The organism is Streptomyces shenzhenensis (genome assembly GCF_021462265.1).
Taxonomy (GTDB): domain Bacteria; phylum Actinomycetota; class Actinomycetes; order Streptomycetales; family Streptomycetaceae; genus Streptomyces; species Streptomyces shenzhenensis.
The window spans coordinates 1-57,671 of sequence record NZ_JAJONF010000027.1; the positions used below are offsets into that span (position 1 = coordinate 1).

The window sequence follows — 57,671 nt, forward strand, 5'->3', positions numbered from 1 at the left end:
ACTGGAGCTGCAGGTGAAGGCGGCGCTCGCGAGCGACCTGCGCGTCGAGCAGGACCTCAGCCGCTGGTTCCCGGTCTGGGGTGCCCCCGGCCTCTGACCGGCCGGCTACTTCCCCTTCTCGTTCTGCTGGCGACGGAACTCCAGGGGGCGCTCGCGGCGGTAGCGGCGCTCCCACTTGGCCTGCTGGTCACGGCGGTCGCGGTACGTCTTGTAGTCGCCCGCCGTGCCCCCTCCCCCGCCGGACGGACCGCCCGACGAGGAGGCCGACGACGAGCCCCGCCCGTACTGCACGTACAGGAAGAGCAGGACGACGGCGGCGAGCCACCAGGTGTGGTTGCCGAATCCGAGGATGACCAGGACGACGGTTCCGGACAGGACGATGGTGCCCATGACGGGCCTCCGTGGCGTGGGTGTGTGAGCGGTCGACGGATCCGACGGCACACGACGCTGGGGACGGGCGGCCGTCCGTCGGTGCGCGGCAGTGTAGTCCCGGCTTCCGGGGGCGCGGCCCGCCCTTCGGAAAGCGGTGGTGGACCCCTCCGCAACGCGTCTCCAGCGTAGGGAGCCGGTCACGCGCCGTGCATCCCGTTTTCGTGCGGGCACACCCGCCGGTACGCCTGGCGCGCCGCACCCGCCCCGGAGGCGCTGCGCCGCCGCGCGGGCCGGGCGGTGCTCGCGGTGCCGGGACGGACGCGGTGACCCCGCCGCAAGTCACGACGGCCGTCCAGGACGCCCCGCGCACCCGGTCCCGGTACACCCGCCTGGAACTCCCGGACGCCCAGCACCGTCTGGGCCTCTGGTTCCGCGATCACCCGGACGACCGGCGGGAGTTCGTCACGACGCTGCTGGACCACCACGGCCGGCCCGGAGCGGACGGCTCGGACCCCCGCCCCGGCTCCCGGCCTGCCGCGGACGGCGAGCAGGTGATTGTCAGTGGCGTCGGGCAGGATGCGGTCAGGAATCCACGGGGAGGTCGGCATGAGCGGCGGGCAACGGCACATCGGGGTGGCGGAGCGGCGGGCCCGGCTGGCGGAGCGCCACCTGTTGGCGGACACCGCGCGGGCGACGGCGCCGGAGGAGGTCGCCGAGGCGCTGGTGGCGCTGCACGGCTCGGATCCGGCGACGGTGTACCTGGCGGTGGGGGCGCGGCTGGCCGAGGCGGCGAAGACCGTGCCGGAGACGGAGCGGGCCCTGTACGAGGACCGCACCCTGGTGCGGATGCACGGCATGCGGCACACGGTGTTCGTCTTCCCCGCGGAGCTCACGGCGGTCGTGCACGCCTCGACGGGCCTGACGGTGGCCGCCCGCGAGCGCGCCGCGCTGCTGAAGGACATGGCGCGGGCCGGTGCCCCGGACGCGGCCTGGCTCGCGGAGGTCGAGTCCTCGGCGCTGGCCGCGCTGGCCCGGCTCGGCCAGGCGACGGCGACGGAACTGGCGGCCGCCGAACCACGCCTGCGCGAGCGGTTCGCGTACGCCGAGGGCAAGAGCTACGAGGGCGTACACACCGTCTCCACGCGCCTGTTGCGGGTCCTGGGCGTGGAGGGCAAGGTGGTGCGGGGCCGTCCGCTGGGCTCCTGGACGTCGAGCCAGTTCCGCTGGGCACCGGCGCCCGACCATCCGGAGCTGGCGGACGCGCAGGCCCAGGCGGCCCTGCTGAACCGCTGGCTGTACGCCTGCGGGCCGGCCACCGAGGCGGACCTCAAGTGGTGGACGGGGTGGCGGGTGACGGAGGTCCGCCGGGCGCTGACCGCGATCGGAGCGCGGCCGGTGACGCTGGACGAGGGCGGCACGGGGTACGTGACGGCCGAGGACCTGCCGGCGGTCGCCGAGCCGTCCCGCCCCTGGGCGGCCCTCCTCCCCGCCCTCGACCCGACGGCCATGGCGTGGCAGCAGCGGGACTGGTACCTGCCGCCGGAGCTCCGGCCGCTTCTCTTCGACCGAAGCGGCAACGTGGGGCCGACGGTGTGGTGGAACGGGCTGGTGGTGGGTGGCTGGGCGCAGCGCCGGGACGGCGAGATCGTCTGGCGGATCCTCGATCCCGGCATCCGAAGAGAGGCCGAGCAGGCGGTCGCGGCGGAGGCGGAGCGGCTGCGCGGATGGGTGGGCGCCGCGAAGGTCACACCACGCTTCCGGACACCGGTGGAACGGGAGTTGACCGGGTGAGCGGCCCCCCAGGCTGAAAGGACGCGGCTGGGCAGCGCCCCGCCCAGGGGCGCGAGGAGCTGCGCGAACAACCCACACCGACCCACAGCCGGACCACGAGAGGCACCACCCCGCCCAGGGGCGCGAGGAACTGCGCGAGCAACCCACACCGACCCACAGCCGCACCGCGAGAGGCACCACCCCGCCCAGGGGCGCGAGGAACTGCGCGAGCAACCCACACCGACCCACAGCCGCACCGCGAGAGGCACCACCCCGCCCAGGGGCGCGAGGAACTGCGCGAGCAACCCACACCGACCCACAGCCGGACCACGAGGGGCCGCCCACCCGGTGCGGGGGCCTGGGGGCGGCAGCCCCCGGCCGGGAAAGCGCCGGGCGCCGCCGCAGGTACACGGCGCCCGGCACCACCGGCTCAACGCGAATAGCGCATCAGGGCCCGCACCATGTGGCACGTCGTGTCCGACGGCGGGTGGACGCCGATGCTCTCCGCCGTGCTCCGTATCGTCTCGTTCCGGGCCTGCCGCGGCAGATGGACACCGGAGTCGAGCAGGGCGATGGCGAGGCGCATGGCCTTCAGACGGCGGTTGTGTGTGACATACCACTCGCGTGGCCGCCCGGCCGGCAACGGGCGCTTCTCCACGGGCGCGTACGGCGAGTCGAACAGGACCGCACGCTTCGCGGTGGACTGGGTCGGCAGGGGCTTCGGCTTCGGCTTCAGTGCGGCAGCGGGCACAGGCATCCTCCTGTCGCGGTCAGAGGGCCACCGGACGCCCCGGCGACTCTCTCGAACACTGCCTCCAGTGTACCGGCCGGCACTGACAACGAGACAGCCCGCGACTTGGCCGAACGGCCAGGTGGAGATGGGTTTTTCAGGTGGGTCGCGAGGTACGCGAGGGGTTCTCACGGCACCCCCGAAATTCGAACAGAGCACCCCTGGCCGGCGGCTCGCGTACCGTCTTCCGCATGGAGATCTGGATCAACCCGGCCTGCTCGAAGTGCCGCAGCGCGATCAGCCTGCTCGACGCCGAGGGGGCCGACTACACCGTCCGCCGCTACCTGGAGGACGTACCGACCGAGGACGAGATCAGGGCCGTACTCGAACGGCTCGGGCTCGAACCGTGGGACATCACCCGCACCCAGGAGGCGGTCGCCAGGGAACTGGGGATGAAGGAGTGGGCGCGGGACGCGAGCGCGCGCGACCGGTGGATCACGGCCCTCACCGAGCACCCCAGGCTCATCCAGCGACCGATCATCACCGCCGACGACGGCACGGCGGTCGTCGGCCGTACCGACGAGGCGGTACAGGACGCACTGACCAGACGCAAGAGCTGAGCAGCGCTCAACTCCTTTGTGACGCAGGTTACTTCAGCGACTCCTGTAACCGCTGAGTAACGACGTTCGGCATCTCGTACATAGCGGCGTACGCTCCCTCACCCCTTTCAGGAGGCGCGCATGTCGCGCAGGAGAACTCTCGGCGCCAGGAAGACCATCGCACTGCTGGTCGGCGCCGCGGCCGTCGCCGGTGGCGGGGCCTTCGCCCTGGCGTCCACCTCGAACGCCGCGCAGACCCCGCAGAACGCGAAGACGCTGTCGTCGGCCGCGGACTCGACCGTCTGCTCGGGGCTGGCGACGGCCCTCGGCAACAACCAGAAGTTCATCGCCGGACAGCGGGCCGCCCCGGACGCCCAGTCGGCGGCCCGGATCGCCAACCGCGAGGCGGTCATCGAGCAGATCAAGGTCCAGCAGAAGGCGTCCGGTTGCGTCGTTGGGGAGTCGGCTCAGGGCTCCCAGGCGGCGAGCGGTACGCAGACGGGCCAGACCGGGCAGACCGCGACGGCGTCGCCGTCGCGGAGCGCGGCCGCCGGAAGCACCGGGGGCACCGCCGCCTTGGGGCAGCAGGTCTGCAAGGGCTCGACCGTCACGCTCTCCGGTGAGGCCGGCGCACCGGCCGCCTCCAGCAACCAGTTCCCGGCGGGAACCACGCTGAAGGTCACCAACCTGGACAACAACAAGTCCACGACGGTGAAGGTCACGTCGGTCTCCGGCAGCTGCGTGCTGCTCAACAACGCGGCGTTCGAACAGGTCCGGGAGCCCGGCAAGTTCCTGATCCGCCGGGCACTGATCGAGAAGGTCGGCTGACCGGACCACAGGTCCGGGCACGGTCGCCGGCTTTCACGGAGGGAAAGCCGGCGACCGCCATGCCGGGGGCCCGGCACGGCGCCCGAAATAGGCCGGGTACCCAGGCCGCCCGCCCCTCACAACGTGAGTCGCACCACAGAACCACCAGGTAACACCGGGTTCACATCCGAGCAATGATCGGGAAATCGCCTGTTGACAGGCTGCCGGGCAACACCGAGGCGCCCCAGTGCCGTAGCGCCACTGCACCCGCAAGTGCGCCCGACCCACCCCGAAGGATGTGGCCCGTGACCTTCAAGGCTGAGTACATCTGGATCGACGGCACCCAGCCGACGGCCAAGCTGCGTTCGAAGACGAAGATCATAGCGGGCGCCCCCGCCGGTCTGGACGCGCTGCCGATCTGGGGCTTCGACGGGTCGTCCACGAACCAGGCCGAGGGGCACTCCTCGGACCGTGTGCTGAAGCCGGTCTTCACCTGCCCCGACCCGATCCGCGGCGGCGACGACATCCTCGTGCTGTGCGAGGTCCTGGACATCGACTTCACCCCGCACTCCTCCAACACGCGTGCCGCGCTGGTCGAGGTCGCCGAGAAGTTCGCCGCCCAGGAGCCGATCTTCGGGATCGAGCAGGAGTACACCTTCTTCGACGGGTCCCGCCCGCTGGGCTTCCCCGAGGGCGGCTTCCCGGCTCCCCAGGGCGGCTACTACTGCGGCGTCGGCGCCGACGAGATCTTCGGCCGCGAGATCGTCGAGGCGCACCTGGACAACTGCCTGAAGGCGGGGCTCGCGATCTCCGGCATCAACGCCGAGGTCATGCCCGGCCAGTGGGAGTTCCAGGTCGGCCCGGTCTCGCCGCTGGAGGTCTCCGACCACCTGTGGGTGGCCCGCTGGCTGCTCTACCGCACCGCCGAGGACTTCGGCGTCTCCGCCACCCTCGACCCGAAGCCGGTCAAGGGCGACTGGAACGGCGCCGGCGCGCACACCAACTTCTCCACCAAGGCGATGCGCGAGGGCTACGACGCGATCATCACCGCGTGCGAGTCGCTCGGTGAGGGCTCCAAGCCGCTCGACCACGTCAAGAACTACGGCGCGGGCATCGACGACCGTCTGACCGGTCTGCACGAGACCGCCCCGTGGGACAAGTACTCCTACGGCGTCTCCAACCGCGGTGCCTCGGTCCGTATCCCGTGGCAGGTCGAGAAGGACGGCAAGGGCTACATCGAGGACCGCCGCCCGAACGCCAACGTCGACCCGTACGTCGTGACCCGGCTGATCGTCGACACCTGCTGCTCCGCCCTGGACAAGGCCGGCCAGGTCTGATCCGCGGACGACTGTCCCGAAGGGGCGCCCACCGTGCGGTGGGCGCCCCTTCGGCATGCGGCGGGCGACGCCGGTGGCACGCCGAGGAGCGTCCCAAGCAGTGAGAGGAGAGTCCTGTTTCCCGGCTGTGTCTGCTTCAATGGGCGCATGGTCGGCATCCAGAAGTGCAGCGCGACAGGTCGCCAGGACCTCGAGCCGTTCTGGCCTTCCCGTCAGCACCACGACTTCGACCGGGTGTGTTGCCGCGCGACGAACGCGCAGGCCCTCTAAAGCCGTACACCCCGGCCTTCGGCCAGCGCGGAAAGCAGTACGTCCCCGGCGCGCCCGACCACGAGTCGCGGCCGTCGTCCCGACCGACTGACTCCTCGCGCGAAAGAGCTGACGTCTCATGACGACCACTCGTTCTGTCTCCCCCGCCTCCGCCCTGCCCGCTTCCTCGCCCGCCCGGCACCGGCTGCGCGCCGTCGACCGGGACGAGGTCGTGGACATGGCCGGCCTGCTGCCGCCGGGCGCCACCTGGCTGCCCGCCCCGCAGCACGCCCTGCCCGCGCTGCCCGGCCGGCCGCCGATGATCGGCTACCTGGTGCTGGTCCCGGCGGACCAGCGGCCGCCCTTCCTGCCGGTCGCGGTGCCGGACCCGCAGGAGCCGGCCGCGGCACCTCCCGCGACCGGCGCCCGGCCGCTCGTCGCCGTGGACACCGTGGAGCGCACCGCCCAGGTCGACGGGCGCGAACTCGACCTCACCTACCTGGAGTTCGAGCTTCTCGCGCACCTGGTCGCGCATCCGGGCCGGGTGCACACCCGCGACCAGCTGGTCACCACGGTCTGGGGCTACGGCCATGTCGGCGACGGCCGCACGGTCGACGTCCATGTCGCCCGGCTGCGCCGCAAGCTCGGCGCGGAGCACCGCCGGGCGATCCAGACGGTCCGCCGCGTGGGATACAAGTACACCCCGCCGACGGGCCGCTGAGGCCGTCCAGCGGCCGCCGACGGGCCGGTCCGCCCTCGGCTGAACCCGGTGACGCACGCCGCACCCGACGGGCACGATCAGCGGCATGAGGCTTCTGGTGCTGGGCGGTACGGAGTTCGTGGGGCGGGCGGTCGTCGAGGCGGCGCTCGGGCGCGGCTGGGAGGTGACCGTCTTCAACCGGGGCCGCCACCGGCCCCCGGCCGGGGTGCGGTCGCTGCACGGCGACCGCACCGCGCCCGCCGGCCTCACCGCGCTGGCCGACGGCACCGCCTGGGACGCGGTCGTCGACACCTGGTCGGCCGCGCCCCGGGCGGTGCGGGAGACGGCACGGCTGCTGCGGGGCCGTGCCGGACGGTATACGTACGTGTCGAGCTGCTCGGTGTACGACTGGCCGCGTCCGGCCGGATACGCCGAGGACGCGCGGCTGGTGGCGGGGGCGGCGGCCGACGCGGAGGCGACCGAGTACCCGCAGGACAAACTGGGCGGTGAGCTGGCCGCCGTCGAGTCCTTCGGCGCGGACGCCTCCGTGCTCGTGCGGGCCGGGCTGATCCTCGGGCCGTACGAGAACGTCGGCCGGCTGCCGTGGTGGCTGAACCGGATCGCGCGGGGCGGCCCGGTGCTGGCGCCGGGCCCGCACGAGCTGCCCGTGCAGTTCGTGGACGCCCGGGATCTCGCCGAGTGGACCCTCGGGGCGGTCGAACAGAAGCTGTCCGGACCGTACAACCTGGTGAGTCCGCCGGGGCACACCACGATGGGCCGGCTGCTCGAAGCGTGCCGCCGCAGCACCGGCTCGGACGCGGAGCTCCGGTGGACCGGCGCGGAGGTGGTCCTCGGCGCCGGGATCGAGCCGTGGACGCAGTTGCCGGTGTGGGTGCCGGCGGACAGCGAGTTGCACGACGGTGTGCACGGGCTGGACGTGTCGCGGGCGGTGGCGACGGGGCTGCGGTGCCGGCCGGTGGAGGAGACGGTGGCCGACACGTGGGAGTGGCTGCGGGGCCTTGGCGGTGCGGCACCGGTACGGCCGGGGATCGGGCTCGACCCCGATGTCGAAGCGGGGGTGCTTGGGGTTCCGTTGGGAGGGGTCTGATCTTGGCTGCGGACCGGTGGGGGCCGGTCGCGCCCACGCGGCGGAGCCGCCTGTCGACAACAGCCCCGCGCCCCTTCAGGGCGCTGCCTGAAGCCCCGTAAGGGGCGCGGGGCTGTGTCAATATGCGGCTCCGCCGCGTGGGCGCGACCAGCCACGACGGCGCCGCAGACGGCAGACGGCAGACGGCAGACGGCAGACGGCAGACGGCATGGCGCAGCACTTCCAGCCGAGCGCTCAAAGCTCCCGTGGTGTATCCAGCACCACCCCCTGACATGGGGCTTCGGGCCAGTGACCCCCGCTCGGCCGGCCGGACAGACTGACGGCATGACGACGAACACGAACAGCGGGAGCTTCCGGACCAGGGCACGGGAGGTGCTGCTCGCCGCAGTGCGGGGGCTGGTGCTGGCGTTGGTGATTCTGCCGCTGTCGGTGCTCTGCATCACGTTGACCGCGGTCTCGGTCTCGCTGATCCCGATCGGGGTGGGGATCGTCACCACGCCCTGGGTCCTGGACGGGGTCCGGGAGGTGGCGGACGTGCGGCGGCGGCTGGCGTACGAGTGGTGCGGGGTGCGGATCCGGTCGGCGTACCGGGCGCTCCCGGCGGACGCCAACCCGTGGGCCAGGACCTTCGGGATGCTGCGCGACCCGCAGGTCGGCAGGGACGTGCTGTGGCTGTTCACGGACATGACGGCCGGGTTCGTGACCGCGCTGCTGCCGGCGGTGCTGCTGTTCTATCCGTTCGAGGGGTTCGCGGTGGCCGCCGGGCTGTGGCGGGTGCTCACCCTCGGCGGCACCTACTGGTACGGCTTCGTGCCGGTCACCGGCCAGGCCACCGCGTTCGGCGCCGCGGCCACCGCCGCCGTCCTGCTGGTCGGCGCCTGGCACCTGTGCCCGCGGCTGCTGACCGCCCACTTCCGGCTGACCCGCGCGGTCCTCGACCCCGGGAAGGGCGAACTCGCCGAGCGGGTAAAGGTGCTGACGGAGACCCGGAAGGACGCGGTGGACACGTCGGCGGCCGAGCTGCGCCGGATCGAGCGGGATCTGCACGACGGGGCGCAGGCCCGGCTGGTCGCCATGGGGATGGACCTCGGGACGATCGAGATGCTTCTGGACAAGGATCCTGAGAAAGCCAGGCAGTTGCTCGCGCAGACCCGGCGGGCCTCCGTGGAGGCGCTGGGCGAGCTGCGGGACCTGGTGCGGGGCATCCATCCGCCGGTGCTGGCCGAGCGCGGGCTCGGGGACGCCGTACGGGCGCTGGCGCTGCGGCTGCCGGTGCCGGCCGAGGTGACGGTGGAGCTGCCGGGGCGGGCGGACGCGCCGGTGGAGTCGGCCGCGTACTTCGCGGTGAGCGAGGTGCTGACCAACGCGGTCAAGCACTCCGGTGCCGACCGGATCTGGGTGGATCTGCACCACGTGCCGGACGGCGGCGGCATGCTGCGGATCTCGGTCACCGACCACGGCAGGGGCGGCGCGGTGATCGGTGCCGGGTCGGGGCTCGCCGGGGTGGAGCGGCGGCTGGGTACATTCGACGGCGTCCTGGCCGTCAGCAGCCCCGCGGGCGGCCCCACCATGGTCACGATGGAGATTCCGTGCGCGTTGTCCTAGCCGAGGACCTGTTCCTGCTCCGCGACGGGCTGGTCCGGCTGCTGGAGGCCTACGGCTTCGAGATCGCGGCGGCCGTCGAGTCCGGCCCCGAACTCACGCGGGCACTGGCCGATCTGGAGCCGGACGTGGCCGTGGTGGACGTACGGCTGCCGCCCACGCACACCGACGAGGGGCTGCAGTGCGCGCTCCGGGCGCGGCGGGCGAGACCGGGGCTGCCGGTGCTGGTGCTCTCCCAGCACGTGGAGCAGCTGTACGCGCGCGAGCTGCTGGCGGACGGCACCGGCGGGGTGGGGTACCTGCTGAAGGACCGGGTGTTCGACGCGGAGCAGTTCGTGGACGCCGTACGGCGGGTCGCGGCGGGCGGTACGGCCATGGACCCGCAGGTGATCCAGCAGTTGCTGTCCCGGCGGGCCGACGACCGGCCGCTGGGGAGGCTGACGCCGCGGGAGGCGGAGGTCCTGGAGCTGATGGCGCAGGGCCGGTCCAACGCGGCGATCGCCGCACAGCTCGTCGTCACGGAACGGGCCATCGCGAAGCACACCTCCAACATCTTCGCCAAACTGGGACTTGAGGTGTCGGACGATGACAATCGGCGCGTCCTGGCGGTGCTCGCGTACCTTGACCGCGACCGCTGATTTTCCAGAAATCGCCCTGCTCAAACGGCGGTTGCGCCCCAAGCGCGTAACAAATCTCTGAGCAATCCATGAGGCGGCTGAACACATCTGAGGCGCAGCGCGTATGAATGGACGCCGCTTCACTCCTGTCGGGCGCCTCGATGCTGCCCCGCCAAGGAAGTCAGAGGAGTTCCATGGGACGCAACATACGCAAACGCCGTTCGCCGCTGGCCGTCAAGGCCATAGCCGCATCGGCAGCCATAGCGCTCGGCGGGGGCGGGCTGCTCTGGGCACAGATGAACGCTTCGGCGCACGAGTCGAACAACTCGGCCCAGAACTACACGAAGGCCGCCGCCGCGACGGTGGCGACCATCTCCTGCCCCGACGTCGGCCAGAAGCTGACGAGCGTGCCGGACAAGGCCAAGCAGGGGGTGGCGGCGGAACTGGCGAACCTCGACAAGCAGATCACCGAGGCCTACTCCAGGCTCGCCTCCACCCGCCAGGCGCAGGCGAACGACGCCAACTTCGTGCAGAACGCGATCGTCGGCCCCCTGAAGGAGAAGCGGGCCGCCACGATCGACCGGATCAGGATCGACATCACGCGGGTCGGCGGCACCTTCGACGGCTCGCTCGCGCAGCTGGCCGCCTGCACCACGCAGACCACCAACCAGACCACCGCCGGCCAGGGCAACAACAACGGCGGGCAGAACAACAACGGGAACAACGGCCAGGCCAGTGCCGCCCCGAGCGCCGGCGCCAGCGCGCCGGCGAACATCGGCGGGCAGGCCGGCAACGGTCCGGTCGCGGCCGACTTCGTGGACATCACGAAGGTCGCGCCGAACGTCCAGGCCAAACCGCAGAAGAGCGGCCAGGCCTCGACCGGTTCCTTCACCACCCGCTGCGGTGTGAACGCGAACAAGAACCACAACACCGACAACGTCATCGTGGCGCCCGGCGTGACCAACGGCGCGCACCACGAGCACGACTACGTAGGCAACCAGAAGGTCAACGCGTTCTCGACGAACAACTCGCTGCTGGCCGCCCCCTCCAGCTGCCAGAACCAGAGTGACCTCTCGGCGTACTACTGGCCGGTCGTGCGTGAGCAGGACGGCTCGCAGGAGTTCGACGCCAACGCGCTCGGCGGTGGCAAGGAGGGCAACGTCGGCAAGATCCTGACGCCGGTCCAGGCGCAGATCAAGTACGTCGGCAGCCCGGCCAGCAAGGTCACGGCGATGCCCCAGTTCCTGCGCATCATCACCGGTGACGCCAAGACCACCACCAACGGTCTGGCCAACGCCAACGCGCACTGGAGCTGCACCGGCTTCGAGAACAAGGTCCAGCTGACGACGCAGTACCCGATCTGCCCGCAGGGCAGCAACGTGGTCCGCACCTTCGCCTTCCAGAGCTGCTGGGACGGCGTGAACGTCGACAGCGCCAACCACCGTACGCACGTGGCCTTCGCGGACCCCGCGAGCGGTGTCTGCCCGAACGGGTTCAAGGCGATCCCGCAGCTGACGATGCGTCTGGTCTACAAGGTGGCCCAGCCGTCCATCGTCAACGGCCAGGTGAAGAACGCCTACGCCGTGGACGGTTTCCCCGAGCAGCTGCACAAGGCGGCCACCGACCACGACGACTTCATCAGCGTCACCAAGAACAACCTGGCTGCCACGATCGCCAACTGCATCAACTCCGGCAAGAGGTGCTAGTGAGGAGCAGCTAGCCGGCAGCGCGAAGGTCGGCGGCACGAAGCGGGCGGTGGGAATCTCCCACCGCCCGCTTCCGTATGTGCCCTGGACTCCGGCGGAGCGGACCTCAGCTGGTGTGCTTGCTGTGGTCGACCCCGATCTCCTCCTCGCCGCCCAGCGTGGTCTGCAGCGCCTTGACGACCTTGTCGGTGCCGACGGCGACCCACTTGCGGCCGACGAGGTAGAAACCGCCGTAGTCCTTCGCGTCGTTGATCCACTCGCGCTGGCCGCGGTCGGTGGCGAAGGTGGCGAAGACGAACTTGCCGGCGGAGACCTTGCAGATGGCCTGGCGGACTTCGTCGGAGTCGATCTGCATGTCCGGGGTGCACTTCACCTTGGCGGCCAGACTCTCCAGGCTGCCGGTCGCGGTGACCGGGATCGCGGCCTCCGCCTTGCCGTCTCCGGATCCGCAGCCCGCCAGCGCCAGTACGGCCACGGCGCCGGCCACGGCGAGCATCGGTCGGGTCAACCTCATCTGTTCCTCCGGTCGCATTGCCGGCCCCGGGTGCCTTCAGGGGGCCCGTCCCCTTCGATACGGCTGCGGGCCGCGAAGCACTCACCTCATGCGGGCACCGCGGTGTCACCTGTGCGGCGGTGACCAACCAACGGGCCGCTCGTTCTTCAGGACGTGCAGTCACAGGATGTAGCCCAGCCTCACGCAGCCGCCTCCACCGGAGCCCCGCATCCGGCCGTCGACGTCGAGCAGGCCGAGGCCGCGCTCGTCGAGCACTATCCACGGCTGGTCCGGCTCGCCTACCTGGTACTGCCACCGGGCCTCGCGCGCGGCCGCCGCGTCCTGACCGCGCACTCCCTGGTCCAGCGGACCCTGCCCCGGGGCCGCCGGCAGGTCCCGGTGATCCCGGCCCAGCCGGACGGACGGAAGGCCGACCCCGGGTACTCCCTCGTCCGCCTCGAAGTGGTGCGTACGGCACTGGAGGCGGGCCGGCCGCTGCGGCTCACCGCGTGGCCCACGCGCGCCCAGCTGCCGCCGCTGCTCCCCCTGGTGTGGGGCCTCAGGCTCTTCCCGCGCTCCGGCGGCGCCGACGAACTCGCCCTGGACCAGCGGCTCGCCGCCCTCTCCGGTGCGGCCCGCGCCGCCTACGCGCTGCGCGGCCTCGAACAGCTTCCCGACGGCGACGTCCGCGAGATCCTCCGGGCGGTCGGCGTCGAGCACCCCGAGGGCGCGCTCGCCGAGGCCAACGGTGTCCCGGCGGAGTACCCGCTGCTCGACTCCCCCGAGTTCGACCCCTGTTCCCTGCAGGCCCGGCCCACCGATCTGATGCGCCGCCGCCGGCACACCAAGGCCACGCTCGCCGCCGCTGCCGCGCTCGCGGTGTGCGGGGCGCTGGTCGCGCTGCCGGGCGGCGGCTGGGGCGCCGACGGCGCGGCCGCCCCGGTGTACGCGCAGAACCCGGCCGCCCGGGCCGCCCTGGACCCGGCCCAGCTGACGAAGGTCCCGGCGACCGTCTGGAAGACCGCCGCACGCACCGACTTCTCGGTCTGGCCGGCCCGCGGCGCCCTCACCGGCGACACCGCGCTGCTGCGCCGCGCCCTCGCCGTCTGGGCCCGGCCCGGCGACAGCGTCCGCGTCTCGGCGACCCCCGGTACCCAGACCGGCGGCCCGGCGGGACCGCCCCAGCTGCTCTACGCGGGTGTGGTCGACGGTGCCCGGGTGGTGATCCTCTACGACGGCCTGCGCATCGCCCGTTACGCCGAACCGGAGGACGGCACCCGGGGCGCGGCCCTGGACCTGGCCCGTGCCGACGGCGCGACCGGCGCGGCGGCGAGCGCCCTGGTGCTCGGCCGCGCCGACGACAACGTCCGTTATCTGACGGCCCCCTGGGTGACCGGGGCGGCCGAGCGGGACCTGATGAAGCCGACCGCGGGGGCGATGGACCTCGGGCTGACCGACGGGGTGACCGGGCCGCTGGCCAGTTCCGCGCTGCGACCGGGGGCGTGCACGTCCTGGAACGTGCTCCAGCTGACCGACGCGGGGGGTGTGCGTCTCTCGACCGACCTGGGCGAACTGGTGCCGGCCCGGCTCACCGCGGGGCGGCCCGGCGGGAGCGGCGAGGCCTCCGGCGCGCAGGGGCTGCGCGACTGGGCGCCGTTCGCCTGCTCGCTGGCCGCGGAGCGGTCGGCCGGGGTGCGCAGTGTCAACGCGTGGGCGTTCGCCGAGCAGCGGCTGCCGGACGCCGGCGGTACCGGGTCGTGGGTGTGCACGCGCGCCGAGACCTGGCGGGGTGACGGGACCATGTCGCTGGCCCAGTTCCGGACGCCGGGCAGCCGGTACGGGGCGGTCGCGGCGAAGGGGGCCGATGTGACCGCCTGCGGTCCGCGTGATCCGCACGTGCTGGCCGGGGTGCTGTGGAAGTCCGGGGGCGGCCGCTGGTACCTGCTGGCCGCGGGCAGCCGCGACACCGCGTCGGTCCGGGCGACCGGCGGGGTCACGGCGTCGGCACAGGGGACGCAGTTGGTGGCGGCGGCGAAGCAGGGGGCGCAGGCCGAGTTGACGGCCACCCTGGAGGACGGGCGGGAGATCAGCGGGTTGCGGTGAGCCCGGCGCCGGGGCCGATCAGCGTGGCGCGCCCCCGAGGGCGCGCTGGTGTGCCGCTGCGGTCCGAGCCACCGATGGCGGCGCCGAAGGAGCGATTTCCGGCCGCTCGCGACGAACCTTCGGCGCCGCCCGCACAGAGCGGCGGAACCCGCGTATTCGAGCGGGAACTCCGGTGCGGCGGGGTGGCCTTGGCGGTTCGGGCACGGAGCGGGCCGACTCGATACTGGTCTGTGCGTCCCGGGCGTGAAATGGGAGACTTGTGCTGGATCTGTGAACGCTCGTGAAGGGTCAGGTCCGTGGGAGGCCGGATCCGATCGGTAAGGTGTCCACATGACAACCGGGGTACGCCGCAGAATGGGAGTCGAGGAGCGTCGGCAGCAGCTGATCGGCGTCGCCCTCGAACTGTTCAGCCGTCGCTCGCCCGACGAGGTCTCCATCGACGAGATAGCCTCGGCCGCCGGCATCTCGCGGCCGCTCGTCTACCACTACTTCCCCGGCAAACTCAGCCTGTACGAGGCCGCGTTGAAGCGTGCCTCGGAGGATCTCGCGGGCCGTTTCGACGAACCCCACGAGGGCCCGCTCGGGGCCAGGCTGCTGCGCGTGATGCGCCGTTTCTTCGACTTCGTCGACGAACACGGACCCGGTTTCGCCGCGTTGATGCGCGGCGGCCCGGCGGTCGGCTCCTCGGCGACCAACGCGCTCATCGACTCCGTACGGCAGGCCGCCTACGAGCAGATCCTCTCCCACCTCGGCATCACCGAGGCCCCGGCCCGTCTCGAACTGGTCGTCCGCTCCTGGATCTCGCTCGCCGAGTCGACGGCACTGATCTGGCTGGACGGGCGGCGGATTCCCCGCGGGGAACTGGAGATCCAGCTCGTCCACGACTTCGCCGCGCTGACGGCGGTCAGCGCGGCGTACGACGGGGAGATGACGGCGCTGGTCAAGCGGATGGTCCGGGACGAACCGGCCGACGGCCCGTTCGCCGACCTGGCCGCGCGGCTGATCGCCCTGGCGGGATAGCCCGGCAGGCCGTAGGCCTACCCCTCGTACTTCCGGTACGAAGGGTCCAGGTCCCGTACCTCGGCAGAGGCGTGCAGGGAGATCCCGTCCGCCGGCGTCACATGGCCGCGGACCAGTTCCAGCACGGTCTCCGTGAGCTTCGCCTTCGTCTCCTCGGTGCGTCCGGCGAGCAGCCCGATGGTCACATGCACCAGGGCGTCGCTCTGGTCCATGGCGTTGTACCCGTAGGCGGAGTACCCGTCCCGGAACATGGTCTTGCAGGCCTTGGGCTCGGCGGCGGCGATCTCGACGACGGCCTCGTGCAGCGCCCGTGCGAAACCGTCCGTGTCGAAGGCGCCCTCGTCGGTCAGCACAGCGGTGTAGTCGACGGTGATCTGCGGCATCAGTACTCCTGTTCTACGGCTACGGGGGCTCAGCCTAGTTCGCAAGGCTCAGCGCCAGCAGGGCGACGTCGTCCTCGCGGTGGCGGCCGAAGGAGGCGAGGAGGGTGTCGCAGAGGGCCTCCAGGCCGGGCAGGGCGCCGCCGGCCGCGGCCCGGAGCTGTTCCATCGAGACCGCGAGGTCGGTGCCGCGGGTCTCGATCAGGCCGTCGGTGACCATGAGGAGCCGGTCGGTGGGTGCGAGGACCAGCTCGGTGGGCGGCGGATGGGGCAGGCCCACCCCGAGCAGCGGACCGGACGCCTTGACGTACTCGGCGCTGCCGTCGTCGCCCAGTATCAGCGGCGGGATGTGGCCGGCGTTGGCGATGCGGGTGCGCCCGGTCGCCGGGTCGATCAGGGCCAGGCACACAGTGGCCGTGACATCGGCGTGGTAGTGCTGGAGCACCTGGTCGAGCCGTTCGGCGAGGGCGGCCGGGTCGCTCTCGGTGAGGCAGTAGGCGCGCAGCGCGTGCCGCAGTTCGACCATGACGGTGGCCGCGTCCAGCGAGTGCCCCACGACGTCCCCGACCGCGGTGAGCACCTCGTCGCCGGCCCGCAGCGCGGCGTAGAAGTCGCCGCCGATCTCCGTCTCCTGGGAGGCCGGCTCGTAGCGCACCGCTATGTCGACGCCCGGCAGTTCGGGCAGTTGGTGCGGGCGGGGCAGGAAACTGTGCTGGAGGGTGAGCGCGACATGCCGCTCCACCTGGTACATGAGCAGGGGCTCGGCGGCGAGCGCGGTGGCCTGGGCGAGCTGGGCCAGCAGTGCCTCGCCCTCGGGGCGGACCCGGCGCAGCCCGCGGGTGGGTGTGGCCAGGCAGACCGGCGCCCTGCCGTCCTGGGTGAGGACCAGCGCCAGCCGGGCGTCGTGCTGCACTCCGGGCCGGAAGAACCCGGCGGGCCACTGCGGCGACGGCACGGTGGTGATCTGCACGTCGGACTGCCCTCGGGTGAGCCGCCGCAGCAGGTCGCGCACGGTCCGGTGGGCGTCCTCGCCGGGCAGCGCGAGGGAGGTGCGCTCCCGGTACAGGCCCTGGTACAGCTCGTCGTCCTGGTCGAGGACGAAGACGGCGGCGGGGCAGCCGAGGAGCCGGGCCGCGCCGTCCGCCGCGGCGTCGGCGAGTTCGGGCAGCGAGCGGGCCGCCTGGATGGTGACGATGGTCTCCGACAGCAGCCGCAGCCGCCGTACCAGCGCCTGGTCGTCGGCGCGCAGCCGGGCGGCACGCACCGCGGCCCGGACCGCGGCCTCGATGTCCTCCGGCTCGGCGGGCACCGTCAGATACGCCTCGGCTCCCGAGTCCAGCCCCGGGCAGCGGTCCGCGGGTACGACGGAGAGCGCGGAGAAGTGCACGACGGGCAGACCGGCCATGTGCGGCCGCTCCTTGAGCCGGCGGCACAGCTCGAAGCCGCTCATGTCCGGCAGGTGCACGTCGATGAGGGCCACATCGGGCAGGTTGCCCTTGCGCCGCCGTACGTCGAGTTCGCCGAGCGCCTCGCGGCCGCCGGTCACCGCGACGACCTCGTGACCGGCCCGGCGCAGCACGGTGCCGATCGCGTAGCGGCTCGCGGCAGTGGCGTCCACGACCAGCACGGTCGTGTCGGTCAGCTTGCCGTTGACGTCCATTCTCCCAGCCCCTGGCCGACAGTGGTGGGGCAGAGCCCGGTGCCGGGCCTGCCCCACCACAGTAAGGCCGCGGTCACATGGTCCGGGAGAACACCGCCACCGTGCGCCCCGGAACCACGAACGTACCCGTTTCCCGCTCGAACGATGCGGACTTGACGACCGAGTCCGCGCCCGACGCCTGCACCGGGTGCAGCCGGTAGCCGGTTCCGGCCAGGGAGCTCACCCGCTGTTCCTGCCGCTCGGGGCTCGCGTTGAACACGACGACGAGGTCACCGAGTTCCATGGTGATCACGCCGGGTGTCTCGTCCTTGCCGGACAGCGGGAAGGACAGCCCCGACTGCACCTGCGCGGCCGTGCCGAGCGAGAACGCCTTGTCGGTCGTCCTGATCCGCAGCAGGTCCCGGTAGGCGGCCGAGGCCCCGTCGATCTGCGCGCACCCGACCCGCACCGAGGTCAGCAGCGGCTTGGCGTAGGACCACTTGGACCGGTTGTCGGCGGCCATGGGCAGCCCGCGCCCGAAGCCGTTGCCGTCGGCGCAGTTCCAGTGGACGGCGTTGAACCAGTCGCCGCTGTCGAAGGAGTTGCGGTCCAGGGACTTGGAGCGCAGCAGGTCGGTGCCGGCCTGGGAGAGCGACGGTCCCTGCGAGAGGGCGGCCGTGGCCATCGCCAGGACCTGCATGCGGGCCCGGCCGGAGGCGGAGGTGCCGGCCGGCAGCTTGTACGTCAGCGCGTCGAACAGCGACTCGTTGTCGTGCGCGTCGACATAGGCGAGGGCGTCGCCGGGCGCGTCCGCGTATCCGGCGGGCGAGCCGTTGTAGTCGACCTCGGCGCCGGTGACCTGCTTGCCGTCGGTGTCGGTGAACCGGTACCCGGCGAGGTTGCCGGTCAGGCCGATCTTGATCAGGTCCTGGTAGTGCAGCAGCCGGGCCTTCTGCTCGGCCGGGGTGCCGTTGGCCGTCGAGGTGTTGGGGTCGGTGTACAGCCCGGACGCGAAGCCCTGGATGCCGGGGTCGTCGTCGAAGGGACTGCCGCCGCGTACGGCGTCCCGGGCACGGTCGGAGAAGGTGGCGATGCCGGTGCCGGCCATGTTCCGCTGCGTGGCCTGTACGAACCGGGCGTCGTTGGCGACCTCCCCGAAGTTCCAGCCCTCCCCGTACAGGATGATCTTCTTGCCGTCGACGCCGTCCTTCTTCGGGGTCAGCGCGTCCAGCGCCTTGCGGACCGCGAGGATGTTGGCCTTCGGGTGGTGGCCCATCAGGTCGAAACGGAAGCCGTCGACCTTGTACTCCTTCGCCCAGGTGACGATCGAGTCGACCACCAGCCTGCCCATCATGGCGTTCTCGGGCGCGGTGTTGGCGCAGCAGGTGCTGTTGGCGACACTGCCGTCGGCGAGCAGCCGCTGGTAGTAGCCGGGCACGATCCGGTCGAGGACGGACGTGTCCGCCTGGCCGGCGGCCGCCGTGTGGTTGTAGACGACGTCCATGACGACCCTGAGTCCGTCCTGGTTGAGCGACTGCACCATCTTCCGGAACTGGACGGTACGCGCGGTACCGTCCGGGTCGGTGGCGTACGACCCCTCGGGGACCGCGAAGTGGTACGGGTCGTAGCCCCAGTTGTAGGCGTCGGTGGCGGCGGTCTTCGCGACGCACGCCTGCTGCTGGTCGGAGTCGGCCGGGTAGGAGGCGAGGTCGCAGCCGGGGCTCTTCTGGTCGGACCGTTTCTCGGGCACGGTGGCGAAGTCGAAGGCCGGGAGCAGGTGGACGTACGAGGTCCCGGCCCTGGCGAGCGCCCTGAGGTGCTTGGAGCCGTCGCTGTTCTTGTCGGTGAAGGCGAGGTACGTGCCCCGCTGCGCGGCCGGGACCGTGGCGTCGGCCACCGAGAAGTCCCGGACGTGCAGCTCCTGGATCTGGGCGTCCTTCATCGGTACGGCCTTGGGCTTGGTGTACGTCGACCAGCCCTTCGGGGCGAGGGACCTGTCGTCGAGGTCGACGACGAGGCTGCGCTCGGAGTCGGCGGTGAGGGCGACCGAGTAGGGGTCGGTGACCTTGTTGGTGACGATCTTCTGGACGCTGGGCGCCCACACCTTCACGACGTAGCGGTAGGGCTTGTTCCGCCAGGACGCGGGGCCGGTGACGGACCAGACGCCGGTGGCGGCGTCGCGGCGCATCGTCTTCGGCGAGCCGTCGAGTTCGAGGGCGACGCTCTGCGCGGTCGGCGCCCACACCGAGAGGGTGGGCTTTCCGTGGTGGAAGACCGGGCCGAGGTCCGCCGTCGTGGCCTTGGCGTACACGTCGTCGAGCACCCCGGCGAGCTGCACGCCGGTCGCCGCCAGCACGGCGCCGTTCGCGGCCCGCTGGGAGGCGACGAGCTGTCCGCCGAGCGCCTCGCGCACCCGGTCCCGGTCGCGCGGGTCGACCGACCAGGCCGTGTAGTCCTTCAGGTACGGGAACTTCGCCTTCTGGGCGTCGGTGAGGGCGGTCTTCGTCAGCCGCAGCCACCGCTCGTCGTCGCTGGTCAGCGTTCCGTCCTTGACGGCGATCGAGCCGTCGTGGGAGTAGACCAGCTGGGTGGAGGCCGCGCCGTCGGCGCCGTCCCAGGCGACCGTGTCCCGGTCGATCCAGACCGCCTTGGAGGTGGACAGGTCGAGGGCCGCCGCGCTGCCGGCGGGCTGCGGGAGCAGGTGCTTGTCCTGGCCGTTCAACAGCCACACCTCGTAGCCGTCGGACGTGAGGCCGAGGGACTGGTCGGCGGCGAGGTCCTTCTCGTCGCCCTTGTGGATGATGTAGCTGAGGCTGGTGGCACCCGCGGTGAGCGGCACCTCGAAGACCGCGCCATAGGAGTCAGTCTTCACCGGCTTCAGCGGGTTCGACCAGTCGGTGGGGTTCGCGGCGCCCGTCCAGACGTGCAGGCCCCAGCCGTCGTAGTCGCCGTCGGCGCGGTGGTAGTGGATGACCGCCTTGGTGGTGTCCTGGGCCGGATAGTCGGGCCTGGTCGTGAGGACGTCCGTCTTTCCCTGCTCGATCCAGACCTCACCCGTCTTGGTGACGTCGATGGAGCGGTCGGCGGAGACGTCCTTGTCGCCGTTCTTGTCGACGACGAGGAAGCCGACGTTCGTGGCCCCCGGCTTCAGCTTGACGTAGGCGAAGGCGCCGAAAGCGTCCCGGCCGGTGAAGGGGTGGCCGGCGGGCCAGGTGGTCGCCTCGCCGTCGGCGAGGTCGCCCCAGGCGTACAGGCCCCAGTTGTCGTAGTCGCCGTCGGGGCGCTTGTAGTGGACGACCGCGTAGTCACGGGAGGAGGCGACGGGGGGCGCGGCGACGGGCGGGGTGCCGCTGGTGCTCTCGGCGAGCGCGCTGCTCGTGTGCCCGGCGGAGTCGATCACGACCGCCTTGTAGCGCAGGGCGGTGCCGGCCGGGACGTCCTCGGCGATGGTCTGGGTGACCTTGTAGGGGGCGTGGTCGGCGGAGCCGAGGATGGTCCACCTGCCGTTGCCGGTCTGGGCCGCGAAGACGACGCGGTCGAGCCCGCCGCCGGTGACGTCGGCGGTGAGGCCGACGGTGCCGGTGGCGCCGGCGGCCGGGGCCTGGAGGGTGATCGTGGGTGTGGTGGCGGGCTCGGCGAGGGGGCCGGCCGCCTTGTAGACGACGGCGGACTCGGCGGGGACGGTGACGGTCAGCCTGGCCGAGCCGTCGGAGGTGAGGATGCCGTCCGTGCCGTGGATCGCCCGGTAGCGCATGCCGGCGGACCCGGTGGCGAAGGTCGCCGTCCGCGCCGTGTCGGCGTTGTTGAAGGCGACGACGTACTCCTGGCCGGTCCTGGCGTCCGTCCGGGTGAACGCGTAGACACCGGCGCCGTCGGCCGCGTAGCGCTCGGTCTGGACGCCGTCGGCCAGGGCCGGGTTGTCCTTGCGGAGCTTGCCGAGAGCACTGATCTGCTTGTAGAGCGGCGCACTCGTGTCGTAGGAGTCGCTGGCGGCGGTGCGGTCGGTGCCGATCTCGTCGTCGTCCAGGTAGTCGGCGACCTTGGACGCGAACATCGTCTGCCGGGCGTCCTTGTCCCCGCCGGAGCCGGTGAAGCCCTGCTCGTCGCCGTAGTAGACGACCGGGTTGCCCCGGCTGAGGAACATCACCTCGTTGGCGAGCCTGTCCTTGGCGAGCAGTTCGGCGTCCGTGGCCTTCGGGTTGTCCTGCTTGAGGAAGTACCCGATCCGGCCCATGTCGTGGTTGCCGAGGAAGGTGACCTGCTCATAGGCGTTCGCCTTGTCGGTCGTGTACTTGTAGTCGTCGGCGAAGACACTCGACAGCTTCTGTGCGCTGCCGCCCTGGGAGGCGTAGGAGCGGGCCGCGTCCTGGAAGGGGAAGTCGAGGGTCGCGTCCAGCCGCCCCTGGGTGACGTACGGGGAGGTGACGGAGGTGTCCGCGGAGTACGTCTCGCCGAACATGAAGAAGTTCCTGCGGCCGTGCCGCGCCGCGTACCTGTCCAGCGCGGTCGCCCACTGGGTCCAGAACTCCATGCCGACGTTCTTGACGGTGTCGATCCGGAAGCCGTCGATGGCGAAGTCCTTCACCCACCGCTCGTAGATCTTCTCCATGCCGTGCACGACCTCGGGCCGCTCGGTCCACAGGTCGTCCAGGCCGGAGAAGTCGCCGTAGGTCGCGGACTCGCCGGCGAACGTGGAGTCCCCCCGGTTGTGGTACATCGTCGGGTCGTTGAGCCACGACGGCACCTTGCCGGCGCTCGTCACGGTCGGCGTCCGCGGGAAGGAGGCGCTGGTGACGGCCGGGAACTTGGTCTTCCCGTCCGCGTAGTCGGCGTCGTCGAAGGGCTGCCCGTCCTTGGTCAGGTAGGGGAAGGCGCCCTTGGAGAGGTAGTCGTAGGACTTCTCCGCGTAGTCGACGACGTCGGCGGTGTGATTGGTGATGACGTCGAAGAAGACCTTCATCCCCTTGGCGTGCGCCTTCGAGATGAGGGTCTGAAGGTCCTTGTTGGTCCCGAAGTGCGGGTCGACCTGGGTGAAGTCGGTGATCCAGTACCCGTGGTAGCCGGCCGAGGCGTTGCTTCCGGTCCCCTGCACGGGCTTGTTCTTGAAGATCGGCGCCATCCAGATGGCGGTGGTGCCGAGCCCCTTGATGTAGTCGAGCCGCTTGGTCAGGCCCTTGAGGTCGCCGCCCTGGTAGAAGCCCTTGTCGGTGGGGTCGTAGCCGGTGGAGAGGCGGGAGCCGGTGAGGCCGCCCTCGTCGTTGCCGGTGTCGCCGTTGGCGAAACGGTCCGGCATGACGAAGTAGAACTGCTCGCGGGTGTCGTCGTGGCGGGCGGGCACGGCGGCGAGCTTCGCGTCGGAGGGTGGTGCGGGCGGGGCGGCGGCGTGTGCGGCGAGGGGCTGCACCAGCGCGGCGGCGAGGGCGGCGACGGCGACCGCCGCGACCCGTCTGACATGTATCACCGGCATGAACTCCTAGCGATAGCTGCTCTCTTGGGTCCGACCCCGCGCGACCGTATCGCTAACGAAAGGTTTACAGCAAGAGGCTTGAAACTCACAGCAAGAACTTTCACGAAGCGTATTGACGCGGTGTTTCAACTGGCCCACGCTCCAGGGTTGTTGAAGCCTGTCCCTCTCGTTTCGGAGCCGCACATGACCGGACACCGACCCCCGGGTGTCTTCAGACGCACGGCCGTCGCGATCGCCGCGGGCGCCCTGGCGCTCGCGGGCGTGATCGCCCTGCCGGCCACCGCCGCGCAGGCGGACACCACCGCCAAGGGCGATGTGATCGCCAACCTCTGGGAGTGGAACTGGAACTCGATCGCCTCCGAGTGCACCAACGTGCTCGGCCCGGCCGGGTACGGCGCGGTGCAGGTCGCCCCGCCCTCCGAGTCCCTCAAGCAGTCCAACTACTACTGGTGGGACGTCTACCAGCCCTACTCGTACAACCTGAACAGCCGCTTCGGGACGGCCACGCAGTTCGCCGCGATGGTCACCGCCTGCCACGCCGCGGGCATGAAGGTCTACACCGACGCGGTGATCAACCACACGGCCGCCCAGACCGGCACCGGCTACGCCGGCACCACCCTCACCAACAAGTACGACACACCGGACTGGAACCCGGGCGACTACCACACCTCGGCCGACTGCCCCACCTCCGACCTGACCATCCAGGACTACTCGAACCTCACCCAGGTCCAGAACTGCGAACTGCTGGGCCTGCCCGACCTCAAGACCAGCGCCGACAACGTCCGTTCGGGCCTCGCGGCGTTCCTCAACAAGCAGATCGCGCTGGGCGTCGACGGCTTCCGCGTCGACTCGGCCAAGCACATCCCCGCCACCGACATGGCGGCCATCGTCGCCAAGCTGAACACCACGACGTCCGGTGCGGCGCCGTACGTCTTCGACGAGGTGTACCCGGGCTCGACCCCGCAGCCGAGCGACTACTACGGCTCCGGTGACGTCCTGGACTTCACCTACGCGAGCAAGATGAAGTCGGCCTTCCAGGGCAACGTCTCGGACCTGGAGTCGCTGTCCTCGTCCGGCATCCTGCCCGCCGCCAACTCGGTCTCCTTCGTGACCAACCACGACACCGAGCGCAACGGCCTGCACATGAGCTACAAGGACGGCGACAGCTACAAGCTCGCCAACCTCTTCGAACTCGCCTACAAGTGGTCGACACCGACCATCTACTCCAGCTGGCAGTGGACCCAGAGCGACCAGGCGCCGCCGAACTCCGCGGGCTTCGTCACCGACACCGACTGCTCCAACGGCTGGAACTGCCTCGACCGTGACACCGCCGTCGTCGGCATGGTCGCCTGGCACAACGCGGCCGGCAGCGCCGCCGTCTCCAACTGGTCGACCAAGTCGTCCTCCGTGATCGGCTTCGGCCGCAGCGGCGCCGGATTCTTCGCCCTGAACAACGGCTCGTCGTCGGCCACCTACACCTTCGCGACGGGCATGGCCGACGGCACGTACTCCGACGTCGTCGACGGCGGCGCCACCACGGTCACCGTCTCCGGCGGCAGCGCGAGCATCACGATCCCCGCGAAGGGCGCCGTCGCCTTCTACAACTCCTCCTACACCTGCACGGTCGGCTGCGACGGCGGCGGCAGCGGTGGCGGTGGCTCCACGGTGACCGCGACCTTCGACGAGTACGCGTCCACCACGAGCGGCACCAACGTCTACGTCGTCGGCTCCCTCGACGCCCTGGGCGCCTGGGACACCTCGAAGGCGGTCCAGCTCTCGTCCACCGGATACCCGGTCTGGTCGGGCGCGGTGAACGTGCCGATCAACACGTCCTTCACCTACAAGTACATAAAGAAGGACAGCTCAGGCAACGTGACCTGGGAGTCCAACGCCAACAGATCGGCGGCCAGCACCACTTCGGCGCTCTCCCTCGACAACTCCTGGAACGTGGCGAACGCCGACGCCACCGACGTGACGTTCAACGAGTACGCCACGACCGACTGGGGCACCAACGTCTACGTCGTGGGCTCCATCGCCTCCCTCGGCTCCTGGAACACCAGCGACGCGATCCCGCTGTCGTCGGAGTCGTACCCGACGTGGCGCAAGCTCGTGATCGTCCCGAAGAGCACCGCCTTCACGTACAAGTACATCAAGAAGGACAGCTCCGGGAACGTGACGTGGGAGTCGGGCACGAACCGGTCGTACACGACCGGCACCTCGTCCGGCTACACGACGAGCGACACCTGGAAGTAAGAGCCTGGGAAGAGCGCCGCGACCCCGGCGAACAAATCCGCAGCGCCGTGCATCCCACCTCGTGTACAGCACCAGAGGACGGCACGGGGCGCCCACCGCGCCCCGTGCCGCAGGACACGAAGGGAGCGCCGTCGCCGTGAACGAAGAGCTGAACACCGGCGTCACCGAGACCACCGGCCTTTCCGCCGCCCGGCCCGCGACCGGGCACCGCACCAGGCGCGGGTACCTGCGCACCGCGCTCGCCGCGGCCGCCGTCGCAGGCCTCGGCCTCGTCTGGGCGGGCACCGCACAGGCCGCCACCCCGAGCACCGCCAAGGCCACGCCGACCTGCTCCGCCGCCGCGCTCAAGGCCACCTTCGGCCAGCAGCTCGCCGGCGGCATGAACCACCAGGGTGTCGTCATCAGGCTGCGCAACCTCAGCGGCAGGACGTGCGCGCTGCGCGGCTACCCGGGCCTGGGCCTGGAGAACTCCGCGCACAAGGCGCTCAAGACCCACACCCACTGGGGCGACACCTGGTACGCCAAGGACCCCGGCAAGAAGACCCTGGTCCTCAAGGACGGCCAGAGCGCCGAGGCCGTCGTCGCCTGGACCCACGCCAACACCGGCACCTCCGGCGCGGTGCACGCCTCCTACCTGGAGATCACCCCGCCCGCCTCGACCAAGCACAAGACGCTGGCGTTCCACCAGTGGGTCGACCACGGTGACCTCTCGGTCACCGCGCTGGCCAGGCACATCGACGTCACACCCTGACCGCACGGCCGGGCGGGCCGCCACCGGGAGCTTCTCCCCGGTGGCGGCCTCTCACGCGCCCGCTCCCCCGTCCACCTGGAGGATCGCGCCCGACACGAACGACGCCCGGTCGCTCAGGAGCCAGGCGGCGGCCTCGGCGATCTCCTCGGGGGCGGCCATGCGGCGCAGGGGCGACACGGACCTTATGTGGTCGATGACGCCGGGGGTGGCCGCCTCCCAGTCGCGGATCATCTCGGTGAGCGTGCCGCCGGGGGCGACGGCGTTGACGCGGATGCCCTCGGGGCCGTACGTGGCGGCGGCGGACTCGGTGAGGCTGTTGACGGCGCGCTTCAGGGCGCCGTAGACCGGCAGCACGGGGTTGGCGCGCAGGCTGCCGACGGACGAGTTGTTGACGATGGCGCCGGTGCCGGCGGTCGCGCGGATGGCGTGGATCTCGGCGGTCATGGCCAGCCAGACGCCCTTGAGGTTGACGGCGGTGAGCTGGTCGAACTCGGCCTCGGGGAGTCCGTCCAGGGGGCCGGGGCGGTGCTGGCCGATCGCGCCGTTGTTGAAGGCGACGTCGAGGCGGCCGTACACCTCCACCGTGCGGTCCACGGCGGCGCGGACGCTCGCCGCGTCGGCCAGGTCGCAGACCACGTGATCCGCGGTGCCGCCCGCCGCGCGGATCTCCTCGGTGACCGTCTTGAGCTGGGCCTCCGTGCGGGCCGCCAGCATGACCCGGGCGCCCTCGCGGGCGAAGAGCCGGGCGGCGGCCGCGCCGATGCCCCGTCCGGCGCCGCTGATGAAGGCGACCTTGCCGGTCAGCAGGCCCTGGTAGGTGATCGCAGTGTTTTCCATGGCTTCGAGCCTGGACCCGGACCCGCGGCTCATCCAGGCACCGGCGGTACCTGGATGGGGCCGGGCGCCGGGCGCACACTGGAGGCGTGGACAGGCAAGAACTCGCGGCGTTCCTGCGCAGCCGGCGTGAACGGATCTCCCCCGCCGAGGTGGGGCTGGAGCGCGGCCCGCGGCGGCGTACCCCCGGACTGCGGCGCGAAGAGGTGGCGCAACTGGCGTACATCTCCGCCGAGTACTACACCCGGCTCGAACAGGCCCGGGGGCCGCGTCCGTCACGGGAGGTGCTGAGCGGTCTGGCACGGGCGCTGCGGCTCTCGGACGCCGAGCGCGGGCATCTCCATCACCTCGCCGGGGCTCCGCCGGGGCCGCCGCCCGGACCCTCGCGCGAGGTGCGGCAGAGCCTCCTGGACCTGCTGCGCCGGCTGCCGCAGGCCGCGGCCTTCGTGACGTCCGCGACCTTCGAGGTACTGGCCTGGAACGATCTCGCCGCCGCCCTCATGGAGGACTTCTCCGCCCTGCCGCCCCGCGACCGCAACCTGGTGCGCCGCGCCTTCCTCACCCCTCGCTCGCAGGGCGGCAGGCTGTACGGAGTGTCGGACGTGGACGCCTTCGCCCGGCTCTCGGCGCAGCGGCTGCGGGCCGCCGCCGGCCGCTATCCCGACTCACCGGAGGTGACCGGGCTGGTGGCCGAACTCCTAGCCGGAAGCGAGGAGTTCCGTCGGCTGTGGGAGTCGCACGACGTGTCCGCCGAGCCCACCCTGTGCAAGACCTTCCTGCACCCGGTGGTGGGCCCGGTCACCGTCAACTGCGACGCCCTCGACATCACCGACCGGGACCAGCAGGTCGTGATCTACACCGCCACCCCGGGCTCACGGTCCGAGGAGGCGCTGCGGCTGCTGTCGGTGATCGGGACGCAGCGGATGGATCAGCAGGTCGACTTCCCGGCGTAGATCGCGAGGGCCGTGTTGCCGCCGAGGGTGGCGGTGAACTGCCCGGAGCCGTTCACGGTCACGCCGGTGTTGTTCTGCACGTCGCAGTACGTCCCGGCCGGCAGCGACGTCTGGTACGTCCGGGTCAGGGAGCCCGGCTCGTGGTTGATGGCGACGTAGCCCTTCGCGCCCCGGCCGAAGGCGATGGCGTCGGCGCCGTCGTCCCACCAGTTCGTCATGGGCTCGCCGCGCACCGCGTTGCGGAAGGCGACCATGCGGATGATCTCCGGCCAGGCGTGCTGGCATTTCCAGCCGTCCTGCCAGCAGGCGTTCACGACACCGTTGTTGGGCGGCCCGGCGTCGGCGTCCGTCCACTCGTAGCCGGAGTTGATGTCCGGGGCGCCGTACGGGTAGGCGAGCATGAAGACGTTGGCCAGGGTGTAGTTGGCGCCGTCCTTGTAGTTGAGCGTCGAGCCGTTGCGCTCGGTGTCGTGGTTGTCGACGAAGACGCCTGCGACCGAACTGCTCAGGTAGCCCCAGCCCTCGCCGTAGTTCTTCAGATACGCGAGGTTCTCGTTGTTGAAGACCCGCTTGAGGTCGTAGGCGTAGCGGAACTCCTGCACGTCCCCGTTGCCGGTGTACTCGGTCGGCTGGACGGCCTCGCCGGCGCCGTAGATGACCTCCTGCTTCCAGTACACGGACGGGTTGGCCAGCCGGGACTTGATGTTGGCGAGGTCCTCGGCCGGGATGTGCTTGGCCGCGTCGATCCGGAAGCCGTCGACGCCGAGCGAGAGCAGGTCGTTCATGTAGCCCGCGATGGTCTTGCGGACGTACTCCTCGCCCGTGTCCAGGTCGGCGAGGCCCACGAGTTCGCAGTGCTGGACGTTCCAGCGGTCCTGGTAGTTGGTGACCTGCGAGGTGCAGTCGTCGAAGTCGTACGAGGAGTACAGGCCGGGGTAGTCGTACTTCGTGTACGACGAGCCGCCGGTGCCGGTTCCGCTGCCCGCGGACATGTGGTTGATGACGGTGTCGACGACCACCTTCACACCCGCCGCGTGGCAGGTGTTCACCATGTTCTGGAAGGAGGCCCGGTCGCCGAGTCTGCCCGCGATCTTGTACGACACCGGCTGGTACGACGTCCACCACTGCGAGCCCTGTATGTGCTCGGCGGGCGGCGAGACCTGGACGTATCCGTAGCCCGCGGGGCCCAGGGTGCTGGTGCACTCCTTGGCGACCGAGCCGTAGTTCCACTCGAAGAGGACGGCGGTGACGTCCTTCGTGCCGGGCGGGGAGGCCGACGCGACGGACGGGGTCATGACAACGCTACAGGCGGCCAGCGCCAGTGCGGCGGAGAGGGTCTTACGTGCCATGTGGGGTTCCTTCGTCGTTGAAGGCTCTTGCTGAAAGGTTGCTGAAACCTTGCGTTGCGCAGATGTTAAAGGCCCGCCACCCAGTTGGACAGCGGGCCTTGTGAAGTTGCTGCAAGAAGTTACCGGGTGACGGGCCGTCGGGTGTGCGTCAGGCGGTCGTCCACCACACCGTGGTGTCGGCCGGCACCTTCGCCCCGCCGTCGGCCTGCGTCAGCTCACCGCTGGCGAGCAGCACCCTGCCGTACACCGGAGTGGTGACGGACTCGCCGCTGGTGTTCGCGACGCAGACGAACTGCCCGCGCCGGAAGGCGAGGACGCCCTCCGGGGCGCGCAGCCACTCCACCGCGTCGCCCGCGCCGAGGTCGGCCTGCTCACGGCGGACGCGCAGCGCGCCGCGGTACAGCTCCAGGGTGGAACCGGCCACCCCGGTCTGCGCCGCCACACTCAGCCCGCCCCAGCTCGCGGGCTGCGGCAGCCAGCTGCCCCCGGCCCCGAAGCCGTACGACGAGCCCTCCCGCTCCCACGGGATCGGCACCCGGCACCCGTCACGGAAGCCGTCCTGGCCCGCGCCCCGGAAGTACGCGGGGTCCTGACGGACCTCGTCGGGCAGGTCGACGACGTCCGGGAGGCCGAGCTCCTCGCCCTGGTAGACGTACGCCGAGCCGGGCAGCGCGAGCATGAGGAGGGTGGCCGCCCGCGCCCTGCGCAGCCCCAGCTCCCGGTCGCCGGCCGAGCGGATCTGGGTGCCGAGACCGGGCGGGTTGGCGAAGCGGGTGGCGTGCCGGGTGACGTCGTGGTTGGAGAGGACCCAGGTGGCCGGGGCGCCGACCGGGCGCATCGCCTCCAGGGTGCGGTCGATGACGGCCCGCAGTTCCTTCGCGTCCCACGCCGTGCTCAGGTACTGGAAGTTGAAGGCCTGGTGGAGTTCGTCCGGGCGGACGTAGTTCGCGGTGCGCTCGACGGTAGGCGTCCAGGCCTCGGCGACGAAGATCCGCTCGCCGGCGTACTCGTCGAGGACGTGCCGCCACTGGCGGTAGATCTCGTGGACACCGTCCTGGTCGAAGAACGGCATGACATCGTTGCCCAGCAGCTTCAGCTGGTCGCCGCCGCCGATGTCCGGCAGCCCCGCCGCCTTCACCAGCCCGTGGGCGACGTCGATACGGAAGCCGTCCACGCCCATGTCCAGCCAGAACCGCAGGATGGAGCGGAACTCGTCGCCGACCGCGGGGTGTTCCCAGTTGAAGTCGGGCTGCTCCGGGGCGAAGAGGTGGAGGTACCACTCCCCGTCGGCCACCCGCGTCCACGCCGGCCCGCCGAAGATGGACTCCCAGTCGTTGGGCGGGAGTTCGCCGTTCTCGCCCTTGCCCGGACGGAAGTGGTAGCGGTCCCGCAGCGGCGAGCCGGGCCCCTCGGCCAGCGCCCGCTTGAACCACTCGTACTGGTCCGAGGAATGGTTCGGCACGAGGTCGACGATGATCCTGAGGCCCAGCGCATGGGCGTCCCGGATCAGCGCGTCCGCGTCGAGGAGGTTGCCGAACATGGGGTCCACGGCCCGGTAGTCGGCGACGTCGTAGCCCGCGTCGGCCTGCGGGGAGGCGTAGAACGGGCTGAGCCACACGGCATCGACACCGAGGTCGCGCAGGTACGGAAGTCTGGAACGCACACCCTCCAGGTCACCCATCCCGTCGCCGTTGCTGTCGGCGAAGCTGCGCGGATAGACCTGGTAGATCACCGCGTCCCGCCACCAGTCGCGGCGACGGGCGACGGTGGCGATGGCGGGGGCCGGTGCGGCGGATTGCTGCTGGCTCATGGCGTCCTTGATGCGTCGTGACTGGGTCATCGGGTCAGAGGATGGATGGAGAGGCGGCCGCGGTCACAGCGGGGTCGGATGGAGACCGCGGCCGCCGCCCCCGCGCCCCGAAGGACAGCGCCCCGAAGGGGCGCGGGGCTCTATTGATGTGCGGCTTCCGCCGCGTGGGCGCGACCGGCCACGACGGCGCCGCAGACGAACGACGGCCGCGTGGCTCGGCCAACGGTCAGCCCTTGGTTCCGCCGGCGGTGAGGCCGGTCACCAGGTTCTTCTGCACGAGGTAGAAGAACACGGCCACCGGTATCGCGATCAGCACCGCCGTCGCGGTCATCAGGTTCCGCTGCGCGTCATGCTCACTGATGAAGCTCTGCAGGCCGACCGCGAACGTGTACTTGTCGTCGCTGAGCATGAACGTGGAGGCGAACGCGACCTCACCGAAGGCGGTGAGGAAGTTGTAGAACGCCGCGACCGCGAGGCCGGGCTTCGCCAGGGGCAGGATCAGCCGGCCGAACGTGCCGAACGGCGAGAGCCCGTCGACGCGGCCGGCCTCGTCGATCTCGAAGGGGATCGTGTCGAAGTAGCCCTTGAGCAGCCAGGCCGTGTACGGCACGACGGTGGTGCAGTAGACGAGGATCAGGCCGAGGTAGCTGTCGATGAGGCCGAGCCGGGACATGATCTGGTACATCGGCACGATCAGCACGGCGATCGGGAACATCTGGGTCACCAGCAGCAGCCACATGAACTTCCGGTAGCCCGGGAAGCGCATGCGGGAGACCGCGTAGCCGGTGGTGGAGGCGAGGATCAGGCCGATGACCGTGGTACCGCCGACGACGATCATCGTCGTCCTGAACCAGTCCCAGAACCCGGTGTGCTGGAGGACGAAGGAGTAGTTGTCCAGCGTCATCTTGTGCCAGATGCCGCCCGGGTGCAGGTAGTCGTCCTTGTCCGGGCCGAGGGAGAGGAAGATCAGCCAGCCGACCGGGAAGAACGCGACCAGGCTGGCGACACCCAGGAGGCCGTGGGTGAGGGTGGTGGCGAGCGGGCCGCGCTCGTCGCGGCCGCGGACGCGGCGCGGGCTGCTGGTCACGGGGGTCTCCTCGGCGACCTGGGCGGAGGTCTGGACCGTGGTCGTACTCATGGGAACTCCTGCCTCAGATCGCGAGCTGCTGGTCGTTGCGGTTGAGCCAGCGGCGGTAGAAGGAGGTGAAGACGATCAGGATGGCCAGCAGCAGCATGCCGTAGGCGGCGGACTGGGCGAAGTCCCGCGGCTGCTGTCCGAAGCCGAGGTAGTACGCCCAGGTGACCAGGATCTGCGCGTCGGGGGCGGTGTCACCGAAGAGCAGGAAGATCACGGCGAACTGGTTGAACGTCCAGATGATGCCGAGGAGTACGACGGTGGAGCTGACGGACCTCAGGCCCGGCAGGGTGACGTACCGGAAGCGCTGCCAGGCGCCGGCGCCGTCCATCTCGGCGGCCTCGTACAGCGTGCCGTCGATGGCCTGGAGGCCGCCGAGCAGCGACAGCATCATGAACGGCACACCGCACCAGGTGTTGACGAGGATCGCCGCGGCCCGCTGCCAGAAGGTGTCCTCCAGCCAGCCGGGTTGCGGCAGATGGAGGAAGTGCAGGGCGCTGTTGATGATGCCGCCGTCGGCGAGCATGAACCGCCAGCCGAAGACGGTGACGAAGGTCGGGACCGCCCAGGGCAGGACCAGGACCATGCGGTAGAAGGTCCGGCCGCGGAACCTCTCGTTGAGCAGCAGGGCGAGGCCGAGACCGATGGTGTAGTGCAGGGTGACGCAGAGCGCGGTCCAGACGATCGTCCAGAGGAAGTGGGACCAGAAACGGTCGTAGGACGTCGGTCCGAACAGGATGTCCTTGTAGTTGTCCAGACCGATGAACTTGTACGTGGCGTCGATGTGGTTGACGCCGATGGTGCGGGCGGTGTTGAGGCTGTTGGCGTCCGTCAGCGTCAGGTAGAACCCGTACACCAACGGATAGAGGACGAGCGCCCCGAGGACGACGGCCACCGGGGCGATCATCGCGTAGGCGTACCAGTACTTCTGGTAGTTGTTCTTCAGCCGCTGGCCCAGCCCGGGGCGGGGCGCGCGGTCACCGCGGCGCTGGCCGGTCGCGCGGTCGATGGCGACTGTCATGGGTTCGACACCTTCTGGTTCTCCCGGCTGGTTCTTCCGGCTGCTTCTTCCGGCTGGTTCGCGCCGGTGCCGGCTCTCCGGGGTGGGCTGGGCGGCTGGCACAGGCCGGTGGCCGCCGGAGCGCTCCCCCTGAACAGGGCGCTCCGGCGGCCACTCGGCGCTTACTTGCTGAAGTCGGGGACGAGCTTCTCGATCCCGAGTTCGGCGTTGCTCAGGCCCTTGTCCAGGGACTCCTTGCCACCGGCGATCTTGGTCAGCTCGGTGCCGACCGGCCCCCACAGGGAGGAGTACTCGGCGAGCGCGGGGCGCGGCTGGGCGGAGGAGAGGACGGCCTGGTAGCCGGCGATGCCCGGGTCGGCCTTGACCGCGGCGGTGTAGGCGTCGGAGCGGGTCGGCAGGGTCGAGTTCTTCAGGGCGATCTGCGTCTGCGTCTGCGCGGAGGTCATGAAGGCGACGAACTTCTCGGCCGCGGCCTGGTGGGCCTTGTCCGAGCCCGCGTAGACCGACAGGTTGTGGCCGCCGGTCGGGGCGCCCGCCTTGCCGGTGGAGCCGGCCGGGACGGTGGCGATGCCGAGGTTGGACTTGTCGCTGAACGCGGAGCCCTTGTAGAAGTTGGTGATCTCCCAGGGGCCCTCGATGGTCATGGCGACCTTGCCGTTGACGAAGGCGTCCTGGCGGTGGGCGTAGGCGTCGGCGGTGACGTCCGCCTTGTGCAGGCCCTTCCCGGAGTACAGGTCGAGCCAGGTCTGGTAGCCCTTCTTGGCCGCCGCCGAGGTGATGGTGATCTTCTTGGCGGAGGCGTCGACCATGTCGGTGCCCTCGCCGTAGAGGAAGGGCTGCGTGTAGTACGCGGCCTCGGGGCCCCAGTAACCGGTGGTCCTGGCCTTGTCCTGGATCTTGGCGGCGTCGGCCCTGACCTCGTCCCAGCTGGTCGGGGCCGCGGTGATGCCGGCCTTCTTGAACAGCGCCTTGTTGTATACGAGGGCGAGGGTGTCGGTGACCAGCGGGACACCGTAGGTCTTGCCCTCGTACTGGGCCTGGGTCATCAGGCTGGGCTGGAACTTGTCCTTGTCGGCGAGGGCGGCGGTGCCGTCCAGCGGCACGAAGTAGCCGGCCTTGGCGAAGGCGGGGGTCCAGCCGACCTCGGAGCGCAGCACGTCGGGGGCGCCCTTGCCGGACTGGGCGGCCGTGTCGAACTTGTTCTGCGCCTGGTCGAACTGGACGTCGACGTAGTTGACCTTGATGTTCTTGTTCGCGGCTTCGAACTGCTTGACCAAGGCCTTGTACGTGGGTGCCTCATTGGTGGCGTTGGAGGTGTCCCACCAGGTGATGGTGACCGGCCCGTCCGACTTGCTGTCGCTGTCGCTCCCGCCGCACGCCGTCGCCGTGAGGGCGAGGGACGCCACCAGCGCGGAGGCCGCTATGCCACGCCGCATGAGTTCTCCTTGAGGGTTAAAGCCCGAGTGATGCGGGGGCGGTCCCGTCCACCGTCCCGCTGTCGTGCCGACTGCGCCGTTGCTGCGGCGGCCGGGCGTCAGGGAACGTAACAGCGATGTAAGCGCCGCGAAAGACCTTGCAGCAAAAAAGTGCAAGAGATCTCCGAAGTTATCCGGGCGTGACCTGTCGGCGACCGCCATGAGACGCTTGTTTACGGCGGTAGAGCGCTACGACGTCCCTTTGTGCAAGACTCTGCAAGCTCTTGCCGTCAAGTTTCAGTAGGGAGTGCGATGACGCAGCAGCCCAGGACGGGCCGCCCCCCAGGCCGCATCAGGCGCCCGATCGGTGTGCAAGGGGACATACGGCCGGTACAGTCCAGTGCCGTGACCACACGGCTTGCCGACATCGCAGCGCAGGCGGGGGTGAGCGAGGCGACGGTGAGCCGGGTCCTGAACGGGAAGCCGGGCGTCGCGGCCACCACCCGCCAGTCCGTGCTCGCCGCCCTGGACGTCCTCGGCTACGAGCGTCCGGTACGGCTGCGGCAGCGCAGCGAGGGCCTGGTGGGGCTGATCACCCCCGAGCTGGAGAACCCGATATTCCCGGCCCTGGCGCAGGTCATCGGGCAGGCGCTGACCCGGCAGGGCTACACCCCCGTGCTCGCCACCCAGACCCCGGGCGGGTCCACGGAGGACGAGCTGACCGAGATGCTGGTGGACCGCGGGGTCGCGGGCATCATCTACGTCTCCGGCCTGCACGCGGACACCACCGCCGACATGCAGCGCTACGAGCGGCTGCGGGCGCAGGGCGTGCCGTACGTGCTGGTGGACGGGTTCTCGCCGAAGGTGCAGGCGCCGTTCATCTCCCCCGACGACCGGGCCGCGATGACGCTGGCCGTCACCCACCTCGCCTCCCTGGGCCACACCCGGATCGGGCTCGCCCTCGGCCCGAAGCGGTTCGTCCCCGTGCAGCGCAAGATCGAGGGGTTCGTGCGGGCGATGCAGGACCAGTTGGGCCTGTCGGCGGACACCATCGAGTCCGAGCTGGTCCAGCACTCCCTCTACACCCTGGAGGGCGGCCAGGCCGCCACCACGGCGCTCATCGACCGGGGCTGCACGGCGATCGTCTGCGCCAGCGACATGATGGCGCTCGGCGCGATACGGGCGGCACGCCAGCGCGGCCTCGACGTCCCCCGGGACGTCTCGGTGGTCGGCTTCGACGACTCCCCGCTGATCGCGTTCACCGATCCCCCTCTCACCACCATCCGCAAGCCGGTCCCGGCGATGGGCCAGGCAGCGGTGCGCACCCTTCTGGAGGAGATCGGCGGCACTCCCGCTCCGCACAGCGAGTTCGTTTTCATGCCGGAATTGGTGGTACGCGGTTCTACGGCGTCGGCGCCGGGCGACCGCGCCAACCGCCCCTGACCGCGCCCGATTACCTCGCTGTGGATCGTGCGGTACCTGAGCAGTAGTCGCCGCGCGGTAGGACATGCGTGGTGAACCCGACCTTGGGATGATCTGCCGGAGACGTCTTTTCTGGCAGACTCTGTGCCTATGAGTGACTCGACCGTGACAGAGCCGGAAGGTCGCGCACAGCAGACCCTTCCGCGGTCCGTCACGGGCGAAGGGGAGCAGCGGTTCCTGCGGCGGCTGCGGACGCCGCGCCGGCCCCGGCTCTGGTTCGAGATCCTGCTGATCGCGGTGAGTTACTGGACCTACTCGCTGATCCGCAACGCGGTCCCGGAGCAGCGGGCGCAGGCGCTGCGCAACGCCGCCTGGCTCTGGAAGGCCGAGCACTACCAGGGGATCGCCGTCGAGGAGTCGGTCAACCACGCCGTGAACTCGGTGACTTGGCTGATCATCGGCATGAACTACTACTACGCCACGCTGCATTTCGTGGTGACGCTGGGCGTGCTGGTCTGGCTCTACCGCAGTCACCCCGGCCGTTACGCGGCGGCCCGCCTGGCCCTCTTCGCGGCCACCGGGGTGGCCCTCCTCGGCTACTACGTGTTCCCGCTCGCCCCGCCCCGCCTGATGAACGGCGGCGGCTTCGTCGACACGGTGACGGTCCACCACACCTGGGGCTCGATGGCCTCCGGTGACCTCAAGCACATGTCCAACCAGTACGCCGCGATGCCGTCCATGCACATCGGCTGGTCCCTGTGGTGCGGCCTGACGATCTTCGCCCTGGCCTCGGTCCCCTGGGTCCGGCTCCTGGGCCTCCTCTACCCGACGGCCACCCTCCTCGTCATCGTCGCCACCGCCAACCACTTCTGGCTCGACGCGGTGGGCGGCGCCCTCTGCCTCGCCTTCGGCTTCACCGTGGCCCGCCTGTGGTACGGCGCCCTGCCGTACGCCCTGCCGCAGAGCCCCGCGGACGGCTTCGTCCGCCATCGGTGACGTCCGCTGTCGCGGGAGCGGTACCGGTCCAGAACCGGCTTGCCCCGTCAAGTCCGGTTGCCGCGTCGCTGCTTCTCGAGGCGCCGCCGCCTCGGCCCTGAACGCCTCGTACTCCTCGGCCGGGCACGAGCAGAACGAGGGCGCGCCCCGGACGCGGGACCGCCGGGGTACGGCGGAGCGCCGCGCGACACGCCCCGGCGGGCCGCGGACCGCTTCCCGACCATGGTGCCGGACGGGCAGGACGTACGCACCTGGCTCCGGGAACCAGGGAGCACCGGCCTCATCAGGCCCCGTAGAAGAGCGTCTCCACGACGGACCGGGCCCTGCGCATGGTGCGCCGGTACGCGTCGAGCATGTCCCCGGCGTGCCCGTGCCCGTATCCCAGGTATCGGCCCACGGCGGCCAGCTCCCGGCTCTCGGTGGGGAACGTGTCGCCGGCCCGCCCCCGCACCAGCATCACGGCGTTGCGCACGCGCGTCGCCAGCACCCAGGCCTCGTCGAGCACCGCGGCCTCCTCCGTCTCCAGCAGCCCCGCCGCCTGCGCCGCGGCCAGCGCCTCACGGGTGCGGGTGGTGCGCAGCCCGGGCTCGGCCCAGCCGTGCCGCAGCTGCAGCAGCTGCACGGTCCACTCCACGTCGGACAGCCCGCCCGGCCCGAGCTTGGTGTGCAGCTTGGGGTCGGCGCCGCGCGGCAGCCGCTCGGACTCCATCCGGGCCTTCAGCCGCCGGATCTCGCGCACCGCGTCCTCGCCGAGCCCCTGCGCCGGGTACCGCAGCGGGTCGACCAGCTCGATGAACCGGCGCCCCAGCTCCTCGTCCCCGGCGACCGGTTCGGCCCGCAGCAGCGCCTGCGACTCCCACACCAGGGACCAGCGGCGGTAGTACGCCTCGTAGGAGTTCAGCGTGCGCACCAGCGGCCCGGACTTGCCCTCGGGGCGCAGGTCCGCGTCGATCAGCAACGGCGGGTCGGCGCTGGGGATCTGCAGCAGCCGGCGCATCTCGGCGACGACCTTGTTGGCCGCGTCGGTGGCCTCCCGCTCGGCGACGCCGTCCCGCGGCTCGTGCACGAACACGACGTCGGCGTCGGAGCCGTAGCCGAGTTCGTGGCCGCCGAAGCGGCCCATGCCGATGACGGCGAAGCGGGTGGGCAGGGTGTCCCTCCAGCCGTCCCGGACCACCGCCCGCAGGGTTCCCGCCAGGGTCGCGGCCGTCAGGTCGGAGACGGCGGCGCCGACCCGGTCGACCAGGGCGCCCTGGTCGGGCTCGGCGGGCTTGGTCTCGGTGCCGTAGGAGTCGACGATGTCGGCGGCGGCCGTACGGAACAGCTCGCGGCGGCGCACGCCGCGGGCCGCCCGCACGCCGTCCTCGGCGTTGTCGGCGCGGCCGGCGGCGGCGAGGATCTCCTGCTCCAGCTGGGCGCGGCCGCGCGGCTCCAGGCCGCCCCCGTCGCCGTCGCCCAGCAGGGCCACCGCCTCCGGGGCGCGCATCAGCAGGTCGGGGGCGAGGCGCCCGGCGGACAGCACGCGCGCGAGGTTCTCGGCGGCGGCGCCCTCGTCCCTGAGCAGCCGCAGGTACCAGGGGGTCTTGCCGAGGGCGTCGGAGACCTTGCGGAAGTTCAGCAGGCCCGCGTCCGGGTCGGCGGAATCGGCGAACCAGCCCAGCAGGACGGGCAGCAGGGTGCGCTGGATGGCGGCCTTGCGGGTGACGCCGGAGGCGAGGGCCTCCAGGTGGCGCAGGGCGGCGGCGGGGTCGGCGTAGCCGAGGGCCACCATGCGCTCCCGGGCCGCCTCGGCGCTCAGCCGGGCCTCGCCGGGGGCGAGCTGGGCGACGGCGTCGAGCAGCGGGCGGTAGAAGAGCTTCTCGTGCAGGCGTCGTACGACACCGGTGTGCCGCTTCCACTCGCGGGTCAGCTCGGTCACCGGGTCGGTGCGCAGGCCCAGCGAGCGGCCGAGGCGGCGCAGGTCGGCCTCGCCCTCGGGGACCAGGTGGGTGCGGCGCAGCCGGTGGAGCTGGATGCGGTGCTCCAGGGAGCGCAGGAAGCGGTAGGCGTCGTCGAGCTGGACGGCGTCGGCGCGGCCCACGTAGCCGCCGGCGGCGAGCGCCTGGAGGGCGTCCAGGGTGGTACCGCTGCGCAGTGCGGCGTCGGCCCGGCCGTGCACCAACTGCAGCAGCTGGACGGCGAACTCGACGTCGCGCAGGCCGCCGGGGCCGAGCTTCAGCTCGCGGTCGATCTCGGCGGCGGGGATGTTCTCCACCACGCGCCGGCGCATCTTCTGCACGTCGGCGACGAAGTTCTCGCGCTCGGCGGCCTTCCAGACCAGGGGGTCGAGGGCGGCGACGTACTCCTGGCCCAGGTCGAGGTCGCCAGCGACCGGGCGCGCCTTGAGCAGGGCCTGGAACTCCCAGGTCTTGGCCCACCGCTGGTAGTAGGCGAGGTGGCTGCTGAGCGTGCGCACGAGGGGGCCGTTGCGGCCCTCGGGGCGGAGGTTGGCGTCGACGGGCCAGATCGACCCCTCCACCGTGGTCTCGGAGCAGATCCGCATCATGTGCGAGGCGAGCTTGGTGGCGGCGCGCAGGGCCTTGCTCTCGTCGGCGCCGTCGGCGGCCTCGCCGACGAAGATGACGTCGACGTCGGAGACGTAGTTCAGCTCGTGGCCGCCGCACTTGCCCATGGCGATCACCGCGAGCCGGCAGGCGGCGGCGTCCCCGGGCGCGGCGGCCTCGGCGAGGGCGAGGGCGGCGCGCAGGGTGGCGGTGGCCAGGTCGGCGAGTTCGGCGGCGGTCTGGGTGAGGTCCGTCGTCCCGCACACGTCCCGGGCGGCGATGGACAGCAGGCAGCGCCGGTAGGCGACGCGCAGGGAGACCGGGTCGGCGGCCTCGGCGAGCCCGCGTTCGAACTCGGCGACGCCGGGGTGCAGGTCGCGGGGCTCGTAGGTGACCAGGGTCTCCCAGTCGCGCGGGTGCCGGGCGAGGTGGTCGGCGAGGGCGGCGGAGGCGCCGAGGACACCCAGCAGGCGGTCCCGCAGCGGCTTGGCCGCTATCAGGGTGTCGAGCAGTTCCCGGCGGGCGGTGGGGCCGGGCTGGGCCTCCAGGAGCCGCACCAGGCCGTGCAGGGCGAGGTCGGGGTCGGCGGTGGCGCCCAGGGCTTCGAGGAGCACGGGGTCGTCGCGCACGGCGGCCAGTTCGGCGCTGTCCAGCAGCCGCTCGGCGGCCGAGGCATCGGTGAAGCCGTGCCGCAGCAGTCGCGTGAAGGTACTGCTCCTGCGCCCCGGCGTCATCCGCGGCTCCCTCCGGATCAAGGTCGTCCCCGCCCGAGCCTAACCGCAGACCCCGTCACGAGCGCCGACGAGTCAAGGGCGGGATGGTGGTCGTACCGGCAGGCGCCCCCGGGAGGCGTCGCGCGCGAGCCCGAGGCGGAAGTAGTTCATCCGGTCTTCACCTGTCTGGCCGAGCGCGGCGACACGGAGGATTATTGGCGTGTGCATGCTCAGTCCCCGCACCGCCACCAGGCTTTCCCTTCCCCCAGCACCGGAGGTTGATGTGTCCGGCAGTTCCGCACGTCCGGCGATGATCCGCCGCGCCCGTACGGCGATGGCCTCGGCCACCGCCCTCACCGCGGCCGCGATCGGCCTGTGGACCGGGCTCGGCGGCACGTCCGCGCAGGCCGCGAGCGCCGTACCCTCCCCGGACCACGTGATCGTCGTGGTCCTAGAGAACCACGCCTACAGCCAGGTCATCGGCTCCTCCAGCGCGCCGTACATCAACTCGCTGGCAACCGGCGGCGCCAACCTGACCCAGATGTACGCCGAGACCCACCCGAGCCAGCCCAACTACTACGCGATGTTCTCGGGCTCCACCCAGGGCATCACGGACGACAGCTGCATCACGCCCGGCTTCTCCTCGGCGGCGAACCTGGCCTCCGAGCAGCTCGCGGCCGGCCGCACCTGGGCCAGCTACAACGAGACCCTGCCCAGCCAGGGCTCCACCACGTGCAGCAGCGGCAAGTACGCGCAGAAGCACAACCCGTGGTTCGGCTTCAGCAACGTACCGACGTCGACCGCGAAGACGTTCGCCCAGTTCCCGACGGACTACACCACCCTCCCCCAGCTGTCCTACGTGATCCCCAACCTGTGCAACGACATGCACGACTGCTCGGTGTCCACGGGTGACACCTGGCTGAAGAACAACCTGGGCGCGTACGCCACCTGGGCCAAGACCCACAACAGCCTCCTCGTCGTCACCACGGACGAGGACAACCGCCTGGCCGGCAACCGCATCCCGACGGTGCTCTACGGCCAGCCGGTCGCGGCGGGCTCGACCTCGTCCACCACGTACGACCACTACGACCTGCTGCGCACCCTGGAGGACAGCCAGGGCCTGAGCGCGCACGCGGGCAACGCGGCGTCCGCGTCCGACATCACCGGGATCTGGGCGTCCTGACGTGTACGTAGCGGACAGCCGCGCGAGCACCCCGGCGCCGGCGTCCGTGGAAGGTACCGCCCGGCCGGCCACGGCCGGGCGGTACCGCTCCACGATCGCGCCCACGGTCCTCGCCCTCGGCACGGTCAGCCTGGTCACGGACGTGTCCTCCGAGATGGTCACGGCGGTCCTCCCGCTGTACCTGGTGGCGGGCCTGGGCCTGTCCCCGCTGGGTTTCGGCCTCCTCGACGGCGTCTACAACGGCTTCTCGGCGGTCGTACGCCTCGTCGGCGGCCACCTCGCCGACCGCGGCGGCGGCCGCCACAAGTGGGTGGCGGGCGCGGGCTACGCCCTCTCCGCCCTGTGCAAACCCCTCCTGCTGATCGCCCACAGCCTCACCCCCATCGGCCTGATCCTGGCGGCGGACCGCACCGGCAAGGGCCTGCGCACCGCCCCCCGGGACGCCCTGATCTCCCTCTCCAGCACCCCGGAGACCCGGGGCCGCGCCTTCGGCGTGCACCGCGCGATGGACACGGCGGGCGCCCTGCTCGGCCCCCTGGCCGCGTTCCTCATCCTCCGGGCGACGGTGGACGGCTACGACGCGGTGTTCACGGTGAGCTTCTGCGTGGCGGTGCTGGGCGTGCTGATCCTGGTCCTGTTCGTTCCGTCCGGCGGCCGTACGGAACCGGCCGCCCCCGGCGCGCGCCCCACCCTGCGCGCGGCACTCGGCCTGCTGGCCGACCGCGACCTGCGCCGCATCACCCTCTGCGCCCTTCTGCTGGGCCTCGCGACGGTGAGCGACTCCTTCGTCTACCTGCTGCTGCAACGCCGGCTCGGCGTCCCGGACCGCTGGTTCGCCCTGCTCCCCCTCGGCACAGCGGCCGCGTTCCTCCTCCTGGCCGTCCCGCTGGGCCGCCTGGCGGACCGCTGGGGCCGCTGGCGGGTCTTCCTGGCCGGCCACGCGGCTCTGCTGCTCGCCTACGCGCTCCTGCTGGCGTCCTGGCACGGCACCGCCCTGCCGTACGCGGTGCTCGCGCTGCACGGCACGTTCTACGCGGCGACCGACGGTGTGCTGATGGCGGCCGCGTCGGACAGCGTGCCCGAGGCGCTGCGCTCGTCGGGTCTGGCGCTGGTCCAGACGGGTCAGGCGGCGACTCGTTTCGCCTGCTCACTGGGGTTCGGGGCGGCCTGGACGCTGTGGGGCGACCGTACCGCCCTGAGCGTGTCGGCGGTGGCCCTGGCGGGGTGCGCGGCGTACGCCCTCACCCTTAGGCCCTTCCGGGAGGCCGCCGTATGACCGTCCGCTCCCGCCTCCTGATCCTCCTCTCGGCGCTGGCGGTCCTGGGGGCCGTCGCCCTGGCCTCCGTCCTGCACGCCTCCGCCCGGGCGGAGCGCCGCGACCACACGCAGGCGGGCGGCCCGAAGGTCACTGCGGGGACGGTGACGCTGACGGCCCCCGGCCGCATGGTCTTCCGCAACATGGCCTGGGGACCGCACCGGGACGAACTCTCCACGGTCCCCGCCGCCTCCCCCTCCGGCCCCCGTACCGCCTCCGGCGTGAAATGCCTGCGTTTCTACGCCGCCGCGGGCACCGGCGTCTGCCTCCAGGCCGTCCACGGCCCGGTCTCGGACACCTACCGCGCCCTGATCCTGGACGCGAACCTGCACGCGACCGCCCACTACGACGTCCCGGGCATCCCGTCCCGCGCCCGGGTCTCGCCCACCGGCCACTACGCGGCCTGGACGGCGTTCGTGGGCGGCGACTCGTACGCGGGCACGAACTTCTCGACCCGCACGGCGATCGCCGACACGCGCACGGGCGAGCTGATCCCGACCCTGGAGTCCTTCCGCGTCCTCAAGGACGGCCGCTCCTACCACTCCGCGGACGCCAACTTCTGGGGCGTGACGTTCGCGTCGGACGACACCACCTTCTACGCGACGCTCGCCACGAAGGGCTCGACCTACCTGGTCCGCGGCAACCTGCGCACCCGCACGCTCACCACCCTCCACGCGAACGTCGAATGCCCGTCCCTCTCCCCCGACGGCACCCGCATCGCGTACAAGAAACGCGTGCGGGGCCTGCCGAAGGACGCCCCCTGGCGCCTGTACGTCCTGAACCTGAGCACGATGCGCGAGACGCCGCTGGCCGAGCCCCGCAGCGTGGACGACCAGGCGGTGTGGAAGGACGCGCACACGATCGTCTACGCCCTGCCGGGCGACTACGGCGCGGACCTGTACGAAGTCCCGGCCGACGGCACGGGGAAGCCGCGGCGGATCAGCGTCTCGGCGGTGTCGCCGGCGTATGTCGGCTGACCCCGGGAATGGGAAGCACGTCGCGCTGCGTTTCCGGAGGCAGTACGACGAGCCCAGAGCAGACCTGTACCGGAGCACGACGTGAGCACTGCCACCATCGCGAGTTCAGTGGTAGAGAGCGTGCGGGCGTGGCACCGTTCCACACTGCGGCTCCTGTGGGTGGCCGGTCCCCTGCTGCTGATCATCGCGATCCCGGTGGCCGACGGGTTCCTGCCGCCGGACGTGCATCTCGCTCACCTGCTCGTGGTCGCGGTGGCGATCACCGCGGTCGGCAGCGGGCCGCGCGCCACCGCCCTGACCGGGGCGCTGGCCGTCCTCGCACTGGTCTGCGCCGGCCTGGAGCGACGCACCCTGGCCACCGAGAGTGTCCTCGTCGAACTCTCCGCCCTCCTGGTCGTCTGCGTCTTCCTCGTCCTCTTCACCCGACTGCGAGACCGTCGGGAGCGCGAACTGGTCTGGGTGCGTTCGGTGTCCGACGCGACACAGCGTGTCGTACTGCGGCCGTTGCCGAAGCGGGCCGGGCCGGTCGCTCTTGCCTCGCACTACCGCAGCGCCGAATCGGACCCGACCATCGGCGGCGACCTGTACGCCGCCGCCCGGATCGCCGGCTCCACGCGGCTGCTCATCGGGGACGTCCGGGGCAAGGGACTCCCCTCGATCAGCGACACGGCGATCGTGCTGGGCGCCTTCCGCGCCGCCGCGCACCGCCGAGTCCCGCTGCCCGAGCTGGTCGGCTACATCGAGGACGCCGTCCGGTGGGGACTCGCGGAGTTCTCGGAGCCGGACGAGGATGCCGCCGAGCGCTTCGTGACCGCCGCCGTCCTGGACATCCCGGACGACGAGCCGGTGGTGCATCTGATCAGCTGCGGGCACCCGCCACCCCTCCTGTTGCGTGGCTCCACCGGGACGGCGCTGGCGCTGACGGTCCCCGAACCGTCGCCTCCGCTCGGCCTCGCGGTACGGCCCGCCGACACGCGCAGCACGGACAGCGTCGACGGCCGCTACGCACCGGCGACCTTCCCCTTCGAGCACGGCGACAGGCTGGTCCTGTACACGGACGGCGTCAGCGAGGCCCGGAACACGGAAGGCGAGTTCTATCCGCTCGCGGAGCGCGCCGCGGCCTGGGCGGACAAGGCACCAGACCTGCTCGTCGAGCAGCTCGCCGCAGACGTCCGGGCGTACACGGGCGGCCGGCTGAACGACGACCTGGCCATGGTCGTCCTCCAGCGCGACCGGACGGTGTCACAGGCCGCCTGAACCCCGCAAACGGGGAGCTGCGGCCGTCGGCTGCAGCTCCTGCAGCATCCTCAGAGCGGGAAAAGCCGGGCCCTGACCTGCCCCTAAAGCACCGGCAGGTTCTTCCGCAGCTCGAACGCGGTCACCTCGGAGCGGTACTCCTCCCACTCCTGCCGCTTGTTGCGCAGGAAGAAGTCGAAGACGTGTTCGCCGAGGGTCTCGGCGACCAGGTCGCTGTTCTCCATGAGGGTGAGGGCCTCGCCGAGGTTCTGGGGGAGCGGTTCGATGCCCATGGCGCGGCGCTCGGCGTTGGAGAGGGCCCAGACGTCGTCCTCGGCGCCCGGCGGGAGCTCGTAGCCCTCCTCGATGCCCTTGAGGCCGGCGGCGAGAAGGACCGCGTAGGCCAGGTACGGGTTGGCGCCGGAGTCGATGGAGCGGACCTCGACGCGCGCGGAGCCGGTCTTGCCGGGCTTGTACATCGGGACGCGGACCAGAGCGCTGCGGTTGTTGTGGCCCCAGCAGATGTAGGAGGGGGCCTCGCCGCCGGCGCCGGCGGTGCGCTCGGAGCCGCCCCAGATGCGCTTGTAGGAGTTCACCCACTGGTTGGTGACCGCGGAGATCTCGGCGGCGTGCTGCAGCAGGCCCGCGATGAAGGAGCGGCCGACCTTGGAGAGCTGGAACTCCGCGCCCGACTCGTAGAACGCGTTGCGGTCGCCCTCGAAGAGGGAGAGGTGGGTGTGCATGCCGGAGCCGGGGTGCTCGGAGAACGGCTTCGGCATGAACGTCGCCTGCACCCCCTGCTCCAGCGCCACCTGCTTCATGACCAGCCGGAACGTCATGATGTTGTCGGCCGTGGAGAGCGCGTCGGCGTAGCGCAGGTCGATCTCCTGCTGACCGGGCGCGCCCTCGTGGTGGGAGAACTCGACCGAGATGCCCATCGACTCCAGCATGGTGATCGCCTGGCGGCGGAAGTCCATGCCGACGCTGGTGGGCGTGTGGTCGAAGTAGCCGGAGTTGTCGGCCGGGGTGGGGCGGGAGCCGTCCAGCGGGCGGTTCTTCAGGAGGAAGAACTCGATCTCGGGGTGGGTGTAGAAGGTGAAGCCGAGGTCGGAGGTGCGGGCCAGGGCCCGCTTCAGGACGTACCGCGGGTCCGCGAAGGACGGGGAGCCGTCCGGCATGAGGATGTCGCAGAACATGCGGGCCGTGCCGGGGGTCTCCGCACGCCACGGGAGGACCTGGAACGTGGACGGGTCCGGCTTGGCGATCATGTCGGACTCGTAGACCCGGGCGAAGCCCTCGATCGCGGAGCCGTCGAAGCCGATGCCCTCGTCGAAGGCCTGCTCTAGCTCGGCCGGGGCCACCGCGACGGACTTGAGGAAGCCCAGCACGTCCGTGAACCACAGGCGTACGAACCGGATGTCGCGCTCCTCCAACGTCCGGAGCACGAACTCCTGCTGCTTGTCCATCTTCCGCTTCCCCATCCTTGCTGGTCAGGCCGCCTGTCTCCCTGTCCCGCGGGAGGCGGTCGGGCACCTGGGCATCACACCACAACAGCATTTCATGCGCGTTGCGCACCTTGATCGCCCGAGCGACCCCGGCGTGAACGGCTCTCGTACGGCAGATGTCCTGCCCTGACGCCCATCTTGCCTGCTCGCGCCGACATCCGTAATGGCCGATCCGGTTTCCGGGCCGCCGGCAGGTGACGGAGACCACGGTCCATAAATTTGAATCTCAGATGCAAGTTTTAATAACGTCTGATCACGAGCCGTTCGGTCGAACCACGCCGAGCCACAAGGAGCCCTCATGCTGTCCGAGCCGTCCGCCGCCACCGTCCGCGCCACCCTCCCCGCCGTGGGCGCGGCCATCGGTGAGATCACGGAGCGTTTCTACACCCGTCTCTTCGACGCCCACCCCGAGCTGCTGCGGAACCTCTTCAACCGCGGCAACCAGGCCGCCGGCACCCAGCGCCAGGCCCTCGCCGGCTCCATCGCCGCGTTCGCCACCCACCTGCTGGACCACCCGGACCAGCGACCCGACGCCATGCTGAGCCGCATCGCCCACAAGCACGCCTCCCTGGGCGTCACGCCCGCGCAGTACGACATCGTCCACGAGCACCTCTTCGCCGCCATCGCCGAGGTGCTCGGCGAGGCCGTCACCCCCGAGGTCGCGGCCGCCTGGGACGAGGTCTACTGGCTGATGGCGAACGCGCTCGTCGCGATCGAGAAGCGGCTGTACGAGGAGAGCGGCGGCCTGCAGGGGCTGCGGCCGTGGGAGGTCGTCGAGCGGGTCGTGGAGACCGCCGACGTGGTGACCTTCCGGGTGCGGCCGGTGGACGGCGGGCCGACGGTGCGCGGCTTCCGGGCCGGGCAGTACGTCTCCGTGGGCGTCACCCTCGCCGACGGCGCCCGCCAGATACGCCAGTACAGCCTCTCCGGCGCGCCGGGCGAGTCGGTCCGCCAGTTCAGCGTCAAGCTCGACGGCGAGGTCTCCCGCCACCTGCACGAGCACGTGCGGGTGGGTGACGTCCTCGAACTGTCGGAGCCGTACGGCGACCTCGTCCTGGGCGACGCCGCCGAGCGCCCCCTGCTGCTCGCCTCCGCCGGTATCGGCGTGACCCCGATGGTGGCGATGCTCGCCGCACTGGTGGCCGACGGCCACTCGGCCCCGGTGACCGTCGTACACGGCGACCGCTCCCCCGCCGACCACGCCCTGCGCACCGACCACGAGACCTACGCGGCCAAGCTCCCGGACAGCGCCGTCCACTTCTTCTACGAGCGGGACGCGGAGCCCGGCACCCGCACCGGCCTCGTCGACCTCACCGGCATCGAGGTCGCGGCCGGCACGCGCGCGTACCTGTGCGGACCGCTCCCCTTCATGCGCGCGGTGCGCACCCAGCTGATCGAGCAGGGCGTGGCTCCGGCGGACATCCACTACGAGGTGTTCGGCCCGGACCTGTGGCTGGCGGCGGCCTGAGCGTCAGCGCCCCGTAATGCGTGTTTCTGATCCCCGGTCCTGAGTAGCTTCGAGTCCTACGCCGGCCTGGTGTCCGAGGACGCCGGCTCGGGCCGGGGGAAGGATCTGCCGGGGCTGCGGGGAACGGCTGAGGCCGGGAGCCAGGCCCGGGGCGGAGTTGTGTTCGTCGGTGTGCCGGTCCAGGCAGTGGCGTCGGGAACGACGGTTGCGCCGGCGCTTGGCGGCCGTTCAGGACGGCACGGGCGAGGTGGAGTGCCCGGAGTGCGGGGCTCGGTGGGTGGCCCGGCGTCGACCGCCGCTCGGACGGGGTGTTCTGCTCGCCGCGGTGCAAGATGAGGGCCTGGAGGCGTCGAGCGGAACCGTTTGGCGAACGGTCACAGTGACCGCCGGCCGAACGCATCCTGCCGGCCGGGGAAACCCGCGTCGGCCGAAACCTGACCACCCGCCCGCCTTGTTCCCTCTGTTCCTCCGCGTCGCCGATGGCGATCCGGAGGACGTGGATGCTCTGGATGCCCGCTTCTGAAGGGGGTGTGAATGCGGGGCACCACGCGCCCCCCACAACGATCCTTTCGCCACCGATGGTTTGCGATTGCGTGTATGGCGGGGTGGCGAGCGGGGATAAGCCGGGTGAACTCATTTGGCGGGCGGCCCACCCTCTTCGGAGTCGGCGGCCCGCTGCGTGCCGATGATGCACGACACCGTGGTCGCCCATGGGCCCTCCGGAGAGGTTCCGGCCTCGGCCGACGCTACTCAGCGTTGCCGACCGCAGGCCGTCCGACCCCCCCTCGAAGGAGGCCTCTCCTTGAACGCCATCGCACAACCGCTCTCGCTGCCCGCACTGCCGACGCCGACCGCCCTCGCGGCGATCGCGAGCACGCAGCAGCTCGCAGCCGCAGCTCAGGTGTGCCTGACCACCATCCCCGTGGGGAACACCCCGTTCCGGCTGGCGGCCGCCCCGAACGGAAACGTCTACGTAGCCAACTTCGGCGCGAACACGGTGTCGGTGATCGACTCGACCACCAACACGGTCATCGGCTCCCCCATCCCCGTGGGGGTTTGGCCGCGCGGGGTGGCGATCGCGAACGGGCGCGCCTACGTCGCCAACTCGAACTCGGACACGGTGTCGGTGATCGATACTGCCACGAACTCGCTGGTCGGCTCGCCCATCCCGCTCGCCGGCAGCCCGTTCGGGGTAGCAGCCGCCCAGAACGGGCACGTCTTCGTCACCCAGCAGAACTTGAACACCGTGTCGGTGATCGACTCGACCACCAACACGGTCATCGGCTCCCCCATCCCCGTGGGGAGTGTCCCGCGCGGGGCGGCGGTCGCCCCGAACGGACGCGTCTACGTGACGAACTCCAGCCTCAGCGCGAACTCGGTGTCGGTGATCGACTCGACCACCAACATGGTCATCGCCACCATCCCCGTGGGCAGCGGCCCGGCCGATCTCGCGGCCGCCCCGAACGGGCGCGTCTATGTGGCCAACTTCGCCGCGAACTCGGTGTCGGTGATCGACTCGACCACCAACATGGTCATCGCCACCATCCCCGTGGGGAACGGCCCGTCCGGGGTGGCGGTCGCCCCGAGCGGGCTCGTCTACGTGACGAACGGGAACTCGGACACGGTGTCGTTGATCGATTCAGTCACCGACACGGTCATCGGCTCCCCCATCCCCGTTGGCGACGGCCCGACCGGCGTAACCGTCGCCCCGAACGGAAGCGCCTACGTCGCCGATCAGAACGCGAACACTGTCAGCGTCCTTCCAGGCCCGCCCACGCTGACCGGCATCAGCCCGGCGCAGGGCAGCGCAGCCGGCGGCACGCAGGTCACCCTCACCGGCACCGACCTGTTCGGCGCCACCGTCACCATCGGCGGCCAGCCGGCCACCAACCTCTTCTACAACCTCGACGGCACCGCGCTCATCGCCACCACCCCGCCCGGCACACCCGGCCCCGCCACCGTCACCGTCACCGTCACCAACGAGATCGGCAGCGCGAGCCTGCCCGGCGGATTCACCTACGTCTCCGCCGCCACCACGCTGAGCGCCACCCCGGCCGTCATCCGCCTGAACCTGGCCACCAGGCAGTACTACATCCCCGCCCTCAGCGCAACCCTGACCGACCAGGTCTCCGGCACCCCCATCCCCGGCCAGACCATCACCTTCACGGCCACCCCCTCCACCGGCCCCGTCACCCTCGGCGCCGCCGTCACCGACGCGAACGGCACCGCCACCCTCACCAACACCCCCGTGTCCGCCACCCTCATCACCGCCAGCCACTACACCGCCACCTTCGCCGGCTCCCCGGGCCACCCCGCCGCCACCACCACCGCCCCCCTCACCTTCAACCCCGTCTGACCTCGACCCGAACTCCCAGCCAGTGGACCCGCCGGTCACCACGACCGGCGGGTCAGGGGCGACCCGGGCCCCCTCCGACCGGGGCTGAAAACAGGCGCTCAGGCTAGGGGCGCCGGGCCCTGTCCGGTGTGCGGCTGCCGCCTCGTGGGCGCGACAAGCCACGACGGCACCGCGCCGCCGGCGGCAGCCCGCGGCACCCCCGTGGGCGCCTCAGACCGCCCCCGGCCTCTTGGAAATGCTGAGCAGCAAGGGCCCCGTCGGCGCCACCACCATGTCCGCCACCGTCACCGGGTCCAGGGCCGCGAAGAACGCCTCCCGGGCCCGGCGCAGGGCGCCCCTGAGACGGCAGTCGGAGTTGAGGGGACACGGGTTGTCGCCCTCGCACTCGACGACCTCCCCCTCACCCTCGAAGGTCCGCACCAGCGCTCCCACCGAGGCCGTACGGCCCTTCTCGGTCAGCGTGAGCCCGCCGCCCCGGCCGCGCCGCGCGTCGACCAGCCCCAGGTGCTGCAGTTCCGCGACCACCTTCGCGGCGTGCGTGTACGGCACGTCCATGTCCGCCGCGACCTCGCGGGTGGTGGGGCTGGAGCCGCTCACGACGGCGAGCCGCATCAGGAGACGCAGAGCCAGGTCGGTGGAGCGCAGCAGCCGCATACCAGCCAGCGTAGGTAATACGCATCCGCCGTTCAACTTATCGGTCTCCTGTCGGACGGGGATCTTTCCAGTTCTTTCCTTTGCCCTCCCTACGACCGCCCCCGTCTCCCCCACTACGATCAGCGGGCCCCATCCTCCACGTCCCTTTCCCCCAAGAAGGACACGGTCATGGCCACCGCCAAGAAGAGCACCAACGCAGCGCGCAAGGCACGCATAGAGGAGATGCGGCGTGCCGAACAGGCACGTGAGCGGCGCAACCGGATCCTGACGGTCGGCGCGAGTGTCGTGGTCGTCGCCGGTCTCGTCGTCGGCGGAGTGGTACTCGTCAACTCGCAGTCGGACAAGAGCGACAGCGCGAGCGGCTCGAAGGGCGCCTCCGGGGACTCCGGGCACTTCGTGACCGGCGGCGACGGCGTGCGGACCTGGACGGGCAAGCTGTCCCGCACCCACGTCACGGGGACCGTGGACTACCCGATGCACCCGCCGGTCGGCGGCAACCACAACCCGGTCTGGCTGAACTGCAACGGCGACGTCTACACCAAGGCCGTGAAGGACGAGAACGCCGTGCACGCCCTGGAGCACGGCGCGGTCTGGGTGACGTACACCGACAAGGCGAAGAAGCCGGACGTGGACAAGCTGGCGGCGAAGGTGAAGCAGACGCCGTACTCGCTGATGAGCCCGTACGCGAACCAGACCTCGCCGATCGAGCTTTCGGCGTGGGGGCACCAGCTGAGCGTGACGAGCGCCGACGACCCGAAGGTCGGCAAGTTCTTCGAGACGTACGTGCAGGGCAAGCAGACCCCGGAGCCGGGTGCCTCCTGCACCGGCGGGACGATGTGACGTGAGGAAACACATCGGCTGGATCGCCGGGACGGCCGCGGCGGTGCTGGTCGCCGCCGGTGCGATCACCTACGCGGCCGCCGAGGACGGCGGCGGTGGCGGGGGCCTGAGCGTCCCGGGCGCGGACGGGGCGGACGCGGGGTTCGCGCGGGACATGGCGGTCCATCACCAGCAGGCCGTGGAGATGTCGTACCTGGTCCGCGACCGCACGAAGAACCCGGAAGTGCGCCGGCTCGCCTACGACATCGCACAGACGCAGGCCAACCAGCGCGGCATGCTGCTGGGCTGGCTGGACCTGTGGGACCTGCCGAAGGTCTCGGCGAAGCCGCCGATGTCCTGGATGGGCATGGGCGACATGCCCGAGCGCGGGGACGGTTCGCTGATGCCGGGCATGGCGACCGACACCGAGCTGAAGAAGCTGGGGACCCTGAACGGCAAGCAGGCGGAGATCTTCTACCTCCAGCTGATGACGGACCATCACAAGGGCGGTATCCACATGGCCGAGGGGTGCGTGGCCAGGTGCACCGTCGCGGTGGAGAAGAGCCTCGCCCAGGGCATGGTGGACGCGCAGCAGTCGGAGCTGACGACGATGAAGCAGATGCTGCGGGAGCGGGGCGCCGGGCCGCGCGGCTGAACCGCCGCGCGGACGACACCGAACCGCCTTACCAGGTGGGCGATTTGTCGACTTAACGGCACCGCAAGCGATCGGCAACAATCGCAACCGATCTGTAATGTTCTGCGCGCAGTCGAAAGTGGACCAAAAGGCCCTAATCAACGCTCACTTGGGATTTCCTTGGCTTTCTCATTCCCCTGACATGAACAGTTCGCCGAAAGAGTGACCTCCACCGTGTGATCCATTCACGGGCCGATCCGCCGCAGGCCTCCCGGTGATCACGGACGACCGACCACTCCATGCGTCGAACCGCATAGCAGGGGGCAGTATGAGATCCAACCGTGCCAAGGTGCGGGCCAGCGTGAGCATGGCAGCGACACTGCCGATGATCGCCGGCGCGCTCGCACTCGGCATACCCGCGGCGCACGCCGCGGACAGCCCGGCCCGTGAAGCCCTGAAGGGCACCAAGCCCGCCTGGGCCACGGCCAAGGCGGACAAGGGCGCAACCTCCGACAGCGCGCAGGTCAAGGCCCGGGTCTACCTGGCCGGCCAGGACGCCAAGGGCCTCGCGGCCTACGCGAAGGCGGTGTCCGACCCCAGCTCGCCGCTCTACGGCAAGTACCTCAGCGCCAAGCAGGTCCAGGCCCGCTACGGCGCCACCAAGGCCCAGGTGAAGGCCGTCAAGTCCTGGCTGACCGCGTCCGGCCTGACGGTCACCGAGGTCACCCAGCACTACATCGCCGTCACCGGCGACGTGTCCGCCGCCGAGCAGGCGTTCGGCACGCAGATGCACAACTACGCCAAGGGCTCCAAGACCTACCGCGCCCCCGCGAAGACCGCCTCGGTGCCGGCCTCCGTCAGCGCCGCAGTCCTGACCGTCACCGGCCTGGACAGCGCGCCGCACAAGGCGAGCCACGACGACACGCTGCCGCCGCCGGACTCCGTGTTCAAGAACTCCGGGCCGTTCTCCTCGTACTACGGCTCGAACATCGCGACCACGCTGCCGGACGCGTACGGCACGAAGATCCCGTACGCCGTCGAGGGCTACACCGGCAAGCAGTTGCGGGCCGCCTACGGCGCCGGCAAGTACACCGGCAAGCACGTGCGCGTCGCGATCACCGACGCGTACGCCTCGCCGACCATCGCCTTCGACGCCGGCACCTACGCCAAGGCGCACGGCGACGCGGCCTGGAAGACCAGCCAGCTGCACCAGGCGCTGCCGGACACCTACACCAAGACCGAGGAGTGCGGCGCGGCCGGCTGGTACGGCGAGGAGACCCTCGACGTCGAGGCCGTGCACGCGGTCGCGCCGAACGCCGACGTCACCTACGTGGGCGCCGCCTCCTGCTACGACGACGACCTGCTGGCCTCGCTCAGCAAGGTCGTCGACAACCACCTGGCCGACATCGTCTCCAACTCCTGGGGCGACATCGAGGCCAACCAGACCCCGGACCTCGCGGCCGCCTACGACCAGGTGTTCCAGCTGGGCGCGGTGCAGGGCATCGGCTTCTACTTCTCCTCCGGTGACAACGGCGACGAGGTCGCCAACACCAAGACGAAGCAGGTCGACACGCCGGCCAACTCCGCGTGGGTGACCGCGGTCGGCGGTACCTCGCTGGCCGTCGGCAAGGGCGACAAGTACCTGTGGGAGACCGGCTGGGGCACCGAGAAGGCCTCGCTGTCGGCCGACGGCAAGAGCTGGACCAACTTCCCCGGCGCCTTCACCTCGGGCGCGGGCGGCGGCACCAGCAAGACGGTCGGCGAGCCGTACTACCAGAAGAACGTCGTCCCGAAGGCGCTGGCCACGGCCAACAGCGCCGCCGGCAACCGGGTCGTCCCCGACATCTCGGCGATCGCGGACCCCAACACGGGCTTCAAGGTCGGCCAGACGCAGACCCAGGCGGACGGCACCGAGGCGTACAGCGAGTACCGCATCGGCGGCACCTCGCTGGCCGCGCCGGTCATCGCCGCCGTCCAGGCCCTCGCCCAGGAGGCGCGCGGCGGCAAGGCGATCGGTTTCGCCAACCCGCTGATCTACTCCAGGTACGGCACGAAGGTCTACCACGACGTCACGGACGAGCCGACCGGCAAGGACCTCGCGGTCGCCCGCGTCGACTTCGCCAACGGCTACGACGCCACCGACGGCCTGCTGACCTCGGTCCGCAGCCTCGGCAAGGACAGCTCCCTGTCCGCGGTCAAGGGCTATGACGACGTCACGGGCGTCGGCACCCCGGCGGCCGGCTACGTCGAGTCGTACAAGTCGCAGGCGCACCGCAAGCACTGATCCGCCGCGCGCGGCTTGACCGACAACGGGGCGTGGGGTCTTCGCAGACCTCACGCCCCGTTGTGCTGCGCCCGCTTGAGGGAGGCGACGAAGGGGGCCCAGGCGGCGGCCGGGAGGAGGAGGGCGGGACCCTCGGGAGACTTGGAGTCGCGGACGGGGACGAGGCCGGGGATGTTGCCGGCGACTTCGACGCAGTTGCCGCCGTCGCCGTTGCTGTGGCTGGACTTGCGCCAGAGGGCGGCGCCGGGGAAGCCACCGGCGACCTCGACACATTCACCGCCGTCACCGTTGCTGTAGCTCGACTTACGCCACAGGGCGGCGCCGGGGAAGTCGCGGGCGACCTCTACGCAGTTGCCACCGCTCGCATTGCTGTAACTGCTCTTGAGCCAGAGCGCATCACTCAAGTCGATCCGGTTGCTTGCCATTTCGGTAGTCCTCTGCCGCTGACTTGATCATGGCCAGGGACGTCTCCGGTGACAGTGCGACGGCCCTGAGCCGATCGTAAGACCTGCGGTACTCATGCACGAGCGCAATATCGTCGATGGTGTCCCCGCTGTGCAGCGCCTCCGTGTAGAACAGCGGCGGGGCATCGGGGAAGGTCATGATCATGGCCGCGCCGGTCATGAAGGGGTGCGCTACACACTTCCGCAACAGAACCTGCGGAGTGATCCGTCGACGCTCAGCCAACTCCACGACTCGGTCGAGCTGTGCAGTCATGCCCTGCGGCGCAAGCAGCGGATCACTGATCAATGACTCGTGCAGGATCACCCAGTACTCGGGAGTGTGATGGTTCGCCTCGAAGAGGGCGGCGCGTGCCATCCGGGCGCTGACCTTCTCCTCCACCTCCTCGTCAAGGGACAGCGGAAGGCCGGCCAGGATCACGGCCCTCGCGTAAGCCGGAGTTTGAAGCAGCCCTGGGATAAGCATCGGACACCACTCCTCGATGGTCGTGGCCTGCTTCTCCGCCTCCAGGACCTTCTCGAAGTACTCGGCGTGACCAGATCTCCTCGCCCTCCGCACATCCTCGCAATGCCGCTCGAAGTACCCGTCCGTCCCCAGCACCCGATCCACATGCCGGGCCAGTTCCAACGGCATCCGGCGTTCGCCGCGTTCGATGTCGCTCAGATGCGACTTGCCGTAGAAGCTGCCCTCGACGAGCTTCTCCAGGGACAGTCCCGCCACCTCCCGCTTCCACCTCAACTCCTTGCCGTAGAAGCCGGGGACACTCGAAGAGCCGTCGATGTCCTTGCGTCGGGCCACGCGCTCACCGCCGTAACTCATGGGGCTGTTTCCGCAGTTCGCGTCGCGTACGCGAACGCCCTTCCACGGTAGCGAGCGGGGCGACACTCTGTGAGGGATTCGTCACACAACGCACAGAAGGTAGCCCGGCCTTATGCCCGATCCCTCCCCCACCGCCTACGACGTCGCCCTCTGCGTCGAGGACCTCCGCACCGCCCTGGCCGAACACGGCATCTCGCTCCCGTCCCTGCGCGTCGACCTCGCGGGCTTCGCGGGCACGTACTCACCGCCCGCCGGCCTCGTCGCGCTCGGGAACTGCAACACGGCGACGGCGCGGGCGCTCGCCGCCGCGCTCAGGAAGACGGCGGTGGCGGAACGATGACGACGCACCTCGAACTCCACCTGGCGGCCACCGCGAAGGCGGCGCCGGAGCTGCGTCACATGCTCCGCGACCACGCCTTCGACGTCCGGCTGTGCGCGACGGAGTTGCTGGCGAACGTGATCGAGCACGTCGGCGAGGGAACGCCGGTCACCGTCCGGGTCATGGGCGCTCACGAGCACGGCCGTACCCGGATCGAGGTGACCGACTCCGATCCACGGACGCTGCCCGCCGTGCTCCCCGCCACGGAGACGGCGGAGTCGGGGCGCGGCCTGGCCGTCCTCGACGCGCTGACCGATCGCTGGGGCGTGGACCGGGGCCCGGACCGCAAGACGGTCTGGTGCGAGATCAGCCATCCGCCCCTTCGCGAGGAATCACCGCCGCGGCTTTCGCCGCAGGCGACGGCCGTCCGACCGTGAGGACGATGAAGAAGACCGGTTCGGCCCCCGTGCCGCTCGGCCACCTCACGAACGGCCCATGCACGTGGTCGCACCTGAACGCCGACCCGGTCGCGCCCGACGGCCGTTCCTGTGCGCGTACGCCGGCAGGTGGCCGTGGAGCCGCCGATCGGCCGACCCGCCGGGCGGAGGGGCGTGGGGTCCTGGTCCTGGCGACCGCACCCCCTCCGCATGACGACGAGCGGAAGGCTTTCGCCCCGGCCGGAGTACCCGGAGGATCCGGAGTATCCGGCTCACGGGCCGGGAGAGGGAGTTACCCCATCATGGACGGGGCGAACGGAGACAGGGCCGGGCCGAGCTGGGGGCCGTGGGCCAGGCCGAGGGCGGCAAGAGCGTCGGGCACACCGCACCCGGTACGGGCCGCGTCCAGTGTTCCCGGTGCGGCGAGCGGGCGGCAGCTGGCGGCGAGAATCCCGAAGAGGTGCTGTACGCGGCCCGGCCCCCGGGGCAGCAGCTGGCCGTGGAAGTCCTCGTGGTGGGCCAGCACGAGCGCGGCCAGGCCCGCGATGTGGGCGGACGCGGTGCCGGTGCCGTCGAGGGCGGTGTAGCCGCCGTCCGGGGAACAGGACAGGACCGAGACGCCGGGGGCGGCGGCGTTCACTCCGGGACCGTGGCAGCTGAACGGCGCGGCGAACAGCCCCTCCGGGCTCAACTGCGGCCCGATGTGGGTGGCCTGGGAGGTGTCGGGCGGGTAGGTGCCGAAGGCTCCCAGGGCGCCCACGCCGAAGACGGTGGGCAGGGAGGCGGGGAAGGAGACCGGTCCGCCGCTGTCGCCGACCGGAGCGATGCAGGCGATGCCCGCCGCGGTGGCATCGGCGAGTTTGCGGGAGACCAGCGACGAGGGGTACGGGGCCGCCACCTGGATGTGGGCAATGTCCACCTCTTGCTCGACGCAGTGGTCCAGGGCCGCGATCAGGTCGCTGAAGTGGCCGTCGGGCATGATCTCGCAGACCTCGAGTTCGGCGTCGACGGCGATGCCGATGACGCCCTTGCCCGTGTCCGCCCCGACGATGATGCCTGCCGCGTGGGTACCGGTGCCGACCGGATCGTGGGCCCAGCCCTCCTTCGTGCCGCGCACGAGGTCGGCGCCGGAGCGCACCCGTTGCTTCAGGTCGGGGTGGTCGACGCTGACGCCCGTACCGATGACGGCGATCTTGGTGCCGAAGGCACGGAACGTGGGTGGCAGCCGGTCCAGCCGCATGGCCTGCTGGCCCCAGCCGTAACTCTGCCGCTGGTCCAGTTCCGGGTAGACCTTGGCGAGCGGCGTGAG

General features: G+C 71.0%; 47 protein-coding genes and 1 pseudogene (1 of these 48 running past the window's edge). 28 read left to right on the top strand and 20 right to left on the bottom strand.

Going from position 1 to position 57,671, the window contains the following annotated elements; translation table 11 throughout:
• A partial coding sequence (gene pspAB / locus LQ326_RS48810; RefSeq protein WP_434056961.1) for a PspA-associated protein PspAB occupies nt 1–97 on the top strand: 97 nt, incomplete at its 5' end.
• Nucleotides 98–105: 8 nt separating this feature from the next.
• On the opposite strand, the gene LQ326_RS29395 is transcribed toward pspAB, so the two are convergent.
• Together LQ326_RS29395 and LQ326_RS29400 are read right to left on the bottom strand one after the other, a co-directional pair.
• Nucleotides 106–390 carry a hypothetical protein gene (locus LQ326_RS29395; RefSeq protein ID WP_234542078.1) on the bottom strand — a complete coding sequence of 95 codons (285 nt, stop codon included), beginning with the start codon at nt 388–390 and terminating at the stop codon, nt 106–108.
• Between the two features lie 179 nt (nt 391–569).
• Nucleotides 570–980, bottom strand: coding sequence for a hypothetical protein (locus tag LQ326_RS29400; RefSeq protein ID WP_234542079.1), 411 nt, complete (start codon nt 978–980; stop codon nt 570–572).
• Between LQ326_RS29400 and LQ326_RS29405 the strand changes: the two genes are divergently transcribed.
• The gene (locus LQ326_RS29405; protein WP_234542080.1) at nt 979–2,163 is read left to right on the top strand and encodes a winged helix DNA-binding domain-containing protein; all 1,185 of its coding nucleotides are present in this window, start codon (nt 979–981) and stop codon (nt 2,161–2,163) included. The genes LQ326_RS29400 and LQ326_RS29405 overlap by 2 nt on opposite strands.
• 409 nt (nt 2,164–2,572) lie before the next feature.
• On the opposite strand, the gene LQ326_RS29410 is transcribed toward LQ326_RS29405, so the two are convergent.
• Nucleotides 2,573–2,893 carry a hypothetical protein gene (locus LQ326_RS29410; RefSeq protein ID WP_234542081.1) on the bottom strand — a complete coding sequence of 107 codons (321 nt, stop codon included), beginning with the start codon at nt 2,891–2,893 and terminating at the stop codon, nt 2,573–2,575.
• A gap of 230 nt (nt 2,894–3,123) precedes the next feature.
• Between LQ326_RS29410 and LQ326_RS29415 the strand changes: the two genes are divergently transcribed.
• The 8 genes from LQ326_RS29415 (at nt 3,124) to LQ326_RS29450 (ending at nt 11,597) form a co-directional block, all read left to right on the top strand.
• Entirely contained in the window at nt 3,124–3,492 is a 369-nt protein-coding gene (locus LQ326_RS29415) for an arsenate reductase family protein (protein ID WP_234542082.1), read from the top strand.
• A 120-nt stretch (nt 3,493–3,612) separates the two neighbouring features.
• The gene (locus tag LQ326_RS29420; RefSeq protein WP_234542083.1) at nt 3,613–4,299 is read left to right on the top strand and encodes an SCO2207 family protein; all 687 of its coding nucleotides are present in this window, start codon (nt 3,613–3,615) and stop codon (nt 4,297–4,299) included.
• 284 nt (nt 4,300–4,583) lie between these two features.
• Entirely contained in the window at nt 4,584–5,615 is a 1,032-nt protein-coding gene (glnII, locus tag LQ326_RS29425; RefSeq protein ID WP_234542084.1) for a glutamine synthetase, read from the top strand.
• Between the two features lie 388 nt (nt 5,616–6,003).
• On the top strand, nt 6,004–6,585 hold the full coding sequence (locus LQ326_RS29430; RefSeq protein ID WP_234542085.1) for a winged helix-turn-helix domain-containing protein: 582 nt from the start codon (nt 6,004–6,006) through the stop codon (nt 6,583–6,585).
• Nucleotides 6,586–6,670: 85 nt separating this feature from the next.
• Nucleotides 6,671–7,672 carry an NAD-dependent epimerase/dehydratase family protein gene (locus LQ326_RS29435; RefSeq protein ID WP_234542086.1) on the top strand — a complete coding sequence of 334 codons (1,002 nt, stop codon included), beginning with the start codon at nt 6,671–6,673 and terminating at the stop codon, nt 7,670–7,672.
• A gap of 324 nt (nt 7,673–7,996) precedes the next feature.
• Nucleotides 7,997–9,277, top strand: coding sequence for a sensor histidine kinase (locus tag LQ326_RS29440; RefSeq protein ID WP_234542087.1), 1,281 nt, complete (start codon nt 7,997–7,999; stop codon nt 9,275–9,277).
• The gene (locus LQ326_RS29445; protein ID WP_234542088.1) at nt 9,262–9,912 is read left to right on the top strand and encodes a LuxR C-terminal-related transcriptional regulator; all 651 of its coding nucleotides are present in this window, start codon (nt 9,262–9,264) and stop codon (nt 9,910–9,912) included. Before LQ326_RS29440 ends, LQ326_RS29445 begins: the two co-directional genes overlap by 16 nt.
• 173 nt (nt 9,913–10,085) lie before the next feature.
• Nucleotides 10,086–11,597, top strand: coding sequence for a DUF1996 domain-containing protein (locus tag LQ326_RS29450; protein WP_234542089.1), 1,512 nt, complete (start codon nt 10,086–10,088; stop codon nt 11,595–11,597).
• Between the two features lie 106 nt (nt 11,598–11,703).
• Here LQ326_RS29450 and LQ326_RS29455 read toward each other — a convergent pair whose 3' ends face one another.
• Nucleotides 11,704–12,111 (bottom strand): hypothetical protein, encoded by a 408-nt coding sequence (locus LQ326_RS29455; protein ID WP_234542090.1) that lies wholly within the window; start codon nt 12,109–12,111, stop codon nt 11,704–11,706.
• Nucleotides 12,112–12,264: 153 nt separating this feature from the next.
• Between LQ326_RS29455 and LQ326_RS29460 the strand changes: the two genes are divergently transcribed.
• Both LQ326_RS29460 and LQ326_RS29465 read left to right on the top strand, forming a co-directional pair.
• Nucleotides 12,265–14,193: a hypothetical protein gene (locus tag LQ326_RS29460; protein ID WP_234542091.1), complete on the top strand. Its 1,929-nt coding sequence runs from the start codon at nt 12,265–12,267 to the stop codon at nt 14,191–14,193.
• A 330-nt stretch (nt 14,194–14,523) separates the two neighbouring features.
• On the top strand, nt 14,524–15,213 hold the full coding sequence (locus tag LQ326_RS29465) for a TetR/AcrR family transcriptional regulator (protein WP_234542092.1): 690 nt from the start codon (nt 14,524–14,526) through the stop codon (nt 15,211–15,213).
• Between the two features lie 17 nt (nt 15,214–15,230).
• Here the strand turns inward: LQ326_RS29465 and LQ326_RS29470 are convergent, their stop codons facing one another.
• The 3 genes from LQ326_RS29470 to pulA all read right to left on the bottom strand — a co-directional run bounded on the left by LQ326_RS29470 (nt 15,231) and on the right by pulA (nt 22,693).
• Entirely contained in the window at nt 15,231–15,596 is a 366-nt protein-coding gene (locus LQ326_RS29470) for a 5-carboxymethyl-2-hydroxymuconate Delta-isomerase (protein ID WP_234542093.1), read from the bottom strand.
• Nucleotides 15,597–15,630: 34 nt separating this feature from the next.
• Nucleotides 15,631–17,253, bottom strand: a complete 1,623-nt coding sequence (locus LQ326_RS29475) for a fused response regulator/phosphatase (RefSeq protein ID WP_234542094.1) — start codon at nt 17,251–17,253, stop codon at nt 15,631–15,633.
• A 73-nt stretch (nt 17,254–17,326) separates the two neighbouring features.
• A complete protein-coding gene (gene pulA, locus LQ326_RS29480; protein ID WP_234542095.1) occupies nt 17,327–22,693 on the bottom strand; it encodes a pullulanase-type alpha-1,6-glucosidase in 5,367 nt (1,788 codons plus the stop codon).
• 189 nt (nt 22,694–22,882) lie between these two features.
• On the opposite strand from pulA, the gene LQ326_RS29485 reads away from it, so the two are divergent.
• Nucleotides 22,883–24,952: a carbohydrate-binding module family 20 domain-containing protein gene (locus LQ326_RS29485; protein ID WP_234542096.1), complete on the top strand. Its 2,070-nt coding sequence runs from the start codon at nt 22,883–22,885 to the stop codon at nt 24,950–24,952.
• A 136-nt stretch (nt 24,953–25,088) separates the two neighbouring features.
• Complete coding sequence (locus tag LQ326_RS29490; protein ID WP_234542097.1) at nt 25,089–25,703, top strand: DUF4232 domain-containing protein; 615 nt, start codon at nt 25,089–25,091, stop codon at nt 25,701–25,703.
• Nucleotides 25,704–25,754: 51 nt separating this feature from the next.
• Here LQ326_RS29490 and LQ326_RS29495 read toward each other — a convergent pair whose 3' ends face one another.
• Entirely contained in the window at nt 25,755–26,540 is a 786-nt protein-coding gene (locus tag LQ326_RS29495; protein WP_234542098.1) for an SDR family NAD(P)-dependent oxidoreductase, read from the bottom strand.
• 86 nt (nt 26,541–26,626) lie between these two features.
• Between LQ326_RS29495 and LQ326_RS29500 the strand changes: the two genes are divergently transcribed.
• On the top strand, nt 26,627–27,490 hold the full coding sequence (locus tag LQ326_RS29500; protein ID WP_234542099.1) for a helix-turn-helix transcriptional regulator: 864 nt from the start codon (nt 26,627–26,629) through the stop codon (nt 27,488–27,490).
• Here LQ326_RS29500 and LQ326_RS29505 read toward each other — a convergent pair.
• The 5 genes from LQ326_RS29505 to LQ326_RS29525 form a co-directional block, all read right to left on the bottom strand.
• Nucleotides 27,466–28,839 carry an alpha-amylase gene (locus tag LQ326_RS29505; RefSeq protein ID WP_234542100.1) on the bottom strand — a complete coding sequence of 458 codons (1,374 nt, stop codon included), beginning with the start codon at nt 28,837–28,839 and terminating at the stop codon, nt 27,466–27,468. The genes LQ326_RS29500 and LQ326_RS29505 overlap by 25 nt on opposite strands.
• A 148-nt stretch (nt 28,840–28,987) precedes the next feature.
• Nucleotides 28,988–30,649, bottom strand: coding sequence for a glycoside hydrolase family 13 protein (locus tag LQ326_RS29510; protein ID WP_234542184.1), 1,662 nt, complete (start codon nt 30,647–30,649; stop codon nt 28,988–28,990).
• 226 nt (nt 30,650–30,875) lie between these two features.
• Nucleotides 30,876–31,787: a sugar ABC transporter permease gene (locus LQ326_RS29515; protein WP_234542101.1), complete on the bottom strand. Its 912-nt coding sequence runs from the start codon at nt 31,785–31,787 to the stop codon at nt 30,876–30,878.
• Nucleotides 31,788–31,800: 13 nt separating this feature from the next.
• Nucleotides 31,801–32,805 (bottom strand): carbohydrate ABC transporter permease, encoded by a 1,005-nt coding sequence (locus tag LQ326_RS29520; protein ID WP_234542102.1) that lies wholly within the window; start codon nt 32,803–32,805, stop codon nt 31,801–31,803.
• A 161-nt stretch (nt 32,806–32,966) separates the two neighbouring features.
• Nucleotides 32,967–34,241, bottom strand: coding sequence for an extracellular solute-binding protein (locus LQ326_RS29525; protein ID WP_234542103.1), 1,275 nt, complete (start codon nt 34,239–34,241; stop codon nt 32,967–32,969).
• 384 nt (nt 34,242–34,625) lie between these two features.
• Here LQ326_RS29525 and LQ326_RS29530 point away from each other — a divergent pair, with 384 nt between their 5' ends.
• Nucleotides 34,626–35,663, top strand: a complete 1,038-nt coding sequence (locus tag LQ326_RS29530; RefSeq protein WP_181804939.1) for a LacI family DNA-binding transcriptional regulator — start codon at nt 34,626–34,628, stop codon at nt 35,661–35,663.
• 129 nt (nt 35,664–35,792) lie between these two features.
• Nucleotides 35,793–36,638, top strand: coding sequence for a phosphatase PAP2 family protein (locus LQ326_RS29535; protein WP_234542104.1), 846 nt, complete (start codon nt 35,793–35,795; stop codon nt 36,636–36,638).
• A 283-nt stretch (nt 36,639–36,921) separates the two neighbouring features.
• Here LQ326_RS29535 and LQ326_RS29540 read toward each other — a convergent pair whose 3' ends face one another.
• Nucleotides 36,922–39,915: a bifunctional [glutamine synthetase] adenylyltransferase/[glutamine synthetase]-adenylyl-L-tyrosine phosphorylase gene (locus LQ326_RS29540; protein ID WP_234542105.1), complete on the bottom strand. Its 2,994-nt coding sequence runs from the start codon at nt 39,913–39,915 to the stop codon at nt 36,922–36,924.
• 289 nt (nt 39,916–40,204) lie between these two features.
• Between LQ326_RS29540 and LQ326_RS29545 the strand changes: the two genes are divergently transcribed.
• The 4 genes from LQ326_RS29545 (at nt 40,205) to LQ326_RS29560 (ending at nt 44,626) form a co-directional block, all read left to right on the top strand.
• Nucleotides 40,205–41,077: an alkaline phosphatase family protein gene (locus LQ326_RS29545; RefSeq protein ID WP_234542185.1), complete on the top strand. Its 873-nt coding sequence runs from the start codon at nt 40,205–40,207 to the stop codon at nt 41,075–41,077.
• Between the two features lies 1 nt (nt 41,078).
• Entirely contained in the window at nt 41,079–42,353 is a 1,275-nt protein-coding gene (locus LQ326_RS29550; protein WP_234542106.1) for an MFS transporter, read from the top strand.
• Nucleotides 42,350–43,369: a TolB family protein gene (locus LQ326_RS29555; RefSeq protein ID WP_234542107.1), complete on the top strand. Its 1,020-nt coding sequence runs from the start codon at nt 42,350–42,352 to the stop codon at nt 43,367–43,369. Before LQ326_RS29550 ends, LQ326_RS29555 begins: the two co-directional genes overlap by 4 nt.
• Nucleotides 43,370–43,450: 81 nt before the next feature.
• A complete protein-coding gene (locus tag LQ326_RS29560) occupies nt 43,451–44,626 on the top strand; it encodes a PP2C family protein-serine/threonine phosphatase (RefSeq protein WP_234542108.1) in 1,176 nt (391 codons plus the stop codon).
• Between the two features lie 83 nt (nt 44,627–44,709).
• On the opposite strand, the gene LQ326_RS29565 is transcribed toward LQ326_RS29560, so the two are convergent.
• The gene (locus LQ326_RS29565) at nt 44,710–46,071 is read right to left on the bottom strand and encodes a glutamine synthetase family protein (protein ID WP_234542109.1); all 1,362 of its coding nucleotides are present in this window, start codon (nt 46,069–46,071) and stop codon (nt 44,710–44,712) included.
• 337 nt (nt 46,072–46,408) lie between these two features.
• Here LQ326_RS29565 and LQ326_RS29570 point away from each other — a divergent pair, with 337 nt between their 5' ends.
• A complete protein-coding gene (locus tag LQ326_RS29570) occupies nt 46,409–47,578 on the top strand; it encodes a globin domain-containing protein (RefSeq protein ID WP_234542110.1) in 1,170 nt (389 codons plus the stop codon).
• Between the two features lie 802 nt (nt 47,579–48,380).
• Nucleotides 48,381–49,934, top strand: a complete 1,554-nt coding sequence (locus LQ326_RS29575) for an IPT/TIG domain-containing protein (RefSeq protein ID WP_234542111.1) — start codon at nt 48,381–48,383, stop codon at nt 49,932–49,934.
• 210 nt (nt 49,935–50,144) lie between these two features.
• On the opposite strand, the gene LQ326_RS29580 is transcribed toward LQ326_RS29575, so the two are convergent.
• On the bottom strand, nt 50,145–50,588 hold the full coding sequence (locus LQ326_RS29580) for an Rrf2 family transcriptional regulator (RefSeq protein WP_234542112.1): 444 nt from the start codon (nt 50,586–50,588) through the stop codon (nt 50,145–50,147).
• Nucleotides 50,589–50,756: 168 nt separating this feature from the next.
• Between LQ326_RS29580 and LQ326_RS29585 the strand changes: the two genes are divergently transcribed.
• From LQ326_RS29585 to LQ326_RS29595, 3 genes are all read left to right on the top strand, one after another.
• Nucleotides 50,757–51,428, top strand: a complete 672-nt coding sequence (locus LQ326_RS29585; protein WP_234542113.1) for a thioredoxin-like domain-containing protein — start codon at nt 50,757–50,759, stop codon at nt 51,426–51,428.
• A 1-nt stretch (nt 51,429) separates the two neighbouring features.
• Complete coding sequence (locus tag LQ326_RS29590; RefSeq protein WP_234542114.1) at nt 51,430–52,062, top strand: DUF305 domain-containing protein; 633 nt, start codon at nt 51,430–51,432, stop codon at nt 52,060–52,062.
• Nucleotides 52,063–52,408: 346 nt separating this feature from the next.
• Complete coding sequence (locus LQ326_RS29595; RefSeq protein WP_234542186.1) at nt 52,409–54,325, top strand: S53 family peptidase; 1,917 nt, start codon at nt 52,409–52,411, stop codon at nt 54,323–54,325.
• Nucleotides 54,326–54,375: 50 nt separating this feature from the next.
• Here the strand turns inward: LQ326_RS29595 and LQ326_RS29600 are convergent, their stop codons facing one another.
• From LQ326_RS29600 to LQ326_RS29605, 3 genes and pseudogenes are all read right to left on the bottom strand, one after another.
• The gene (locus tag LQ326_RS29600) at nt 54,376–54,639 is read right to left on the bottom strand and encodes a DUF397 domain-containing protein (protein WP_308402048.1); all 264 of its coding nucleotides are present in this window, start codon (nt 54,637–54,639) and stop codon (nt 54,376–54,378) included.
• 18 nt (nt 54,640–54,657) lie between these two features.
• Nucleotides 54,658–54,750 (bottom strand): annotated as a pseudogene (locus LQ326_RS48815) (DUF397 domain-containing protein); the annotation flags it as partial.
• On the bottom strand, nt 54,722–55,606 hold the full coding sequence (locus LQ326_RS29605) for a helix-turn-helix domain-containing protein (RefSeq protein WP_234542116.1): 885 nt from the start codon (nt 55,604–55,606) through the stop codon (nt 54,722–54,724). The gene LQ326_RS29605 and the pseudogene LQ326_RS48815, both read right to left, overlap by 29 nt.
• A gap of 112 nt (nt 55,607–55,718) precedes the next feature.
• On the opposite strand from LQ326_RS29605, the gene LQ326_RS29610 reads away from it, so the two are divergent.
• Nucleotides 55,719–55,946: a hypothetical protein gene (locus LQ326_RS29610; protein WP_181802304.1), complete on the top strand. Its 228-nt coding sequence runs from the start codon at nt 55,719–55,721 to the stop codon at nt 55,944–55,946.
• On the top strand, nt 55,943–56,362 hold the full coding sequence (locus LQ326_RS29615; protein ID WP_234542117.1) for an ATP-binding protein: 420 nt from the start codon (nt 55,943–55,945) through the stop codon (nt 56,360–56,362). The genes LQ326_RS29610 and LQ326_RS29615 overlap by 4 nt, the downstream gene beginning before the upstream one ends.
• 292 nt (nt 56,363–56,654) lie before the next feature.
• On the opposite strand, the gene LQ326_RS29620 is transcribed toward LQ326_RS29615, so the two are convergent.
• Nucleotides 56,655–57,671, bottom strand: the 3' portion of a protein-coding gene (locus LQ326_RS29620) for a S8 family serine peptidase (protein WP_234542118.1). Its footprint extends 729 nt past the window's final position; 1,017 of the gene's 1,746 nt are visible here — the last part of the coding sequence; its start codon lies beyond the right edge, outside the window; the stop codon is at nt 56,655–56,657.

Excerpts from the sequence above, each read along its gene's own strand:
- LQ326_RS29570 (WP_234542110.1), top strand. The coding sequence starts at position 46,409 with ATGCTGTCCGAGCCGTCCGCCGCCACCGTCCGCGCCACCCTCCCCGCC.
- LQ326_RS29585 (WP_234542113.1), top strand. The coding sequence starts at position 50,757 with ATGGCCACCGCCAAGAAGAGCACCAACGCAGCGCGCAAGGCACGCATA.
- LQ326_RS29435 (WP_234542086.1), top strand. The coding sequence starts at position 6,671 with ATGAGGCTTCTGGTGCTGGGCGGTACGGAGTTCGTGGGGCGGGCGGTC.
- LQ326_RS29440 (WP_234542087.1), top strand. The coding sequence starts at position 7,997 with ATGACGACGAACACGAACAGCGGGAGCTTCCGGACCAGGGCACGGGAG.
- LQ326_RS29515 (WP_234542101.1), bottom strand. The coding sequence starts at position 31,787 with ATGAGTACGACCACGGTCCAGACCTCCGCCCAGGTCGCCGAGGAGACC.
- LQ326_RS29400 (WP_234542079.1), bottom strand. The coding sequence starts at position 980 with ATGCCGACCTCCCCGTGGATTCCTGACCGCATCCTGCCCGACGCCACT.
- LQ326_RS29535 (WP_234542104.1), top strand. The coding sequence starts at position 35,793 with ATGAGTGACTCGACCGTGACAGAGCCGGAAGGTCGCGCACAGCAGACC.
- LQ326_RS29505 (WP_234542100.1), bottom strand. The coding sequence starts at position 28,839 with ATGGCACGTAAGACCCTCTCCGCCGCACTGGCGCTGGCCGCCTGTAGC.
- LQ326_RS29485 (WP_234542096.1), top strand. The coding sequence starts at position 22,883 with ATGACCGGACACCGACCCCCGGGTGTCTTCAGACGCACGGCCGTCGCG.
- LQ326_RS29510 (WP_234542184.1), bottom strand. The coding sequence starts at position 30,649 with ATGAGCCAGCAGCAATCCGCCGCACCGGCCCCCGCCATCGCCACCGTC.
- LQ326_RS29565 (WP_234542109.1), bottom strand. The coding sequence starts at position 46,071 with ATGGACAAGCAGCAGGAGTTCGTGCTCCGGACGTTGGAGGAGCGCGAC.
- LQ326_RS29470 (WP_234542093.1), bottom strand. The coding sequence starts at position 15,596 with ATGCCGCAGATCACCGTCGACTACACCGCTGTGCTGACCGACGAGGGC.
- LQ326_RS29415 (WP_234542082.1), top strand. The coding sequence starts at position 3,124 with ATGGAGATCTGGATCAACCCGGCCTGCTCGAAGTGCCGCAGCGCGATC.
- LQ326_RS29605 (WP_234542116.1), bottom strand. The coding sequence starts at position 55,606 with ATGAGTTACGGCGGTGAGCGCGTGGCCCGACGCAAGGACATCGACGGC.
- LQ326_RS29450 (WP_234542089.1), top strand. The coding sequence starts at position 10,086 with ATGGGACGCAACATACGCAAACGCCGTTCGCCGCTGGCCGTCAAGGCC.
- LQ326_RS29455 (WP_234542090.1), bottom strand. The coding sequence starts at position 12,111 with ATGAGGTTGACCCGACCGATGCTCGCCGTGGCCGGCGCCGTGGCCGTA.
- LQ326_RS29495 (WP_234542098.1), bottom strand. The coding sequence starts at position 26,540 with ATGGAAAACACTGCGATCACCTACCAGGGCCTGCTGACCGGCAAGGTC.
- LQ326_RS29420 (WP_234542083.1), top strand. The coding sequence starts at position 3,613 with ATGTCGCGCAGGAGAACTCTCGGCGCCAGGAAGACCATCGCACTGCTG.
- LQ326_RS29405 (WP_234542080.1), top strand. The coding sequence starts at position 979 with ATGAGCGGCGGGCAACGGCACATCGGGGTGGCGGAGCGGCGGGCCCGG.
- LQ326_RS29610 (WP_181802304.1), top strand. The coding sequence starts at position 55,719 with ATGCCCGATCCCTCCCCCACCGCCTACGACGTCGCCCTCTGCGTCGAG.
- LQ326_RS29555 (WP_234542107.1), top strand. The coding sequence starts at position 42,350 with ATGACCGTCCGCTCCCGCCTCCTGATCCTCCTCTCGGCGCTGGCGGTC.
- LQ326_RS29615 (WP_234542117.1), top strand. The coding sequence starts at position 55,943 with ATGACGACGCACCTCGAACTCCACCTGGCGGCCACCGCGAAGGCGGCG.
- LQ326_RS29525 (WP_234542103.1), bottom strand. The coding sequence starts at position 34,241 with ATGCGGCGTGGCATAGCGGCCTCCGCGCTGGTGGCGTCCCTCGCCCTC.
- LQ326_RS29465 (WP_234542092.1), top strand. The coding sequence starts at position 14,524 with ATGACAACCGGGGTACGCCGCAGAATGGGAGTCGAGGAGCGTCGGCAG.
- LQ326_RS29395 (WP_234542078.1), bottom strand. The coding sequence starts at position 390 with ATGGGCACCATCGTCCTGTCCGGAACCGTCGTCCTGGTCATCCTCGGA.
- LQ326_RS29580 (WP_234542112.1), bottom strand. The coding sequence starts at position 50,588 with ATGCGGCTGCTGCGCTCCACCGACCTGGCTCTGCGTCTCCTGATGCGG.
- LQ326_RS29540 (WP_234542105.1), bottom strand. The coding sequence starts at position 39,915 with ATGACGCCGGGGCGCAGGAGCAGTACCTTCACGCGACTGCTGCGGCAC.
- LQ326_RS29475 (WP_234542094.1), bottom strand. The coding sequence starts at position 17,253 with ATGGACGTCAACGGCAAGCTGACCGACACGACCGTGCTGGTCGTGGAC.
- LQ326_RS29545 (WP_234542185.1), top strand. The coding sequence starts at position 40,205 with ATGATCCGCCGCGCCCGTACGGCGATGGCCTCGGCCACCGCCCTCACC.
- LQ326_RS29520 (WP_234542102.1), bottom strand. The coding sequence starts at position 32,805 with ATGACAGTCGCCATCGACCGCGCGACCGGCCAGCGCCGCGGTGACCGC.
- LQ326_RS29595 (WP_234542186.1), top strand. The coding sequence starts at position 52,409 with ATGGCAGCGACACTGCCGATGATCGCCGGCGCGCTCGCACTCGGCATA.
- LQ326_RS29430 (WP_234542085.1), top strand. The coding sequence starts at position 6,004 with ATGACGACCACTCGTTCTGTCTCCCCCGCCTCCGCCCTGCCCGCTTCC.